The organism is Methylobacterium hispanicum (genome assembly GCF_022179285.1).
GTDB classification, from domain to species: Bacteria; Pseudomonadota; Alphaproteobacteria; order Rhizobiales; family Beijerinckiaceae; genus Methylobacterium; species Methylobacterium hispanicum.
Map to the genome: position 1 here is coordinate 57,672 of NZ_BPQO01000024.1, position 53,561 is coordinate 111,232.

The 53,561-nt window shown below is 70.5% G+C and carries 60 protein-coding genes, 1 tRNA gene and 1 pseudogene (2 of these 62 cut by a window edge); 29 read left to right on the forward strand and 33 right to left on the reverse strand.

Annotation, left to right across the window (positions count from 1 at the left end; translation table 11 throughout):
• Both MFF56_RS23190 and MFF56_RS23195 read right to left on the reverse strand, forming a co-directional pair.
• Positions 1 to 262, reverse strand: the start of a protein-coding gene (locus MFF56_RS23190; protein ID WP_066918784.1) for a ketopantoate reductase family protein. 788 nt of this gene lie to the left of the window's left edge; only the first 262 of its 1,050 coding nucleotides appear in the window; it begins with the start codon at positions 260 to 262; its stop codon lies beyond the left edge, outside the window.
• Positions 263 to 770: 508 nt separating this feature from the next.
• A tRNA-Leu gene (locus tag MFF56_RS23195) sits at positions 771 to 854 on the reverse strand.
• Between the two features lie 204 nt (positions 855 to 1,058).
• On the opposite strand from MFF56_RS23195, the gene MFF56_RS23200 reads away from it, so the two are divergent.
• From MFF56_RS23200 to MFF56_RS23240, 9 genes are all read left to right on the forward strand, one after another.
• On the forward strand, positions 1,059 to 1,523 hold the full coding sequence (locus MFF56_RS23200; protein WP_066918786.1) for a MarR family winged helix-turn-helix transcriptional regulator: 465 nt from the start codon (positions 1,059 to 1,061) through the stop codon (positions 1,521 to 1,523).
• Complete coding sequence (locus MFF56_RS23205; RefSeq protein ID WP_238231301.1) at positions 1,520 to 3,562, forward strand: FUSC family protein; 2,043 nt, start codon at positions 1,520 to 1,522, stop codon at positions 3,560 to 3,562. Before MFF56_RS23200 ends, MFF56_RS23205 begins: the two co-directional genes overlap by 4 nt.
• Positions 3,559 to 3,768: a DUF1656 domain-containing protein gene (locus MFF56_RS23210; RefSeq protein WP_066918789.1), complete on the forward strand. Its 210-nt coding sequence runs from the start codon at positions 3,559 to 3,561 to the stop codon at positions 3,766 to 3,768. Before MFF56_RS23205 ends, MFF56_RS23210 begins: the two co-directional genes overlap by 4 nt.
• Positions 3,769 to 3,803: 35 nt before the next feature.
• On the forward strand, positions 3,804 to 4,736 hold the full coding sequence (locus MFF56_RS23215) for an efflux RND transporter periplasmic adaptor subunit (protein WP_066918791.1): 933 nt from the start codon (positions 3,804 to 3,806) through the stop codon (positions 4,734 to 4,736).
• A gap of 155 nt (positions 4,737 to 4,891) precedes the next feature.
• The gene (gene paoA, locus MFF56_RS23220; protein ID WP_066918793.1) at positions 4,892 to 5,470 is read left to right on the forward strand and encodes an aldehyde dehydrogenase iron-sulfur subunit PaoA; all 579 of its coding nucleotides are present in this window, start codon (positions 4,892 to 4,894) and stop codon (positions 5,468 to 5,470) included.
• On the forward strand, positions 5,467 to 6,417 hold the full coding sequence (locus tag MFF56_RS23225; RefSeq protein ID WP_238231303.1) for an FAD binding domain-containing protein: 951 nt from the start codon (positions 5,467 to 5,469) through the stop codon (positions 6,415 to 6,417). Before paoA ends, MFF56_RS23225 begins: the two co-directional genes overlap by 4 nt.
• 3 nt (positions 6,418 to 6,420) lie before the next feature.
• Positions 6,421 to 8,640, forward strand: coding sequence for an aldehyde oxidoreductase molybdenum-binding subunit PaoC (paoC, locus tag MFF56_RS23230; RefSeq protein ID WP_066919023.1), 2,220 nt, complete (start codon positions 6,421 to 6,423; stop codon positions 8,638 to 8,640).
• 128 nt (positions 8,641 to 8,768) lie between these two features.
• Positions 8,769 to 9,350 carry a YqaA family protein gene (locus MFF56_RS23235; RefSeq protein ID WP_066919020.1) on the forward strand — a complete coding sequence of 194 codons (582 nt, stop codon included), beginning with the start codon at positions 8,769 to 8,771 and terminating at the stop codon, positions 9,348 to 9,350.
• Positions 9,347 to 9,868, forward strand: coding sequence for a disulfide bond formation protein B (locus MFF56_RS23240; RefSeq protein WP_066919018.1), 522 nt, complete (start codon positions 9,347 to 9,349; stop codon positions 9,866 to 9,868). Before MFF56_RS23235 ends, MFF56_RS23240 begins: the two co-directional genes overlap by 4 nt.
• On the opposite strand, the gene MFF56_RS23245 is transcribed toward MFF56_RS23240, so the two are convergent.
• The 4 genes from MFF56_RS23245 to cpdR all read right to left on the reverse strand — a co-directional run bounded on the left by MFF56_RS23245 (position 9,825) and on the right by cpdR (position 11,989).
• Positions 9,825 to 10,277, reverse strand: a complete 453-nt coding sequence (locus tag MFF56_RS23245; RefSeq protein ID WP_066919016.1) for a DUF1178 family protein — start codon at positions 10,275 to 10,277, stop codon at positions 9,825 to 9,827. The genes MFF56_RS23240 and MFF56_RS23245 overlap by 44 nt on opposite strands.
• 160 nt (positions 10,278 to 10,437) lie before the next feature.
• On the reverse strand, positions 10,438 to 11,295 hold the full coding sequence (locus MFF56_RS23250; protein ID WP_066919014.1) for a carbon-nitrogen hydrolase family protein: 858 nt from the start codon (positions 11,293 to 11,295) through the stop codon (positions 10,438 to 10,440).
• Entirely contained in the window at positions 11,288 to 11,557 is a 270-nt protein-coding gene (grxC, locus tag MFF56_RS23255; protein WP_066919012.1) for a glutaredoxin 3, read from the reverse strand. Before grxC ends, MFF56_RS23250 begins: the two co-directional genes overlap by 8 nt.
• A gap of 75 nt (positions 11,558 to 11,632) precedes the next feature.
• Positions 11,633 to 11,989, reverse strand: coding sequence for a cell cycle two-component system response regulator CpdR (gene cpdR, locus MFF56_RS23260; RefSeq protein ID WP_003603128.1), 357 nt, complete (start codon positions 11,987 to 11,989; stop codon positions 11,633 to 11,635).
• A gap of 228 nt (positions 11,990 to 12,217) precedes the next feature.
• Between cpdR and MFF56_RS23265 the strand changes: the two genes are divergently transcribed.
• On the forward strand, positions 12,218 to 13,120 hold the full coding sequence (locus MFF56_RS23265) for an N-formylglutamate amidohydrolase (RefSeq protein ID WP_238231304.1): 903 nt from the start codon (positions 12,218 to 12,220) through the stop codon (positions 13,118 to 13,120).
• 286 nt (positions 13,121 to 13,406) lie between these two features.
• On the opposite strand, the gene galU is transcribed toward MFF56_RS23265, so the two are convergent.
• Positions 13,407 to 14,273, reverse strand: coding sequence for a UTP--glucose-1-phosphate uridylyltransferase GalU (galU, locus tag MFF56_RS23270; protein ID WP_066918313.1), 867 nt, complete (start codon positions 14,271 to 14,273; stop codon positions 13,407 to 13,409).
• Between the two features lie 167 nt (positions 14,274 to 14,440).
• Between galU and galE the strand changes: the two genes are divergently transcribed.
• The 4 genes from galE to MFF56_RS23290 all read left to right on the forward strand — a co-directional run bounded on the left by galE (position 14,441) and on the right by MFF56_RS23290 (position 19,673).
• Positions 14,441 to 15,430, forward strand: coding sequence for a UDP-glucose 4-epimerase GalE (gene galE / locus MFF56_RS23275; RefSeq protein WP_066918315.1), 990 nt, complete (start codon positions 14,441 to 14,443; stop codon positions 15,428 to 15,430).
• A 3-nt stretch (positions 15,431 to 15,433) separates the two neighbouring features.
• The gene (locus tag MFF56_RS23280; protein ID WP_082772803.1) at positions 15,434 to 16,654 is read left to right on the forward strand and encodes a lytic murein transglycosylase; all 1,221 of its coding nucleotides are present in this window, start codon (positions 15,434 to 15,436) and stop codon (positions 16,652 to 16,654) included.
• A 293-nt stretch (positions 16,655 to 16,947) separates the two neighbouring features.
• Positions 16,948 to 17,685: a Crp/Fnr family transcriptional regulator gene (locus MFF56_RS23285; protein ID WP_066918317.1), complete on the forward strand. Its 738-nt coding sequence runs from the start codon at positions 16,948 to 16,950 to the stop codon at positions 17,683 to 17,685.
• 374 nt (positions 17,686 to 18,059) lie between these two features.
• A complete protein-coding gene (locus MFF56_RS23290; protein ID WP_238231307.1) occupies positions 18,060 to 19,673 on the forward strand; it encodes an integrase arm-type DNA-binding domain-containing protein in 1,614 nt (537 codons plus the stop codon).
• Here MFF56_RS23290 and MFF56_RS23295 read toward each other — a convergent pair.
• Positions 19,670 to 19,870 carry a hypothetical protein gene (locus tag MFF56_RS23295; protein ID WP_238231309.1) on the reverse strand — a complete coding sequence of 67 codons (201 nt, stop codon included), beginning with the start codon at positions 19,868 to 19,870 and terminating at the stop codon, positions 19,670 to 19,672. The genes MFF56_RS23290 and MFF56_RS23295 overlap by 4 nt on opposite strands.
• Before the next feature lie 586 nt (positions 19,871 to 20,456).
• On the opposite strand from MFF56_RS23295, the gene MFF56_RS23300 reads away from it, so the two are divergent.
• On the forward strand, positions 20,457 to 21,047 hold the full coding sequence (locus tag MFF56_RS23300) for a metallophosphoesterase family protein (protein WP_238231312.1): 591 nt from the start codon (positions 20,457 to 20,459) through the stop codon (positions 21,045 to 21,047).
• Between the two features lie 47 nt (positions 21,048 to 21,094).
• On the opposite strand, the gene MFF56_RS23305 is transcribed toward MFF56_RS23300, so the two are convergent.
• The 15 genes from MFF56_RS23305 to MFF56_RS23375 form a co-directional block, all read right to left on the reverse strand.
• A complete protein-coding gene (locus tag MFF56_RS23305) occupies positions 21,095 to 21,418 on the reverse strand; it encodes a hypothetical protein (protein WP_238231314.1) in 324 nt (107 codons plus the stop codon).
• A complete protein-coding gene (locus MFF56_RS23310) occupies positions 21,418 to 21,717 on the reverse strand; it encodes a hypothetical protein (protein ID WP_238231315.1) in 300 nt (99 codons plus the stop codon). The genes MFF56_RS23305 and MFF56_RS23310 overlap by 1 nt, the downstream gene beginning before the upstream one ends.
• Before the next feature lie 12 nt (positions 21,718 to 21,729).
• Positions 21,730 to 22,167 carry a hypothetical protein gene (locus MFF56_RS23315; protein WP_238231317.1) on the reverse strand — a complete coding sequence of 146 codons (438 nt, stop codon included), beginning with the start codon at positions 22,165 to 22,167 and terminating at the stop codon, positions 21,730 to 21,732.
• 128 nt (positions 22,168 to 22,295) lie between these two features.
• Entirely contained in the window at positions 22,296 to 22,628 is a 333-nt protein-coding gene (locus tag MFF56_RS23320) for a hypothetical protein (RefSeq protein ID WP_238231319.1), read from the reverse strand.
• A gap of 122 nt (positions 22,629 to 22,750) precedes the next feature.
• Entirely contained in the window at positions 22,751 to 23,164 is a 414-nt protein-coding gene (locus MFF56_RS23325; protein ID WP_238231321.1) for a hypothetical protein, read from the reverse strand.
• A gap of 181 nt (positions 23,165 to 23,345) precedes the next feature.
• Complete coding sequence (locus MFF56_RS23330) at positions 23,346 to 23,633, reverse strand: ribosomal protein L7/L12 (RefSeq protein ID WP_238231323.1); 288 nt, start codon at positions 23,631 to 23,633, stop codon at positions 23,346 to 23,348.
• Positions 23,626 to 23,877 carry a hypothetical protein gene (locus MFF56_RS23335; RefSeq protein WP_238231325.1) on the reverse strand — a complete coding sequence of 84 codons (252 nt, stop codon included), beginning with the start codon at positions 23,875 to 23,877 and terminating at the stop codon, positions 23,626 to 23,628. Before MFF56_RS23335 ends, MFF56_RS23330 begins: the two co-directional genes overlap by 8 nt.
• A complete protein-coding gene (locus MFF56_RS23340; protein WP_238231327.1) occupies positions 23,877 to 24,698 on the reverse strand; it encodes a hypothetical protein in 822 nt (273 codons plus the stop codon). The genes MFF56_RS23335 and MFF56_RS23340 overlap by 1 nt, the downstream gene beginning before the upstream one ends.
• An 82-nt stretch (positions 24,699 to 24,780) precedes the next feature.
• The gene (locus MFF56_RS23345; protein WP_238231329.1) at positions 24,781 to 25,557 is read right to left on the reverse strand and encodes a hypothetical protein; all 777 of its coding nucleotides are present in this window, start codon (positions 25,555 to 25,557) and stop codon (positions 24,781 to 24,783) included.
• Between the two features lie 103 nt (positions 25,558 to 25,660).
• Positions 25,661 to 26,407 (reverse strand): hypothetical protein, encoded by a 747-nt coding sequence (locus tag MFF56_RS23350; protein ID WP_238231331.1) that lies wholly within the window; start codon positions 26,405 to 26,407, stop codon positions 25,661 to 25,663.
• A 40-nt stretch (positions 26,408 to 26,447) separates the two neighbouring features.
• The gene (locus MFF56_RS23355; RefSeq protein ID WP_238231333.1) at positions 26,448 to 26,789 is read right to left on the reverse strand and encodes a hypothetical protein; all 342 of its coding nucleotides are present in this window, start codon (positions 26,787 to 26,789) and stop codon (positions 26,448 to 26,450) included.
• Positions 26,786 to 27,109 carry a hypothetical protein gene (locus tag MFF56_RS23360; protein WP_238231335.1) on the reverse strand — a complete coding sequence of 108 codons (324 nt, stop codon included), beginning with the start codon at positions 27,107 to 27,109 and terminating at the stop codon, positions 26,786 to 26,788. Before MFF56_RS23360 ends, MFF56_RS23355 begins: the two co-directional genes overlap by 4 nt.
• Positions 27,106 to 27,543, reverse strand: coding sequence for a hypothetical protein (locus MFF56_RS23365; protein WP_238231337.1), 438 nt, complete (start codon positions 27,541 to 27,543; stop codon positions 27,106 to 27,108). The genes MFF56_RS23360 and MFF56_RS23365 overlap by 4 nt, the downstream gene beginning before the upstream one ends.
• Complete coding sequence (locus MFF56_RS23370) at positions 27,536 to 27,721, reverse strand: hypothetical protein (protein ID WP_238231339.1); 186 nt, start codon at positions 27,719 to 27,721, stop codon at positions 27,536 to 27,538. The genes MFF56_RS23365 and MFF56_RS23370 overlap by 8 nt, the downstream gene beginning before the upstream one ends.
• Positions 27,714 to 27,920 carry a helix-turn-helix domain-containing protein gene (locus MFF56_RS23375; RefSeq protein ID WP_238231340.1) on the reverse strand — a complete coding sequence of 69 codons (207 nt, stop codon included), beginning with the start codon at positions 27,918 to 27,920 and terminating at the stop codon, positions 27,714 to 27,716. The genes MFF56_RS23370 and MFF56_RS23375 overlap by 8 nt, the downstream gene beginning before the upstream one ends.
• A 287-nt stretch (positions 27,921 to 28,207) precedes the next feature.
• Between MFF56_RS23375 and MFF56_RS23380 the strand changes: the two genes are divergently transcribed.
• Complete coding sequence (locus MFF56_RS23380) at positions 28,208 to 28,624, forward strand: hypothetical protein (protein ID WP_238231343.1); 417 nt, start codon at positions 28,208 to 28,210, stop codon at positions 28,622 to 28,624.
• Between the two features lie 71 nt (positions 28,625 to 28,695).
• Positions 28,696 to 29,259 (forward strand): hypothetical protein, encoded by a 564-nt coding sequence (locus tag MFF56_RS23385; protein ID WP_238231344.1) that lies wholly within the window; start codon positions 28,696 to 28,698, stop codon positions 29,257 to 29,259.
• Between the two features lie 161 nt (positions 29,260 to 29,420).
• Here MFF56_RS23385 and MFF56_RS23390 read toward each other — a convergent pair whose 3' ends face one another.
• The 5 genes from MFF56_RS23390 to MFF56_RS23410 all read right to left on the reverse strand — a co-directional run bounded on the left by MFF56_RS23390 (position 29,421) and on the right by MFF56_RS23410 (position 32,492).
• Positions 29,421 to 29,702 (reverse strand): hypothetical protein, encoded by a 282-nt coding sequence (locus MFF56_RS23390; RefSeq protein WP_238231346.1) that lies wholly within the window; start codon positions 29,700 to 29,702, stop codon positions 29,421 to 29,423.
• Positions 29,703 to 29,990: 288 nt separating this feature from the next.
• Positions 29,991 to 30,182, reverse strand: coding sequence for a hypothetical protein (locus MFF56_RS23395; RefSeq protein ID WP_204278573.1), 192 nt, complete (start codon positions 30,180 to 30,182; stop codon positions 29,991 to 29,993).
• 107 nt (positions 30,183 to 30,289) lie between these two features.
• Positions 30,290 to 31,384 carry a HigA family addiction module antitoxin gene (locus MFF56_RS23400; protein WP_353744510.1) on the reverse strand — a complete coding sequence of 365 codons (1,095 nt, stop codon included), beginning with the start codon at positions 31,382 to 31,384 and terminating at the stop codon, positions 30,290 to 30,292.
• A gap of 17 nt (positions 31,385 to 31,401) precedes the next feature.
• Positions 31,402 to 31,740 carry a type II toxin-antitoxin system RelE/ParE family toxin gene (locus MFF56_RS23405; RefSeq protein ID WP_238231350.1) on the reverse strand — a complete coding sequence of 113 codons (339 nt, stop codon included), beginning with the start codon at positions 31,738 to 31,740 and terminating at the stop codon, positions 31,402 to 31,404.
• A 323-nt stretch (positions 31,741 to 32,063) separates the two neighbouring features.
• Positions 32,064 to 32,492 (reverse strand): hypothetical protein, encoded by a 429-nt coding sequence (locus MFF56_RS23410; protein WP_238231352.1) that lies wholly within the window; start codon positions 32,490 to 32,492, stop codon positions 32,064 to 32,066.
• Between the two features lie 44 nt (positions 32,493 to 32,536).
• Between MFF56_RS23410 and MFF56_RS23415 the strand changes: the two genes are divergently transcribed.
• The 4 genes and pseudogenes from MFF56_RS23415 to MFF56_RS23430 all read left to right on the forward strand — a co-directional run bounded on the left by MFF56_RS23415 (position 32,537) and on the right by MFF56_RS23430 (position 35,302).
• Entirely contained in the window at positions 32,537 to 32,875 is a 339-nt protein-coding gene (locus MFF56_RS23415) for a hypothetical protein (RefSeq protein ID WP_238231354.1), read from the forward strand.
• 123 nt (positions 32,876 to 32,998) lie between these two features.
• The gene (locus MFF56_RS23420) at positions 32,999 to 33,502 is read left to right on the forward strand and encodes a hypothetical protein (protein ID WP_238231356.1); all 504 of its coding nucleotides are present in this window, start codon (positions 32,999 to 33,001) and stop codon (positions 33,500 to 33,502) included.
• A 192-nt stretch (positions 33,503 to 33,694) separates the two neighbouring features.
• Positions 33,695 to 33,970 (forward strand): annotated as a pseudogene (locus MFF56_RS23425) (IS21 family transposase); the annotation flags it as partial.
• Positions 33,971 to 34,495: 525 nt separating this feature from the next.
• Positions 34,496 to 35,302, forward strand: a complete 807-nt coding sequence (locus MFF56_RS23430) for a Crp/Fnr family transcriptional regulator (RefSeq protein ID WP_012452090.1) — start codon at positions 34,496 to 34,498, stop codon at positions 35,300 to 35,302.
• A 10-nt stretch (positions 35,303 to 35,312) separates the two neighbouring features.
• Here the strand turns inward: MFF56_RS23430 and MFF56_RS23435 are convergent, their stop codons facing one another.
• Complete coding sequence (locus MFF56_RS23435) at positions 35,313 to 37,364, reverse strand: ATP-binding protein (protein WP_238231358.1); 2,052 nt, start codon at positions 37,362 to 37,364, stop codon at positions 35,313 to 35,315.
• The gene (locus MFF56_RS23440; protein WP_238231360.1) at positions 37,361 to 38,881 is read right to left on the reverse strand and encodes an ATPase domain-containing protein; all 1,521 of its coding nucleotides are present in this window, start codon (positions 38,879 to 38,881) and stop codon (positions 37,361 to 37,363) included. Before MFF56_RS23440 ends, MFF56_RS23435 begins: the two co-directional genes overlap by 4 nt.
• Before the next feature lie 216 nt (positions 38,882 to 39,097).
• Here MFF56_RS23440 and MFF56_RS23445 point away from each other — a divergent pair, with 216 nt between their 5' ends.
• Complete coding sequence (locus MFF56_RS23445; RefSeq protein ID WP_012452093.1) at positions 39,098 to 39,310, forward strand: hypervirulence associated TUDOR domain-containing protein; 213 nt, start codon at positions 39,098 to 39,100, stop codon at positions 39,308 to 39,310.
• Positions 39,311 to 39,341: 31 nt separating this feature from the next.
• Here the strand turns inward: MFF56_RS23445 and MFF56_RS23450 are convergent, their stop codons facing one another.
• A complete protein-coding gene (locus MFF56_RS23450) occupies positions 39,342 to 39,911 on the reverse strand; it encodes a cytochrome b (protein WP_373324159.1) in 570 nt (189 codons plus the stop codon).
• The gene (locus tag MFF56_RS23455; protein ID WP_012452095.1) at positions 39,908 to 41,056 is read right to left on the reverse strand and encodes an acyl-CoA dehydrogenase family protein; all 1,149 of its coding nucleotides are present in this window, start codon (positions 41,054 to 41,056) and stop codon (positions 39,908 to 39,910) included. Before MFF56_RS23455 ends, MFF56_RS23450 begins: the two co-directional genes overlap by 4 nt.
• Before the next feature lie 259 nt (positions 41,057 to 41,315).
• On the opposite strand from MFF56_RS23455, the gene MFF56_RS23460 reads away from it, so the two are divergent.
• The 5 genes from MFF56_RS23460 (at position 41,316) to MFF56_RS23480 (ending at position 46,748) form a co-directional block, all read left to right on the forward strand.
• On the forward strand, positions 41,316 to 41,828 hold the full coding sequence (locus MFF56_RS23460; RefSeq protein WP_012452096.1) for a DUF892 family protein: 513 nt from the start codon (positions 41,316 to 41,318) through the stop codon (positions 41,826 to 41,828).
• A gap of 12 nt (positions 41,829 to 41,840) precedes the next feature.
• Positions 41,841 to 42,032: a type 2 periplasmic-binding domain-containing protein gene (locus tag MFF56_RS23465; RefSeq protein WP_012452097.1), complete on the forward strand. Its 192-nt coding sequence runs from the start codon at positions 41,841 to 41,843 to the stop codon at positions 42,030 to 42,032.
• Between the two features lie 141 nt (positions 42,033 to 42,173).
• Positions 42,174 to 44,561, forward strand: a complete 2,388-nt coding sequence (locus tag MFF56_RS23470; RefSeq protein WP_238231362.1) for a bifunctional diguanylate cyclase/phosphodiesterase — start codon at positions 42,174 to 42,176, stop codon at positions 44,559 to 44,561.
• Positions 44,562 to 44,634: 73 nt separating this feature from the next.
• Positions 44,635 to 45,009 (forward strand): hypothetical protein, encoded by a 375-nt coding sequence (locus MFF56_RS23475; protein WP_012452099.1) that lies wholly within the window; start codon positions 44,635 to 44,637, stop codon positions 45,007 to 45,009.
• Complete coding sequence (locus tag MFF56_RS23480) at positions 45,006 to 46,748, forward strand: methyl-accepting chemotaxis protein (protein ID WP_238231366.1); 1,743 nt, start codon at positions 45,006 to 45,008, stop codon at positions 46,746 to 46,748. Before MFF56_RS23475 ends, MFF56_RS23480 begins: the two co-directional genes overlap by 4 nt.
• A 38-nt stretch (positions 46,749 to 46,786) precedes the next feature.
• Here the strand turns inward: MFF56_RS23480 and MFF56_RS23485 are convergent, their stop codons facing one another.
• The gene (locus MFF56_RS23485) at positions 46,787 to 49,081 is read right to left on the reverse strand and encodes a PAS domain-containing protein (protein WP_306308046.1); all 2,295 of its coding nucleotides are present in this window, start codon (positions 49,079 to 49,081) and stop codon (positions 46,787 to 46,789) included.
• Between the two features lie 563 nt (positions 49,082 to 49,644).
• Between MFF56_RS23485 and MFF56_RS23490 the strand changes: the two genes are divergently transcribed.
• Positions 49,645 to 50,748: a YihY/virulence factor BrkB family protein gene (locus tag MFF56_RS23490; RefSeq protein WP_373320014.1), complete on the forward strand. Its 1,104-nt coding sequence runs from the start codon at positions 49,645 to 49,647 to the stop codon at positions 50,746 to 50,748.
• A 229-nt stretch (positions 50,749 to 50,977) separates the two neighbouring features.
• Positions 50,978 to 53,561 carry the 5' portion of a PAS domain S-box protein gene (locus MFF56_RS32410; RefSeq protein WP_373320015.1) on the forward strand. The gene runs 1,400 nt beyond the window's last position, so the window shows 2,584 of its 3,984 coding nt (coding positions 1-2,584); its start codon is at positions 50,978 to 50,980; its stop codon lies off the right edge, out of view.

Consider the following 53,561-nt stretch of genomic DNA (forward strand, 5'->3'; position numbering starts at 1 on the left):
TGGCGAGGCCGACGAGGTCGTAGCGGGAGACATCGACCTCTTCCGGTGGCGTCGCGTCGAGCTTGCCGGGCAGGTCGCGCGAGTGGATCGCTCGGTGCTCCGGCTCGTCGCGCAGCTTGATCCGGACCTCGGTCCCCTCGGCGTTGATCAGATCCGCGGTCTTGCGGCGGCAGACCAGCGTCACATTGTGGCCGGCCATCAGCAGTTTGGTCGCGAGCAGGGAACCGTAGGAGGCCCCCAGGATCAGGATGTTTCTCGGCACGTCTTCTCTCCCCGGCGTCCGTTGTTGCGTTTGTTGTTCGCTGCCGGGCGCTGAGCCTTGTGGCCCACCGCACCATCCGCGGGACCGAGGGATGGCAGTCGGCCCAGGAGAAGGCAACCCGGCTGGTATACCGGGCCGCGCGCCGCGCAGTGCGGATCCACGGCCTTCGGCGTCGCGCCGGGCCCGACGCCGAAGGTGCGGCGCCGCACGAATGTGGCGAAACCTTGGCCTTAAGCTGGCGTTTACAGCTCAACGAAGTCACCCCCACCACGGAGACCGATCATGACCAGCCTGAAGGCACGCCTCACCGCCGCCGTGGCCGCCGGCCTCACCGCCGCCGTCGCGCTAACCGCCTACGCGCAGACCCTGGCTCTGCCGACGCATTTCGTATGAGGCTTCGCCGCGAGCGCGGCGTGGGACGCAGGCTACGGGTCGCCCCCTGTCCGTCGCGACCGCATCGCCGCGACTCTGTAGATGGTCCTGATCCTGGGAGTGGACGGCGAAGCGATGGTGCGGGCGGTCGGATTCGAACCGACACGTATTGCTACGGCGGATTTTGAGTCCGCTGCGTCTACCGTTTCGCCACGCCCGCGCGCGGCCAAGACCCTGCATCGACGATCCAGAGTCGGGCACTGCCCCCTTATCGCAGGCGTGTCGGAAGCGCCAGCAGTGCGTGACAGGAAGCGCAATACAGCCCTCCGGTCGAAGCTTGCCGAGCCGCTGGATAATAGATAGCATCCTATCTGTTGAGCGGCAGCGATGCCGCGTATGGTCTCCCTCGGACGGACGGTGGGCGGTGGCGGCAGCGGATCTGCGGCAGATCCGGCAGGCTTATACCCAGACGCTCTTGCTGGCGGGGCGGCGGTGGCGCCGGCTCGCCGACATGGCCGCGGTCGCCCACGGAACCTCGGAGGCGACGGCATTACCCCTATTGCTGATCGCCCGGATGGGAGGCGAGCCCCGCCAGAACGCCCTCGCCGAGGCGCTGGGTATCGAGGGCCCGTCGCTGGTCCGGCTTCTCGATCGGCTCTGCGCCGCCGACTTGGTCCAACGCCGGGAAGACGCGACCGACCGACGCGCGAAGGTCCTGCGCCTGACGCCGGCCGGACAAGCGGCCGCGGCGAAGATCGAGGCTGACCTCGACCGCCTCCGTGAGTCGGTGTTCGCGCAGGTGAGTGCTGCCGATCTCGAGGCGGGCCTGCGGGTGTTCCGGGCCGTCCAGGCGCCGCTCGGCGGCGAGGCAGACGGGGGGACGGCATGAACTTGCCGGGCTGGCGCGACTGGGCCTTCTCGATCAAGACCTTCGGGGCGGCGATGCTGGCGCTGTTCCTGGCGCTCTGGATCGACCTGCCAAAACCCTACTGGGCCGTCGGCACGGTCTACATCACCAGCCAGGTGCTGGCCGGGGCAACCCGGTCGAAGGCCGTGTACCGGATCGGTGGAACGGTGCTTGGCGCCGTGCTGACGGTAGCCCTCGTACCGAACCTCGTGGATGCGCCGGAGCTTCTGGTGCTCGCGATCGCGCTCTGGGTCGCGCTCTGCCTCTACGTCTCCCTGCTCGACCGGACGCCCCGGAGCTACCTGATGATGCTCGGCGGCTACACGGCCGCGCTGATCGGCTTCCCGGCGGTCGGCGAGCCCGGCGCGGTCTTCGACACCGCAGTGGCGCGGGCCCAAGAGATCACGCTCGGCATCCTCTGCGCAAGCCTGGTCTCCTCCGTCGTCCTGCCCCAGTCGGTGGTCCCCGCGATCGCGGGACGGCTCGACCTGTGGCTGCACGACGCGCGGGCCTGGGTGGGCGACGTGCTGGGCCGCGCCCGTCCGGCGCGGGACACGCAGGCGAAGCGGTTGCGGCTGGCCTCGGACGCGATTGCGTTCGACGCGCTCGCGACGCCGCTGCGCTACGATATGATCGGCGCGGAGCGCTCGGTCGAGGCCATGGCGACGCTTCGCCAGCACATGCTGATGTTCCTGCCGATCGTCTCGGCGATCGCCGACCGCATCGAGACTCTAGAGCGGGCACGGGCCCTGCCCCAGCGCCTGCGGGACCTTCTCGACGAGATGGCCGCGTGGATCGCTGCCGGCATCACCGACCCGGCCGAGGCCGCACGGCTGCGCGGGACCGCGGAGGCTCTCGCGCCGGATCTCGGGGCGCAGCCCACTTGGGACGACCTCGTGCGGGCGAGCCTCCTCGCCCGGCTCGTCGACTTCATCGACCTTCGCCAGGACACCCGGCTGCTGCAGCGGCACATGGCCGACGGAAGCCCCGTGGGCGAGCCGCTCGCCTTCCGGTACACCGCCGCGGCCCGCACGATCCGGCATCGCGACCACGGAATGGCCCTTCTGTCGGCCGTCGGCGTCTTCCTCTCGATCCTGCTCACCTGCGCGATCTGGATCGCCACGGGTTGGCCGGACGGCGCCGGCGCCCCGATGATGGCGGCGGTCGCCTGCAGCTTCTTCGCCGCCCAGGACGATCCCGCGCCGTCCATCCTCGGCTTCGCGAACTCGGCCATCGTCGGCGCGCTGGGGGCCGCGATCTACCTGTTCGCCGTGCTCCCGCTCGCGACCACCTTCGAGATGCTGGCCCTGGCGTTCGCCCCGAGCCTCCTGCTCTGCGGTGTGTTCATGGCGCAGCCGCGCACGGCGCCGCTGGCCATGGGCGCCGCGGTCAACGGCCCCACCCTGATCGCGCTCCAGAGCAGCTACAGCGCCGACTTCGCTGCCTTCGCGAACTCGGCGATCGCCGTGATCCTCGGCATGTGGACGGCGGCCGTGGTCACGCGCCTCGTGCGCTCGGTCGGCGCCGGATGGTCTGCCCGGCGCCTGCGGGCCGTCAACCGCCGCAGCCTCGCCCGGGCCGCCGGGCGCCACGGAGCACAGAACGGGCTCGAACTCGCCGCGCTCATGCTTGATCGCGTGGGCTTGATCGCGCCGCGCCTCGCGGCCCTGCCGTCGGACGACGCGGAATGGACGGACGACCTTCTGGCCGAGGTCCGCGTCGGCATCAACGTGGTCGAGTTGCGGCGGGACCGCCGTCGGCTATCCGGCCCGGCGCGCGCCGCGGTCGAGCGGCTTCTCGCTGCCCTGGCGCGCCATTTCCAGGGCGGGGCCGAGGCACCGCCGGCCGACATCCTCGACGCGATCGACGCCGCGCTCGATGCGGTCCGCCACGACGCCGGGCAGGCCACCGGGCGGACCGCGCTCATGGGACTCGTCGGCATCCGTCGCGGCCTCTTCCCGGAAGCTGCACCCTACCGCGCCGCCTCCGGCGCGGGGGCGCAACCGGAGCTCGCGGCATGACGGGTGAGTTCGACCTTTACGGCGTCTACGTTCCGAGCTTCGCGGCCTGGATGCTGGTCGCTTTCGTCGCCAGCGTGCCGATCAGGCGACTGCTCGCCCGCCTCGGCTTCTACCGGTTCGTCTGGCACAGGCCGCTCTTCGACCTCGCCCTCTACGTGCTGCTCCTCGGCGCCGTCGTCTCGGTCGCGGTGCCGCTCACTTCGTGAGCCGCCGCGCGCAGCCCCGTCCCCCGGATCCTCCCATGCCCCGGTACCTCGCGCTCTCCCTTCGGCTCCTCGTCACTCTGGCGACGGTCGCGGCCGCTTTCGTCGTCGGCCTCGCACTCTGGGACTACTACATGGAGGCGCCCTGGACCCGGGACGGGCGGGTGCGCGCGGACGTGGTCGCGGTGGCGCCCGACGTCTCCGGCCTCGTCACCGAGGTCTTGGTCGAGGACAACCAAGTGGTGAAGCGGGGCGACATCCTGTTCCGGATCGATCCCGACCGTTTCGCGCTCGCCCTGCGGCAGTCGGAGGCCGTGGTCGATGGCAAGCGCGCCAGCGCCGAGCAGGCGGCCGCCGACTACGCCCGCTACACGCAGCTCAGCGACGCGGCCGTGTCCCAGCAGAGGGTCGAGGCGGCGCGGGCCGCCAACCTCGAGGCGAAGGCGGCCTACGATCAGGCGATGGCCGACCGGGACCTCGCCAAGCTCAATCTCGCCCGCTCCGCCGTGAGGGCCTCGGTGAACGGGCGGATCACCAACATGGAGCTGCGACCCGGGGCCTACGTCACCACCGGGCGCGGCGTGATGGCGCTCATCGACGGCGATACGCTGCGGGTGGAGGGCTATTTCGAGGAAACGAAGCTCCCGCGCATCCAGGTCGGCGACCGGGCGAGCGTCCGGCTGATGGGCGAAAGCGCGACGCTGACCGGCCGGGTCGAGAGCTTCGCTGGCGGCATCGAGGACCGGGAGCGCACGGCGGGCTCCAACCTGCTGGCCAGCGTCAACCCGACCTTCGCCTGGGTCCGCCTCGCCCAGCGGGTGCCGGTCCGGATCGCCCTCGACCCCGCGCCCAAAGGCGTCCGCCTCGTCTCCGGCCGCACGGCGACCGTCGCGATCGAGCCGCAGGGGTCCGCGCCCGTTTTCGACCCGTTGCGGCCCTGGCGGGGCGCGGCGACGCCCGCCTCCCGGTAGGTCCGGACGGCGGACGCGATGCCGCTGCCTCCGCCCCCCTGATCGGCGCGCAACCGAAACCTAGTTTGGAGCCGATCTGAATTGTCCGCGCTCCCGCCGGCTCGCGTCGAGCCGGCGGGGGGGCGGCACACGACGCCCAGAACCGGAGAGACTCGATGGTGGACGTATCCGCCGCAGCGGCATCGCCCGCCCGCAGCGACAGGCCGGTCGGCGACGGGCCCGTCCTGGCCCGGGTGGCCTTCACAGTGAACGGCCAGAGGCGGGACCTCGAACTAGACACCCGCACCAGCTTGCTCGATGCCCTGCGCGAGCACCTGCATCTCACCGGCTCGAAGAAGGGCTGCGACCACGGCCAGTGCGGCGCCTGCACGGTGATCGTGGACGGGCGGCGCATCAACGCCTGCCTCACGCTGGCGGTGATGAACCAGGGTGCGGAGATCGTCACCATCGAGGGGCTCGGGCAGCCGGACAACCTGCATCCGATGCAGGCCGCCTTCGTGCGCCACGACGGCTACCAGTGCGGGTACTGCACGCCGGGCCAGATCTGCTCGGGCGTCGCGGTGCTGGAGGAGATCCGCGCCGGCATCCCGAGCCACGTCACGGTCGATCTCGAGGCGGCTCCGGAGATCACAGAGGCCGAGATCCGCGAGCGCATGAGCGGCAACATCTGCCGCTGCGGCGCCTATTCCAACATCGTCGAGGCGATGAGCGAAGTTGCCGGGGGACGCGCATGAAGGCCTTCAGCTACGAGCGCCCGGGGACGCCCGCCGAGGCGGCCGCGTCCGTGGCGCGAAACCCCGGGGCGAAGTTCATCGCAGGCGGCACGAACCTGCTCGACCTGATGAAGCTTCAGATCGAGACGCCAACCCACTTGGTCGACGTGAACGGGCTCGGCCTCGACAGGATCGAGCCGACGCCGGAGGGCGGCCTGCGCATCGGCGCCCTCGTGCGCAACACCGACCTCGCGGCCGACGCCCGCGTCCGCAAGGATTACGGCGTCCTCTCCCGCGCCCTGCTGGCGGGCGCATCGGGCCAGCTGCGCAATCGGGCGACCACCGCCGGCAACCTGCTTCAGCGCACGCGCTGCCCCTATTTCTACGACACCGCGCAGGCCTGCAACAAGCGACAGCCGGGCTCGGGCTGCTCGGCCCTGGACGGGGCGAGCCGGCAACTCGCCGTCGTCGGCTCCAGCGAGGCCTGCATCGCCACGCATCCGGGCGACATGGCGGTGGCCATGCGCGTCCTCGACGCGACGGTGGAGACGATCGATGCGGCGGGCACCGAGCGCAGGATCCCGATCGCCGACTTCCACCGCCTGCCCGAGGACCGGCCGGAGATCGACACCACCCTCGAGCCCGGCGCGTTGATCACCGCGGTCACGCTGCCGAAGCCGGTCGCCGGCACGCACATCTACCGCAAGGTCCGCGACCGGGCCTCCTACGCCTACGCGCTGGTCTCGGCGGCCGCCGTGATCGGCCCGGACGGCACCGGACGCGTTGCCTTCGGCGGCGTCGCCCACAAGCCCTGGCGCGTCGAGGCGGCCGAGGCCGACCTGCCCAGAGGCGCGCGGGCCGTGACCGATCAGGTCTTCGCCGAGGCCCGGCCCACACACGACAACGCGTTCAAGCTGAAGCTCGCCGAGCGGATCCTCGGTGCGGCGCTCAACCAGGCGAGGGCCTGAGCTATGAAGTTCGACACCCCCGCGGGGCAGAACCCGATCGACCGGCTCAAGGTCGTCGGGCAGCCGACCGACCGCATCGACGGCAAGTACAAGACCACGGGCACGGCCCCCTACGCCTACGAGCGCCACGACGCGGCGCCGAACGCGGCCTACGGCTACGTGCTCGGCTCCGCCATCGCCAAGGGGCGCGTCACCGCGATCGACTCCGCGGCGGCGCTCGGGGCTCCCGGCGTCCTGGCGGTGGTGACCACGCTCGACACGCCGCGCCTCAAGCGCGGCGTCATGAACACGGCCTACCTGTTCGGCGGCGACGTCATCCAGCACTACCATCAGGCGCTGGCCGTCGTGGTCGCGGAAACCTTCGAGCAGGCCCGCGCCGCCGCTTTCTTGGTCCGTGTCGATTACGCGCCGGAGGCAGGCAGCTTCGACCTCGCCGAGGCGGCGAAGTCCGCCGAGCCGGTCCCGGCCGACAGCGGCGAGGGCAGCGGCGGGGACGGTGAAGAGCGGGTCGGCGATTTCGAGGCGGCCTTCGCGGAAGCGCCGGTGACGCTCGACCGATCCTACACGACCGCCGACGAGAGCCACGCCATGCTGGAGCCGCACGCGACGACCGCGGCCTGGGAAGGCGACCGGCTCACGCTCTGGACCGCCAACCAGATGATCGGCTGGGGCCACGGCAGCATCGCCAAGATCCTAGGGCTGCCGAAGGAGAAGGTCAGGCTGGATGCGCCCTATGTGGGCGGCGGCTTCGGGGGCAAGCTCTTCGTGCGCGCGGACGCGATCCTCGCCGCGCTCGGCGCCAAGGCCGCCGGGCGCCCGGTCAAGGTCGCGCTGACGCGCCCGCTGATCGCCAACAACACCACGCATCGGCCGGCCACGATGCAGCGCGTGCGCATCGGGGCGCTCGAGGACGGGACGATCACGGCGATCGCTCACGAGAGCATCTCGGGCAACCTCCCCGAGGGCAGTCCCGAGACTGCGGTGAGCCAGACCAAGCTCCTCTACGCGGGCGCCAATCGCCTGACCGCGGTGAAGCTCGCCGCGCTCGACCTGCCGGAGGGCAACGCCATGCGCGCACCCGGTGAGGCTCCGGGCCTGATGGTCCTCGAGGTCGCCATGGACGAGATGGCGGAGCGGCTCGGGCTCGACCCGGTGGAGTTCCGCATCCGCAACGACACCCAGGTCGATCCGAACGATCCGGGCCGCCGCTTCTCCCACCGCGATCTCGTGGGCTGCCTGCGACTCGGCGCCGAGCGCTTCGGTTGGTCGAAGCGGGACGCGCGGCCGGGTGCCGTGCGGGACGGGCGCTGGCTCGTCGGGATCGGGATGGCCGCGGCCTTCCGCAACAATCTCGTGATGAAGTCGGGCGCGCGGGTCCGGCTGGACGAGTCTGGCACGGTCACGGTCGAGACCGACATGACCGACATCGGCACCGGCAGCTACACCATCATCGCCCAGACCGCGGCCGAGATGATGGGCGTCGCCCTGGAACAGGTCGTGGTCCGGCTCGGCGATTCGGATTTCCCGGTCTCCTCGGGGTCCGGCGGCCAGTTCGGCGCGAATTCCGCGACCGCGGGCGTCTACGCCGCCTGTGTGAAGCTGCGCGAGAGCGTGGCGCAGCGCCTGGGCTTCAACGCCACCGACGCGGTGTTCGAGAACGGCGAGGTCCGCTCGGGCAACCGAGCGGTGCCGCTCACCGAGGCGGTGCGGGACGGCGCGATCGCGGCCGAGGACACGATCGAGTTCGGCAAGATCACGGACGCGCAGCAGCAATCGACCTTCGGCGCCCATTTCGTCGAGGTGGCGGTCGATGCCGACACCGCCGAGGTCCGTGTGCGGCGGATGCTGTGCGTCTGCGCGGCCGGGCGGATCCTCAACCCCAAATCGGCCCGCAGCCAGGTCATCGGCGGGATGGTGATGGGCACCGGCGCGGCGCTGATGGAGAAGCTCGAGGTCGACACGCGCCGCGGCTTCTTCGTCAACCACGATCTGGCCGGCTACGAGGTTCCGGTCCACGCCGACATCCCGCACCAGGAGGTGATCTTCCTCGACGAGGTCGATGCGATGTCCTCGCCGATGAAAGCCAAGGGCGTGGGCGAACTGGGCATCAGCGGCGTCGGCGCGGCGGTCGCGAACGCGATCTACAACGCCACCGGCATCCGGGTCCGAGACTATCCGATCACCCTCGACAAGCTCCTCGACCGGATGCCCGACGCGGCCTGATGCGTGCCGCCCCCCGGGCGGCCCCGGTTGTGCGGGGCCGCCCGGGATACCGCCGATGTCTGCTGGCGTCGGCCGCACGGCTGTGCTCAAAGGGCCGCGCTCTCCCGACCGTACGACCACGGACCTGCATGATCCGCCGCCTCTACGAGTGGATACTCGCGCTCAGCGGAAAGCCATCCGCGCCCTGGGCCCTCGGCGCCGTCGCCTTCGCCGAGAGTTCGTTCTTCCCGGTCCCGCCCGACGTGATGCTGGTGCCGATGGCGGTGAGCCGCCCGGACCGGGTCTGGTTCTACGCCACGGTCACCACGGTTGCCTCCGTCCTCGGGGGTCTCGTCGGCTACGCCATCGGCGCGCTGCTGTTCGACTCGCTCGGGCAGTGGCTGATCAAGCTCTACGGCCTGCAGAACTCGGCCGCGACCTTCCAGGAATCCTACGCGGCCTACGGGCACTGGGTGATCCTGCTGAAAGGTCTGACGCCGATCCCCTACAAGCTCGTGACCATTACGTCGGGCTTCGCGCATTACAGCCTGTTCTGGTTCACGGTGCTCTCGGTCGTCACCCGCGGGGCACGCTTCTTCCTGCTGGCGGCGCTGCTGGGTCGCTACGGCGTCCAGATCCGCGGCGTGCTCGACCGGCACCTCAACGCGGTCGCGGCGATCTCCGTCGCCGTGATCGTCCTCGGCTTCGTCCTGTTCAAGGTGGTCCTGTGATCGACGAGATCGCGCTGTTGCGCCTGAAGCGGGCGGCGCTCGCCGTTCTGATCGGCTCCGTGCTGACGGTCGGCGGGGCGCTCGTGCTGGAACACATCTACGGCTACGCGCCGTGCAAGCTCTGCCTGACGGAGCGCCTGCCCTACTACGCGGCGATCCCGCTGGCGCTGATCGGCCTGTTCCTTCCCGAGCGCCTCGCCCGGCTGACGCTCGGCCTTGCCGCGGCGGGCCTGCTCTACGGTGCCGGCCTCGGCGTCTACCACGCGGGCGCCGAATGGGGCTTCTGGCCGGGCCCGACCGATTGCGGCGGCGGCAGCGCCAACCCGGCGGACCTCGGCAGCTTCCGCGACGCCCTCGCGAGCACGCGGGTGACCGACTGCTCGACCGCGGCCCTGCGCATCCTCGGCCTCTCGCTCGCCGGCTGGAACGCGGTGATCGCCTTCGTGCTCGCCTCGGTGGCGGGGAAAGCCGCGCTCAATTCCGGTCGTCGGGAACGATCGGCAGCGCCGCGACGCTGATCCCCTCCTCGATCAGGGCGCGGGCCTCCTCGGGGCTCGCCTGCCCGTGGATCGAGCGCTCCTCGCTCTCGCCGTAATGGATCTTGCGCGCCTCCTCGGCGAAGCGCGGGCCGACGGCCTCGGAGTTCGCGACGACGTGCGCCCGGAAAGCCCGTAGCATCGCGCGCACCTGCCGCTCGGGCTCGGAGATCATCGGCACGCGCGCGTCCTCGGCGGGAGCCGGCACGGGCGCGGTCGCCTGATCGGTGCGCGCGAGCCGCGGCGCCATCAGCGCCTTGCCGACCTTTGTCGAGTCGCAGACCGGGCAGGCGACCAGCCCGCGCGCAGCCTGGTCGTCGTATGAATCGGAGGAGGGAAACCAGCTCTCGAACTCGTGGCCGGCCTCGCAGACGAGGGCATAGCGGATCATGCTCGTGGATCGTGGCGGGGTATGAGGCCGGACGTGGCGGTTCCGGCGCGCGGGCGCAATGGGTGAGGGGCGCAGCAGCGATCGCGCGCGGCATTCCGTTCCCGGATCACCCTTCGCCGCGCCCCAGGCGTCCGGGTCGGGCCCGGTGCGCGGACCGAGGCTATTCGCGAGAGTCCGCGGCGGCCACCCGCTCCACCCGGAACGGCTTGGAGTGCTGCAGGGCGGGGATCCGGGCCCGCGCATCCGCGACGCGCGCGAGATCGATCTCGGCCAGGATCACGCCGGGCTCGGCGCCGCCGGCATCCGCCAGGACGCGGCCCCAGGGATCGACGATGATCGAGTGCCCGTAGGTGTCGCGCCCGTCCTCGTGGCGCCCGCCCTGGGCGGCCGAGATCATGAACGAGCCGGTCTCGATCGCGCGGGCCCGGTGCAGAACGTGCCAATGCGCCTCACCGGTCTGCTGGGTGAAGCAGGCTGGCGCCGTCAGCACGTCCGCGCCGGACTCGGCCAGCGCCCGGAACAGGGCCGGGAAGCGGATGTCGTAGCAGATGCCGAGGCCGATCGCCGCCAGCGCCGTCTCGGCCACCACCGCGCAGGCACCGCCCGTATAGGTCGCGGATTCGCGCCAGCGCTCGCCGTTCGGGAGATCAACGTCGTAGAGATGCAGCTTGTCGTAGGCCGCCAGGATCTCGCCGTCCGAGCCGATCAGGAAGGCGCGGTTGGCCACCTTGTCGCCGTTGCGGATCGCGAGCGAGCCGACCTGCACCACGGCGCCGGTCTCGCGGGCCGCCTCGCGGAGCGCGGCCAGCGTCGGGTCGGCCTCCTGCTCGGTCACGACCGCGAACAGGCGCTCGCGGCTGCGCTCGACCAGCGAGGTCATCTCGGGCGTCTGGATGTACTGCGCGCCCGCCGCGGCGGCCTCGCGAACGCCGGCGACTGCTGCGTCGCGGTTCGCCAGAGGTTCGCGGCCCGACCGCATCTGCACGCAGGCGGCGACGAAGCTTAGAGCCTCAGGCATCGGCCGAATCCTCGAGGAGCGGGTCGAGGCGCCCGCCGCGCTCGAGCGCGTAGAGGTCGTCGCACCCGCCGACATGCGTCTCGCCCACGAAGATCTGCGGCACGCTCGTGCGGCCGTTCGCCCGCTGCACCATCGTGGCGCGGGTGCCCGGGGCCTTCTCGACGTCGATTTCCTGGAAGGCGACGCCCTTCTCCTTCAGCAGGCTCTTGGCCGCCGAGCAGTAGGGACACCAGGCCGTGGTGTAGATCGTGACCGGCTGCATGGGCGCGTCCTGCGTTTGGAACACGCCCATATAGGCGGGCCCGCGCACGGCGCCTATGGTCCGGGCGCCGACGCTTCAGGCGGCCAGCAGCTTCTCCACCTCGTTGACGAGGTCGCGCAGGTGAAAGGGCTTCGACAGGACCTTGGCGTCCTTGGGTGCCTTCGAATCCGGGTTGAGCGCCACCGCCGCGAAGCCGGTGATGAACATCACCTTGATGTCGGGGTCGAGTTCGGTGGCGCGGCGCGCCAGCTCGATCCCGTCCATCTCCGGCATCACGATGTCGGTGAGAAGGAGTTCGAACGGCTCCTCGCGCAGGCGGTTGTACGCCGAGAGACCGTTGTCGAAGGACAGCACGTCGTAGCCGGCGTTCTGCAACGCCTTGGCCAGGAAGCGCCGCATGTCGTTGTCGTCTTCCGCCAGCAGGATCTTCATCGGACGGTTCCGAACCCTTCGAATCGCACGCGTTCATTCCATAAAGGGAGCCGGTGGTAAACAAGGCGTTAGGATTTCGGGATCCGCCAGCGTGACGTGGCGCACCGCCGCGCGGGCGCCACACGGGTTGCTCCGGGGGCCGGCCTGCACCGCAGTGGACAGGGCTGCCCGCCCGCACCACACTGTACCGATGCCGACTGGCCGACCTGCTGGGGCAAGCCCGCCACGATGATACCGCCCTCCCCGGACCCCGCCGACGTCCTGGGCTTCGCGCCGCCCTTCGCGGTCGACGAGCCGGCGCGCCACACCCTGCCCTTCGTCTTCAACACCGGCCATTCCGGCGCGGTCTATCCGCCCGCCTTCCTCGCCGTCTCGAGACTGCAGCCGTTGGCGCTCCGCCGCTCGGAGGACGCCTACGTCGACCGGCTCTTCGGCAGCGTCGTGCCCATGGGCGCGCCGCTCCTGAGGGCCAACTTTCCCCGCGCCTATCTCGACGTGAACCGCGAGCCCTACGAGCTCGACCCGCGCATGTTCTCGGGCCGGTTGCCGCCGTTCGCCAACACGCGCTCGATGCGGGTCGCGGGCGGGCTCGGCACGGTGCCGCGCGTCGTCGCGGACGGGCAGGAGATCTACGGTGGGCGCCTCGACGTGGAGGAGGCGATCGAGCGCATCGAGCGGCTGTACAAGCCCTACCACCGCACCCTGCGCGGCCTGATCCAGCGCACGGCCCGCACCTTTGGCCGGTGCATCCTGATCGACTGCCACTCGATGCCCTCCTCGAGCCTCGGGCGCGAGGCGGACCCGAAGGCCGACATCGTGCTCGGCGACCGCTTCGGCACGGCCTGCGCCTCCGCGCTGACGGAGCGCGTCGAGGCGGCCTTCCGGTCACGCGGGTTCGTGGTGGTGCGCAACAAGCCCTACGCGGGCGGCTTCATCACCGAGCATTACGGCGAGCCGAACCTCGCCCGGCACGCTCTGCAGATCGAGATCAACCGCGGCCTCTACATGAACGAGGCGAGCCTTGCCGTGACGCCGGGCTTCGGCGCCCTGGCCGAGGCGCTGCAGGACATCGTCGCCGAGGTGGCGAGCGATATCGGCGATCTTTCGCCGCAGCGGATCGCGGCCGAGTAGCGGCCGCACATCGGCCCGCGGGCGGAATCGACCGGACAGAAAAAAGGCCACTCCCGAAGGAGCGGCCCGAAGTCTAGGGAGGAAACGCCCAAGAAGGGCTGCGGGACCGCGACGCCATCGCGTTCTCGCAATGCACAAAGTAAAGTGCGCCGCACAAAACACAAGACCCGGCCGACGTTTCTCACCCGCCTCCCGCGCATGGCTTGGCCGCGCGGGCTGCAAATCCAGCGGGATTCTTATGGTTGGCGTGCCATCATCTTGTTGGTGACGGTGTGCGCCGCGACGATCACGCCTTGCCGAGGAGCCGCTCGATCTCGGCTTTCAGCGGCCCGGCGAGATCCGGCCGCTCCAGCCCGTAGGCGAGGTTTGCGGTGAGGAAGCCGATCTTGGAGCCGGTGTCGTAGGTCCGGCCCTCGTAGCGCATGCCGTAGAAGCTCTGCTCGCCCATGAGCTTGATCATCGCGTCGGTGAGCTGGATCTCGCCGCCCGCCCCGGTCTCGCCCTTCTCGAGGATCGCGAAGATCTCGGGCTGGAGGATGTAGCGGCCCGAGATGATGAAGTTCGAGGGCGCCGTGCCCTGCTTCGGCTTCTCGACCATGCCGGTGATCTCGAAGGTCTGGCCGAAGGTCTCGCCCACGCTGACGATGCCGTACTGGTGGGTCTCTTGCGGCGCGACCTCCTCCACCGCGATGACGTTGCCGCCGTGGCGCTCGTAGGCGTTCAGCATCTGGCCCATGCAGCCCCGGCTCAGCATGTCCGGCAGCAGCACCGCGAAGGGCTCGTCGCCGACGATCTCGCGGGCGCACCAGACCGCGTGGCCCAGGCCGAGCGGCGCCTGCTGGCGGGTGAAGCTGGTCTGGCCGGCCTTCGGCAGGTCCCGCTTCAGCTCGTCGTAGGCGGCCTGCTTGTTCCGCTCCTGCAGCGTGCGGTCGAGTTCGTAGGCGATGTCGAAATGGTCCTCGATCACCGCCTTGCCGCGGCCGGTGACGAAGATGAAGTGCTCGATGCCGGCCTCCCGCGCCTCGTCGACCACGTGCTGCACCACGGGGCGGTCCACCACCGTGAGCATTTCCTTCGGCACCGCCTTCGTCGCCGGCAGGAAGCGCGTGCCGAGTCCGGCGACGGGGAGGACAGCCTTGCGGATTGGTTTCATCGTCGGAACCTGATCGTGGACGGAACGGCGCGGTCCGCGGAGACGCGGGCGTGCAACCGCAGAGATAGCACGACTTTTCCTCCATCAAGGCTTATTGACGCATCGACAGCAAAGCTTCACCCCGAACGGGTTGAAGAGCCGGGAGACCGCGGCGGGAGAACGGGGCGATGACGGTTCTGGTCACGGGCGGGGCCGGCTATATCGGCAGCCACATGGTCCTGGCACTGGTCGATGCGGGGCAGGACGTCGTGGTGCTCGACGACCTCTCGACCGGCTACGACTGGCTGCTGCCGCCCGAGGTGAAGCTCGTGGTCGGCGACGTGGCGGACGCGGATCTCGTCGCCCGGACGATCCGGACCCACGGCTGCGACGCGCTCGCGCATTTCGCGGCCCGGATCGTGGTGCCGGACTCGGTGGCCGACCCGCTCGGCTACTATCTGGCCAACACCGTGAAGACCCGCGCCCTGCTCGAGGCCGCCGTGCGGAGCGGGATCCGGCACGTGATCTTCTCTTCCACGGCGGCCGTCTACGGCGAGCCGGCGACCGTTCCGGTGCCGGAGACGCTGGATCCCAACCCGATCAATCCCTACGGCCGCTCGAAGCTGATGAGCGAGTGGATGATCGCGGACGCGGCCCGCGCCCACGGCTTCAGCTACGTGATCCTGCGCTACTTCAACGTCGCGGGCGCCGACCCGCGGGGCCGCTCCGGCCAATCGACGCCGAACGCCACCCATCTGATCAAGGTCGCGACCCAGGCCGCGCTCGGACAGCGCAGCCACATGGAGGTGTTCGGGACCGATTACCCGACGCCGGACGGCTCCTGCCTGCGCGACTACATCCAAGTCTCGGACCTCGCGGAGGCGCACCGTGTCGCCCTCGACCACCTGCGCGGGGGCGGCGCGAGCCTGACGCTCAATTGCGGCTACGGGCGCGGCTACTCCGTTCTGGAGGTGGTGGACGTGGTCAAGCGCGTCTCGGGCCGGGATTTCGCCGTCCGGCTCAGCCCGCGCCGCGCCGGCGACCCGGCTCGGATCGTGGCCGGCTCCGAGCGGATCCGGACGGAACTCGGCTGGGTTCCGCGCCACGACGACCTTGAGGCAATCGTGCGTCAGGCCCTCGACTGGGAAGATCACCTCGCCAAGCGCAACCGGATCTGAACCGTGCGCCCGGGAGGTCTCGCCGCGCTGACGCTCTGCCTCGGGTTGGCCGCCCATCCGGCGCCGGTCGCCGCGCAGGGCACCGTTCCGCCGGGCGCGGCGTTTGCGACCTTCGTGGCGGCGCTGCGGCCGGACGCCGAGGCCCGCGGGATCTCGCGCGCGACCTTCGATTCCGCCTTCGCGGGGGTGACGGCACCGGATCCCGCGGTCCTGGCGCGGACACGCCGCCAGGGCGAGTTCGGGCGCCCGGTCTGGGACTACCTCGTCGGCGCCGTCTCGGCCGCGCGGATCGCCCGGGGGCAGGCGCGTGCCCGCGCGCTCGCCGCGACGCTCGACGCGATCGAGGCCCGCTACCGCGTGCCGCGCTGGATCGTGCTGGCGTTCTGGGGCGTGGAGTCCGATTTCGGCGCGAGCGGCGGCAGCGTGCAGACCGTCCGCGCGCTGGCCACCCTGGCGCAGGCCCGGTACCGGGGCGACCTCTTCCGCAACGAACTCCTCGATGCCCTCGCCATCCTGCAACGGGGCGACATCGCGCCTGACCGGATGAAGGGAAGCTGGGCCGGCGCCATGGGGCAGGTGCAGTTCCTGCCCTCGACCTACCTGCGCCATGCGGTCGATTTCGACGGCGACGCTCACCGCGACATCTGGGCGAGCGACGCGGACGCGCTCGCCTCGATCGCCGCCTACCTGAAGAATCTCGGCTGGAACCCCGACCTGTCCTGGGGCTACGCCGTCACGCTGCCGCCGGGCCTCGACCTCGGCCGCTACGCGGCCGACCTCTCGGAGTTCGCGCGGGCCGGGGTCCGGCGCATCGACGGCGCGGCCCTGCCCGGTTCGGGCCGGGCCAGCCTGTTCCTGCCCGGCGGCCTCGGCGCACCCGCCTTCCTGATCACCGACAATTTCGAGGTGGTCCGGGCCTACAACACCTCGGATTCCTACGCGCTCGCCGTCGGGCATCTCGCCGACCGGCTCGCGGGAGGCCCGGCCCTCGCCGATTCGTGGCCGAGCGCGGCGGCGCGGCTCGATACGGCCGGATTGAAGGCGCTGCAGACCGGGCTGAAGGCCGAGGGGCTCTACGAGGCGGAGGCCGACGGGCGGGCCGGGCCGAAGCTGCGCGAGGCGCTGCGCCGCTACCAGATCCGCGAGGGTCTCACCGCCGACGGCTACGCGACCCCGGCGGTGCTGGAGCATCTACGGGCGCGGCGTGAGGCGGCGCCGCGTTAGGAGCCTCTCCCAGAACTCCCGCAGCACCGTCGCGTGCAGAGGAGTGGCTCCCGGCGATCGGGCGTTTCGCGCGGTGCGCCGAGCCCGCGCGAACGCCGAGGCCTCGATCGGTCCAGTCGGATCCGCGCCGCGCGGGAGCGGCGAGCGGACCTCGCTTCGTCGCGCGGCCGCGGGCGGAGCCTCGCCGATCCCGGCGATCGCGTCGCCGAAGATTCACCTACGTGAGATGCGGGCCCGCCCGGGCCGCCTATCGTGGCGACGCGCACGGGCACGGGTGCGCGCCAGGCGAGAGCATGCCGCAGCATCTCATCGACAAGCTCGAACGTTTCACCCGTCTCTCGGACGAGGACAGGCAGGTTCTGAAGGCGCTGGCGCGCAAGGTGCGCCTGATCGAGGCCGGCGTGGACATCATCCAGGAGGGCGACCGACCGGAGACCGTGAACCTCTTCCTCGACGGCTGGGCATGTCGCTACAAGCAGTTGGAGGACGGCCGTCGGCAGATCGTGGCCTTCTTCGTGCCGGGCGATCTCTGCGACATCCATATCTACGTCCTGCGCGAGATGGACCACGCGATCGCCGCGATCACGCCCGTGCGCCTCGCCACGGTCCCGCGCGAGATCTTGCTCGACACGATGGACCGCCACCCCCGGATCACGCGGGCATTGTGGTGGGAAAGCCTGGTCAACGCGGCCATCCAGCGGGAGTGGACCGTCAACATCGGGCGCCGTACCGCCCTGGAACGGCTCGCGCACCTGTTCTGCGAGCTGTTCCTGCGCCTGCGCGCGGTCGGGCTGGCGGAGGGAAGCACCTGCCCGTTTCCGCTCACCCAGCTCGAGCTGGCCGACGCGACGGGCCTGACGAACGTGCACGTGAACCGCACGCTGAAGGAGATGCGGAACGCAGGCCTGATCCTCCTCAAGAGCCGTCAGCTGACGGTTCCGGACCTCGCGGCCTTGCAGAAGGCGGCCTTGTTCAACCCGAACTATCTGCACCTCGAACGGGAGGGCGCGCATCTCAGCGCGAACGCCTAGGGTCGTTCCCGATCGCGTTGCAAACGGTAACGGCTCAAACTGTCTGTCTTGACGCGCTCTCTTGCGCCGAACCGGCGTCCACTTCGGGGCAAGAGCGCTCCGACGGGCGCGCCGGGACGGATCATGCCAAGGGTGCGGTTGATCGCGGGACCGCGGCCGAAGCGTCGGCGGGCGGTGGAGCGGGTACCGGGAATCGAACCCGGGTATTCAGCTTGGAAGGCTTGTTGACCACCTAACGCCCCCGCCGGGCGCCGGCCATCGGTCGTTAACCACCCATTGAATCCATTGAGGTTTTCCCGCCTTTCGGCCTACGCCGGGCTTGCGGGGTCTCTCGGGACCCGCGTTGTATCGGTGTTGTATCGCGGGGGACGGGAATGGCGGCGGGGGCGACGACGAAGGCGAAGCGGGGCTACACCCGCGAGACGGTGAAGCTTACGAAGGCCCACGTGACCCGGGCCGAGAGGCTGCTGCTCGACGGCAAGGTCCCTGGCCGGGGCATGGAATGGGGCGACACGGAGGAGCGCGGGCTGACGCTGCGCCTCACGCCCCAGGCCCTGACCTGGTACCTGCGCACCCGGACCGACACGGTGAAGTTGGGCGCCTACCACCTTCTCGACGTCACCCAGGCCCGGTTCGCCGCCGAGAAGGCCAAGGTCGGCCTGCGGCAGGGCGACAACATGAAGTTCGAGATGTCGGTCTTCCATAACATCATGGCGCGGACCGGCGGCGACCTCGAAGTCGTCGGGGACGTCGCCTTCCCGGACCGCTCGGAGCCGCCGCCGGTGCCGAGCATGATCCGGCGCCGGAACGGGCCGTGGTTCTGGGAGGACATGATCGAGGAGTTCCTCGACTACAAGGCGACCAAGGTCGAGGCGAGCTATCTTCCCAAGTACGCCAAGTACCTGCGGCACCCCGGCTACGCATGCTTGGAGGGAATGCTGGTCTGTACCATCACCGTCGAGAGGTTGCAGGAGATCAGGGACGAGATCATCGCCAACTATTCCCTTTCGACCGCCGCTCGGTGCGTGAACCAGGCCAAGGACGCCTTCGATTGGGCCTGGCGGACGCACAGCGGCCGGAGCGGCCTGGCCAGGGCCGATGAGAAGTGGCCGATGTGGCGCGAGCAATGGCACGTCGAGTACAAGTCCGGGAAGCGCAAGCACACGCCGACGCTCACCGAGCTCGCCCGCACGCTCGCCCTGGCCGAGCGCCACCGCTCCCTCGGGCAGACGGAGCACGGGACGTCGGCCGGCACGCTGGGCCTGCTTTGGTTCACGGTGCTGACGGGCCAGCGGACGGGCCAGGTCGCCAAGACGGAACTCGATCAGGTCGGCCACATCTCGCAGGACGCCGGCGTCCCGGGCGCCGATTGGGTCGCGGTGACGTGGCAGGGGCCGCAGATGAAGTCGAGGCGTCAGCACGTCCTGCCGCTGCCCCCTGCCGCCTGGCGGGAGCTCGAAGGCCTGCTCGCGCCCGCCCGCGCCAAGTCGAACCGTTGGCTGTTCCCGCCGAAGCGGGGGGCGGGGCACGCGAGCGCCGGGTCTATGAACCAGGTCCTGTTCCGCCTCGCCGGCAAGCGCCACAAGAAGGCCGATCCCCAGCGCGTCTCCCCGGAGGTGCCCCTCCCGGACCTGCTGACCGAGCACGGCATCCGCAAATGGACGTTGCATGACGTGCGGCGGTCGATCACCGAGTTCCTCGTGGACCGGAGGCTGGGCGGCGCCGCCTCGGCCATCCTCGACCACGAGATCGCGGGGGCGAAGGACCTGCGGGAGCAGACGGCCACGGTGACGCGGCTGCACTACGACACCGCGCAGCGGATCGCGCTCAAGGCCGAGGGCATGGCGCTCTGGTGCGACGCCCTGCTGGCCGAGGTCGAGCGGGAGCGGGCGCTGCTGGCCCTGCAGCCGTTGCCGGCGCCGCGGCCGCGCCCGAAGCGTAAGCCTGCCAAGCGCAACCCGGGCCGTCCCAGGAAGATCGCGGCCTAACCGGCCAGCCGCCGCAGCCGGCGTCCGCGCCGGTCCCGGCCGAGCGCCCTCGCCAGGTCGGCCGGGCGCTCGGCCCGCACGAATCCCGGCCCGCCCCGGCGTGCGGCCGCCGTCTCCAGGTCCTCCGCCATCGCCCTCCGCAACGCGTCCCGCTCGTCCCCGGCGGCCGCGCCCGCGATGTCGTCCCAGCTTGGCATTGACCCTCTCCGCCTTGAGAACAGATAGGGAACGGACGGATCGGGTCAACGGAGGGGGGGACGGGATGGAGGTGCCGCGGACGCTGGGGGCGTTCCCCAACCGGCGGGTCGTCATCGTCTGCCCCTGGTGCCCTCGGCGCCATGGCTCCTACGACACCGACAGGCTGATCGCGCGCCTCGGTCCCCGGGCGTCGCTGGAGGATGTCCTGGCCGCCCTCGTCGTCGGATGCCGGTGGCCGAAGGCGTGGCACGTCCGCGGGCCGTCGCAGTACGTCCCCTGGTGCCGGGCGAGGTTCGCCGACCTCGGGAGCCGGCGCCCTCCGGACCGCGACGTGCCCGCTCCGTAACAATGTCATCCATCCCCGGCGCTGGATGACATTTTTACGGACGCCGCCTCCGCCCAGGCTTTCCGTTAACCCTGCCGCACGACCCCGCTTGACGGGTCGAATCTGGAGCTGCGATCCCTGGTCCCACACCGCGACCGAGAGGCGACCGTGAAACGCCGAATAGCCCCCAAACCGACGAGACCGACCATCCCGGGGGCGTGACGCCGCGCGCGCAGCCCCCCTTCGAGGAGGCTGCCTTCATGACCAAGACCACGACTTCGACCGCCCGCGTGCTCCTGACCGCGGACCACCATTTCGGCCACGAGGCCGTGCTCAGGATGAGCGGCCGCCCGTTCGCCTCCATCGGCGAGCACGACGAGTACCTCGTCGAGGCCTGGAACGCCTCCGTCGGCCCGAAGGACGAGGTCTGGCACCTCGGCGACTTCGCCTACAAGTGCACCCAGGAGCACGCCGCGCGCGTGTTTTCCCGCCTCAACGGGGTCAAGCGGTTGGTGCACGGCAATCACGAAAAGCGCGGCAAGACGCTGCCCTGGGCGTCGCAGCACGAGGGCTTCGTCGACACCGTCATTGAGGGGCGCCGCGCGTTCCTCTGCCATTACGCCTTCCGGGCCTGGCCAGGGGCCTTCCGCGGCACGCTCCACTTCTACGGCCACACGCACGGCCTCTTGCCGGACACCCGGCAGTCCTGCGACGTCGGCGTGGACCGATGGCAGTACCGGCCGGCGTCGTTCCCCGAGATCCTGGCGCGGCTGGAGGCGACCGAGGCGCTGCCCGAGGAGGTCGTCCTCGGGCAGGCCCAGGATGCCGCCCGCGAGGCCGACGAGGCCTGAAACGAGAAGGGCCCCCGGCGGCGAACCGGGGGCCCTTCTCGTTGTGGCTATCGGCGCGGGCCCGGCGGTCCCCTGAGTTCCTGCTCGATCTCGTACGCCGCCACCATCGCGTCGTCGGCGGCGTCATGCAGGCGGCCGGCCTCGGTCTCAAGGGCGTCCGCGTGATCCCGCAGGATCAGCGGCAGCGCCGCGATGGCCCAGGGCAGGATCTCCATCGCGCCGGTCCTCCACCGTGACACCGACCTCGGGTCGATGGTCTCGCGAGGCCCGTCCGGGTGATAGGCCCCCAGGGCCCGGGCGACAGCCTTCGCCCAGTTGTCGTCGCCCGTCAGGGCCTCGCCGGCACGGGCCAACATCTCGCGCGGGGTCATCAGAGCTTCTCCCTCCAGATCACGGTGCCGCGGTCGGCGTCGAGCCAGAAGAACAGCTCCCAAGGCTCGCCCTCGAAAACCTGGCCCCATGCCAGGACGGCGCCGCTGACGAGAGTGGCCGCGAACTCGTCGCTGGGGCGGTCCTCGCGGTACCACGCCGGGCGGCGCTTGCCGGTCGAGGCGTGGACGTGGGCGACGCGGCGGCGGGCCTCCTGGACGTCGATGACGTCGGAGAGGGCGTTGAGGACGGCCTCGGAGACCGAGTTGCGGTAGCGGGCGGGGATGGCGGAGACGATCATGGGGGCGGCTCCTTAAATGCCCAGGCTGCGGGCGCGGACGACCTCGGGCTCAAGCTCGGCGAGGAACGCGAGGCCGAGCAGGTTGACGTAGTAGCCGGACCGGCGCGGCGGCTCCGGTTTGCGCCGGCCGGCCGAGGCGGTCGTCATCGGGGCGGTTTCGACAGTGAGGTAGACATCGCCGTCGGGGATGGCGTCGAAATGGTCGTCCAGGCAGGCCTGCTGCCAGACGATGCGGGCCTCGTCGTGCGACCGGGCCCAGACCTCCATGGCCAGGCTTTCGTGGACCGGCTCCTGCGTCCGAGGGTCGACGGGGCGACAGATGTGCGCCTCCGGCTCGCCAAGCACCAGGGCGAGGATCTGGGCGACGTTCTCGGACCGGGTCCGGGCGGGACCCGCTTCGTCCTCGCGGAGGGGGCGCCGCGGAGGCGCGGGACGGAGGAATGGGCGCATTGAGGATGCTCCTGTCGGTGGCGGGCGGCTCATGCCGGCCCGAGGGGGGAAGGAATCCGGCCCCCGGCTGGCCGCCCCCTGAGGCGGCCGGCGAGAGGCCGGGGCGGGTGCCCCGGCGGTTGGCTGGTTCAGACGGCGTTCGGGTCGAAGGCGAGGATCGCGTCGCAGGACATGTCGCCCAGCCCTGCGTCGAGCATCCGCCACATGTCCGTGGCGGCGCCGTCGACAGCGGCCGCGTGATCGCGCATCGCCTCGGCCCAAACGCCGGTCGTGACGTGGACGGCGACGACGGCGGCGTGCGCCTCGGCCACCAGGGCGTCGAGTTCCGCGCGGCGCGCCTTGACGGCGGCGGCGAGGTTCTGCGCACGGACGATGGCGGCGTCGCGGGCGTCGTAGGCCCGGGTCAGGGCCTGGCAGGTGACGACCGGAATGGCGGCGGCGACGGTGACGAGGGCGTTCATCGAGGATGCTCCTGTGGTGGCGGGCGGCTCTGCCGGCCCTGGGGGAAGGACTGTCCGGCCCCCGGCGGGGCGCCCCGTGAGGCGACCCGCGAGAGGCCGGGGCTGGTGCCCCGGCGGCGGCGTCAGATCTCGGCGAGGGCCGCCATGTCGACGCGGTACTCCTCGACGCGTTGGAGGAAGGCGAGCCGCTGGGCCTCGTCATCGGCGCGCTCCTGCTCGATGCGCTGGCGCTCCGCCTCGGCCTCGATGTGGGCGTAGGCGCCGCCGGCGGCCGCAGCCTCTTCGCGGGTGACGATGGCAACGGTCCGGCGGCGGGCGAGACGCTCCTCGACGGCGAGGTCGGGATGGGCTTCGAGGCGGGCGAGGAGTTCCTCGCGCGAGGTCCGGTACTTGCTGCCGTAGCGGGCGGCGCGGCCGGTCAGCGTCGAGCCGGACCAGGCCTCGGAGCCGTTGAGAACGGCGCGCTGGTAGGAGCCGCGGGCGCACCCGTAGGCGGCGAGGACGGCGGCGGGGCTGATGTCGGTGTAAGCGCTCATTAGGATGCCCCTTCTGATGGGAGGCTGTACCTGCCCATGACCGGAATATGCCATCGGTCATGGCGCAGCACAAGCATTATCAAGAAGAAATCGCGCATTCATCGAGTGTAACGCGCGATCAATACAGTGTAACGGATTGTCAGAGGTCCGTTGGGGTTTCAGGCGGCCTCGCCGCGGCGGGTCAAGGCCACACCGCCAAGCTCATGTCTCGCTTCAACTCCGTCAGAGCGTCCCGCTCCAGATCTTCAAGCGGGCGGTTCGGGCAGGTGTCCTGCACCCCGACAATGCGGGCGTGCTTCTCGGCGAACCGGACGGGGCCGCACATGTAGGCGTCCTCAACCATGTCCTTGGCCTCCTTCAGCCCGACGCCGAGGGCGCGCCGGAGCCACTTGATGGCCTCGATCTTCGGGTGGGCGGTCTGCTCGGACGAGCGGATGGCGAGGCGGACGATGGACTGCAGGTCAATCACGGGACGCCTCCTTGGCGGCGGTTGCGGAAGGGGTGGTGTCGTCGGCGACGCCGGCGGCGTTCCCGACGATGGCGAGGACGGCCCAGACGAAGACGAAGCCGGAGGCGAACAGGCTGGCGTGCCACGCCGCGCGGGCGAGGTCCCAGCCGGCGCCGGCCAGGACGAAGACGATGGCCACGATGGCGGCCGCGCTGATGGAGACCCGCCCGGGGCCTCCGGCGATGAGGGCGAGGAAGGGGCGCATCAGGCGGTCGCCTTCCCAAGGTTGAAGGTCCCCAGCGTGCCGACCCGCACAACCCGGTTCCCGTCGCGGCGAAGCTGGGCAATCTCGACGGCGGCGGATATCTCGCGGACGTCGAGGTGCTGCTCCATCGCGGGGCGGAACAGCGGGTCCTCGGCGAGCTCGGGGTGCTCCTCCAGCAGGTTCACGATGAACGCCTTACCTGCGAGCTCGTGGACTACGTCTAGGCTCGTGCTCGGCTTCGACACGCACCCGTTCGTCAGGTCCCAGAAGAGCGTCTCGATGGTCTGCTTGAAGGCCGCGTGCTCGTCGACCAGCCAGCCCAGCGTGACCGCATCTTCGAGCGGGTAGCTGTCGAGACCGAGGGCCTCGGCGGCGGCGGAGTTGCCCTCGTAGTCCTCGCAGTTGAACAGGACGAGGTCCCTGGTGACCACCGGCGCCTCGACGGTCGTGATCCCCTTGCCGCGCGGGACGTCCACAGACCGCCCGGGCTCCAACGCCCCAGGCATGAAGCCCGACCCCGACGCGGACAATACCAGCGACTGCACCCAATCGAGGTAGTCCCGGTGACTGACGCCGTCCCAGCAACCGGTTCGGCGGGCGAACTCCACGCGATCCGCCGTGGTCGAGCCGGGCTGCGGCTTCCGCACGACGGAGAACCCGGCCGCGTCGAGGGCCTGCATGACGTCGTGGGCTAACACGTCAGCCGAAGCGGGATGGTCGAGATCCACTCCGCGCATGCTGAGATGAATGGCGGCTACGGCTACCGTCTCCGCGCCGTCGACGGTGAACTCGGTCTTGAACTCGTTGGTCTGGCGCTTCACGAAGCGCTCCTGAGAAACCGGGGTGGGGGGGAGGAATCGGTGGTGCGCCACTGCCGCCTGGCGCGCGACGGAGAGCGATGCCTCAGGCGGTCGGCTCCACGACAGGGCCGAGCAGTGCGATCTCGTCAGCCGGGCGCGGCCCGTACCGGCGCAGGTTGTCGTTGCGGAACCAGCCGCCGCCGATCTTCCCGGTCTCGCCGGAGTGGTAGAGGAGCTTGGTCGTCCCGTCGGACGGGTCGATCTCCTGCACCAGGCCGATCTTGACCCCCTCAGCCTCCATGGGCGGGTGCTGGCTGTCGCCGACGCTCAGGATCTCGACGAGCTCGCCCTTCTTCCACTCGGGCTTGCGTTCCCGGCCGGCGTGCCGGTCCCGGAGCTCCGCCACCATTTCCTGCAGGGTGAGCGCCTTCGCCGGCTCGGGCTTGGCCGCTTCCTTGGCCAGCTTCTCCCGCCAAGCCGTCTCGTGCTCGGGCGTCCAAGCCTCGAAGTTGAAGCTCTCCCCCATGCACGCCTGCAGAACGCCGTTGCGGTGGACGCCGTAACGGATGTCGAGGACGCGGCCGAAAGCGCTTGACCCGGCATCTTCGGGGTTGGTCGCCGTCTGGATGCGGATCGGCTCGTAGAGAACCTCAAGGACCACGCACGGCTCGCCGGGCCCCTTCAAGGGCGCGTCGGGCCGCTGCACGACGATGTCGCCGACTGCGAAGGGGCAGTAGCCGTACTCCTCCGCCGCCTTGGCGAAGCGTGCGAGGATGCCGTCGGCGTCGAGCTTGATCGGCTCCGGCTTGTCGGCGGCACGCGCCTCCATGAGGGCCGGAGGGAGGGAGGAACCGAGGGACGAGAGAAGGCTGCTCAGCATGGCTGTGACCTGTCTGGATGGGTGGCGGGATTGCCCCCTTTGGCGGGGCGGGCCGGGAAGCTCGCGGGTGCGCCACCGTCGCCTGGCGCGTCGACGGAGGCCCTCAAGCCGCGGCGGCGAGGGGCCGCTCGTCGCGCTTCAGCATCTCGGCGAGCTCGGGGGCCTCGGCGTAGACCTCGAACCACGCGGAGACGCGGCCATGGCGGGTCGCGTAAAACTCGCCGTCGATCAGCTCGCGCAGGAGCAGGTGCGGCTCGCCGGCCGGGATGACGAGGCCGGTCCCGTGGCAGACGTGGTCCTTGCGGCCACGGACGACCTTGCGGGCGAGCTCGCGCACGTCGCCTTCCTTGCCGCCGTCGAACGGCAACATGTGAAGGAAGTCGTCGTCGGTGACCTGCTCGGCGGCGCGGAGCTTGATCCAACCGAGGTCGGCGTCGTTCCAGTGCCCGCTCTCGATGCGGTCGATGATGCGGCCCTGGAGGTCGCGGAAGAGCTCGGGCATGTCCGGCTCCTCGACGCACTCGCGGATGATGTCGCCGACGTCACGCTCCGCGAGGGAGCCGAAGATCGCGACGATGGCCTCCCGGCGGGAATAGAAGTCGAGCTTCTCGATGCCGGCGGCGAGCGTCTCGAACAGGTCGGACGGCGCCAGGATCTCGGGCAGGCTGGCGCCCGTGTCGGGGTGGGGCACGAACACGTTGGCGCCGGCTTCGATGGCGAGGGCGTGCGGCTCGCGGTCTCCGCGTTCGAGCCGGTCGCGCCAGACGCCGAAGTTGGCGAACGCCGTGTCGGGGAGCTCGTCGATGTAGCGATGGGGGACGTAGGGGGTGGTGCTGGTCTGGCGCCGCATCGGGCGCTCCTATGAAACCGGGGTTGCGGGAAGGGGTGGATCAGTCGTCGGCGAGCGAGGGCTGGCGACGGCGCTCGGCGCGCAGGGCCTGGTAGTGCTGGCCCTGGAGCTCGGCGCGGAACTCGGCGTCGATGCCTGGGTCGGTGAGAAGCGCCGCGAGGTCGGCCTTCCCCTTCGCCGCGAGCGCGTCGGCCTCTGCGACCTCGCGCTCGTCGGGGGCGTCCCAGTAGATGCCGTCGTGCGCGAACTCGATGTCGAGGTCGGCCTCCATCGCCCAAAGGGCGCCGAGGTCGATGAGGCTGCGGGCGAGATCCCCGTCCCCTGCCACACGGGCCGCGGCGAGGCGGGCGAGCAGGTCGGCTACGGTCGTGATGACAGTCATGCGTCTCTCCCGAGGGTGGCGGCAACGAGGGCGACCGCCGCGGCCACGCCGGCCTCGCCGGAGGCCTGGACGGCGAGGAACTTGAAGGTGGCGGGCGGGGCGGCGTCGTCATGGATGACGAGCGTGCGGGGGTCGCGGCGCAGGCCGAGGTAGGCCAACACCGCGGGGTGGATCGCCCGGGTGCCGTGAAGGGCCCGGCTGACGGCGGTCTGAGCCGCCCGGTCCGTCAGGGGGAGATGGCGGGCGACGGCGATCTGGGAGCCAGCAGCCTCGACGGCCCTGGCGAGACGGGCGCGGGCCTGCCGTTCGGTGAGCGTCACGCTGGCCTCCCGGGCGTACGGGGCGGGAGCCGCATCCCGCGCACCGGCATCTGCGGCCGGGGCGGCACCGCCCGGGCGGTTGTCGGTTCTGCCTCCGCGGCGGCCTTGGCCTCGGCACGGGCACGGGCGGCGGCGTAGGCGTCGTAGGGCGGGACGACCTTCGGCGCCGGGGCGGGATCGGCGGCCTTGGGCGGCTCCGCGACCGGGGGACCGGAGCGGTACTCGGCCAACATGCCGCTGAGGCGCGTGATCTCCTCCTTCGCCACCCGCTCCAGCTTGAGCTTCGTGATTGTCACGTGGTCCCGCAGGCCCTCGCCCTGCGGGATCTCCAAGCCGGCCGCGACGTAGTGGCACTCGAAAATCAGGTCGGCGAGGCGCTTGCGCGTCTGGATCGCGTCGAGCGCCTTGAGGTCGTGCGTCCACTTGTCAGCCATGGGACGCCTCCCCGCGGGCGGTGGCGACGGAGACACGGCGCATCGCCTCGAATCGCTCGACGTCGCGAGCGACCTGGCGCGACGGGGCGCCGGAGACCTTGTTGATCTTGGCGAGGGCCCGAGCGGCGGCCTTGCGGGCGGCGCGGTAGGACGCGGCCGGGCGGGACGGCTTAGCCATTGGCCGCCTCCCGGTACTCAACCGACGTCGTCTTCGTCAGACCCAGGGCCCGCAGGATCGCCGGGCCCGGGGCGCGACGGCCCGCCAGGGCGTCGTGGACGTAGACAGGCGACACTCTGTTCTCGCGCGCGAAGGCGGTGTGGCCCCCCGCTTTATCTATGCGCGCCCTCAGGCGCTCCCGCACTTCCTCGACCGTCACGACTCACTCCTGGCTATTGACGCGTAGAAGCGTAGTATGCGTCGAACGCGCTTACAAGGGCTGGCCTAGATTGCACCCAGTAGCGACTTTTGGGTGCAATCTGGGCCACGAGGTGAAAGCTTCGACTTTCGAAGGATTACACGATGAATGCTTGGTGGCGATCGAAGGACGGAACGCCCGATCCTTCAAGGACTGGCGACGCAATCCTTGTCCTGCCGGCCTGGGAGCGGGCGTACGAGGCCACACTCAGCGAGGATTGCCTCGCCCTGGGTGCGCGGATTTGTCCTGTGGATCGGACCGAGGAGCGGGTCCGGCGGGGCCGGTACGTCGACGCCTATCCCCGCGCCCACTACGCGGTGGCGCCCGGGGCTGTGGTCGTCGTCGCTCCCGGGTCCGGGCGGGTCCCGCACCGCGCCTATGTCGGCCGGGACGACGGCGTGACCGAGGTCTCGTTCATTGAGGCGGGGGACCGGATCGACCCGGCCGGCGCGAATCGGCGCGCATGGCATCGGCGCGTGCGGGCGAGCGGTCTGAAGGCAACGCCGACGCGGCACCACATGACCGCCGGGCACGGCTACGAGGCCGACGTGGTCTACGACTGGCACGGGCAGGCGTACGTCGCCCTCGTGACCCGAGCCGGGCCCTCATACGTATGGGCCCGCGCCGTTACGTACGCCGAGGCCATGGCGCTCGGGATCGCGTGACGTACCGAGGGCGCGGGCGTGTCGTATGCATGCCCGCGCGGCACTATCGGGAGGTCAACACGGAGGGGACGATGAAGGGGTTTCTCGCAGCGCTCGGCAGGATGCTCGCCGCCATGGGGCGCATCACGCTGGTGCCGGTCATCGAGGGCGGCCGCCTCGTCTGGCGCACCGTCCGCGCGGTCCTCGCGCCGCACGACCCCATTGCCGAGGCCGAGGCCGCGTTCGAGGCGGAGGCCGCCGAGCCCACCCCGGCGGCGCCGCCGACGTTCGACGCGCTGTCGGTCTCGGAGCAGTGGGGGCTGGCCGCGGCGGAGCATCTCTACCCCAGCGTCGACAGCGAGATCCCGCCGGGCATCCTCGACCGGGCCGCCGCCGCCTATCTCGACGGCCTGTCGCCGCAGGATCGCAACAAGCTGCTGATGAACGGCCCCCGCTACATCGGCGAGCATCTCCTCGGCGAGCGCGTCCTGCAGGGCCTGCCCAAGCCCCTGTCTCCGTCTGAGTTCGCCGCCCTGGAGGGCCAGAGGGCCGCTGCCGCCGCCCAGGCGGCCAGGGCCGAGATGGAGAAGGGCGCATTGATCAGGGCGATCTTCGACGACATCCTCGACGAAGGGCCGCCCGCCTTCCCGGCCTGATCGCCCCCACCCGAACGACGAAACCCGCCTCGGTCACCCCGGGGCGGGTTTTTTCTTGTCCAAAACGACGATTGTTGTCGTCTTTCTTGCTTGTAGGGGGTTGACTCGTGCGCGCCGCGCACCTTTGCACACTTTTTCGCACATCACGGCATGTGACGGCATCAGCCTGCGAGGGCGGCCCGGCGAGCCTCGATGAAGGCCTGCTGCCGCTGCCGGGCGAACCGGGCGGCGCGGGCGTCGACGATGGCCTTGGCCTCCTGCTCGGCGCGGTGCTCGGCCATCACGCGGCGGTACGCCATCGCCGCGGTCGCCTGGCGGATGGCGGCGGCTTCCCGGCGCTCACCGGCGCGACGAGCGGCTCCCAAGGCCAGCCCCATGGCCAGGCCCTGCAGGGGGGCCTCGAAAGACCGGACGACGGTATCGGCGTTGCTGTGATACGACATCGGGGCGGCCTCCTCAGGTGGTGTGCGCCCAGGAGATCGGGATCCCCGAATCGATGTCCAGACCCCTTCGCCGGTCGTGGTTACTGAAGTCCCTGGCCCCTGTGGATGGCGTCAGCCCCGGACGCGTACGAATTCTTCCGGCGACAGCACATCCCGGGAGTAGCGTTCGTATGCCCTGTGTAGGGCCCCGTTACCTGACCACCCGGTAACGCCACATCAGCACTAAGTAACGGATTATCAGAACAACAATGCCGCCGGAATTTTTCGAAAACCCGGCGGCGGCCGCCCTCACTGCAGGGCGATGTAGCCCACCAGGTCCGCTAGGGCGGCGTCCTGCGTCGCCGGGGCCGTCAGGGTGAGGATGTCGCCGAGGTTCACGAGGACCGGGTTGCCGCCGGTAGTCGTGGAGATCGCCACGGTCTTGCTGACCGCGAAGGTATCGGTCTCGGTGGTCGGCCCGTTCAGGGCCAGAGTCAGCATCCTTCCCGACGCCGTAGCTCAGCGCTGCACCTCGCCGGTTACGTGCACTCCACGGACCCGCACCATCGACGATCTTAAGCCTCGGCGTCGTCGCCGGGTCGCGTCAGTCAGGCCGGCGCAACCTCGTCCACCCACGCGAAGCGCGCCTTCAAGTCGTTGAGTTGATTGAAGGGTACGGCGTGGCGATGCTGCAGCATGCCGACCACGATGCCCGGGTGCAAGCCGACCTCCTCGGCGAAGGCGGTGACCTCCTGCCTGGTGGAGGGGCTTGTCGTGGCGAAGGACTCGATCCGCTCCCGACCAACCAGCACCTCCTCGGCCCAGGCATCGGCCTCGGCCTCCACCCCGTCGCCCTCGCCGTTCTGGTCGTCGACGAAATTCTTCCCGCGATGCAGGACGATGTGCGCTGCCTCGTGGAAGAAGGTCCACCAGAAATGGTCGTTGCTCTTCATGCGCAGCGACATTTGGATCAGCGGCCGCTCGTCGTTCATCCACCGCGCCGAGCCGAAGACGCAGGTCTTGCTCAAGGGCTTCTGGAAGACCAGGGCGACGCCTGCCGAATGGCAAAGCTCCAGCATGCGCGGCTCAAAGACGTCCGGACCATGCACCGTCAGCGACCTGATCTCGGCGCAACTCCGAAGGAACCGTTCGCCGTCGTAAGCCGGAAGCTCGCGCTTCCGGGCCTGCTCCTCCCCGAGCATCAGCCAGCAGTACATGTGGTGCGGGGAAGCCGTCGCGGAACGCGCCCGGCGATGATGCACCGCCAGCGACCCGATCCTGGCGTCGTAGGCCTGCGCGGTGCCGATGCCGAGCATCGTCAGCATCTCGCCGAACAGGCTGCCGATGTCGCGCGTGTCGGGCAGCCGGCCGCATGCCTTGAGCTCCTTCACCGGGAACTGCTTCAGCCAATCGGCCTGCCGCTCGGCGCTCTCCCGCTCCCGCTCCCGGGCCTGGAACAGGTCCCACTCGGCCTGCAGCCCCGTCCAGATATAGGCCTTTAACCCGAGGACGTGCTCAAGCCGAAGAGCCGTCTCCGGCGTGACCGGGTTCGTGCCGTTGATGATCGTGCTGACGAGCTTCGGCGTCAGGCCGGCCAGGCGCGCGAACTCGGCCTGCGACCAGCCGCGCCCATCGATGTACTCCGCAAGGTGTTCGCCGGGGTGCGTCGCCCATTGCGGGACGAAGGCTTCCTTCCTCGTCATGTCCACGCCTCCAACGCTCACTTCCCGTGGTAGTCCACGACCTCGACGATCTCGACCGCCGTGACGCTCGCGACGTCGACGCCGCCGTCCGGGAGAGACGGGACCGGGTCGTGGTCGGGCACGAAGACGATGCGCCAGTTGTCCTTGATGGTGACGGAGAACTGGCCCTTCCGGTCATTCTTCAGCATATGCCGGTAGTCCGGCGAGCCGGTCGGGACGTCCGACAGGCTTTTCGCTTGCCTCAGCACACCCAGCCGAAGCCGGATGTGCCGCGCGCGGTCGCCGAAGGCCTTGGCCATCTCCTTCGGGTCGGTAAGCTGCTTGCACAGCCGCTTACCCCTGACGGTGAGATCCATAGGCCGAAACCGTTACCTGCAAGGTAATGTTCTCCGAGTCATTACCCAATGGGTAACATGGTCGCAACGCCGGCGCCATCGCCTCCGTTCCGTACCCGCTACCGATGAACAGCCGTGTTCGAACCCGCTCCGGCTTGAGGCGGGACGGAGGCGAGAGGTCACGATGTCGTATCGGCCCCCTGAGTTTGCCGGCACGAGGACGAGGGGGTCCCTTGCCGCGCCTGCATCGGACGTATTCCGAGGCAAGGGGTGGGGGACGACCGGCGTGTCGCCGCATCTGAAGGTTTTTCCGGCCTCCTTTGCGCGGATCGCCCGAGGCATCGTCACGGTGTCGAAAGGAGGTCGTCATGAGGCCGAAGCAGTTGATCGAGCGCTTGGCGGCAATGGAACCTCCGCCGCAGGGGGTACCCGTGGTGCCGCCCATCGAACTGGTGGCGATGATGACGCGGACCGTTCGCGGGCTGCGGCAATGGAAGAAGGAAACGCTGGCCGACTTCGCCAGCGTCTCGCTGTCCATCGTCGAGCGGGTCGAGAGGGCGGAGCCCGTCGGTAACGAGAGCCTTGAGCGGATCGCGGTGGCGCTCGGCTACGAGCGAGGCGCATTCACGCAACCCCGCGTCCCGATCCCACGCGAGGAGGCCGCCGCGCGGCTCGCCGACGACGTCGGTCACCTCGATGCCGTCGAGGTGCGATGCTTCCGGACGCACCGGCAGGTGCGCATGGTTGCCGGCACGCAGGCGTACCTCATCCACGACACCGAATTGGGTCCGGCTTCCTGGAGATCCGCGCCGCCGCGATGTCCGACAAAGTCGTGCTGCAGATGGAGCCCTTCGACGAGGCGATGGAGCACGAGATCTCGCGCCGCGTTGCGCGGGCCTCGACGCCGCAGGCCGACCACTGGACCCGCCGGACCATACCGGCCGGTCAGCGGCACCTGGTCCTGCGCGAGCACCTAATGGGCCGTGAGAACGAAACACGGCATTCGCTGCTCTCGGCCTATCTCCACGTAGTCGCCGGGGACGGCGGTAGTACCGAGTTCCTGGCCGAGTACGACGAGCACATCGCCCTGGCGAGTTGGGTCTCGTTAACCGTAAAACAGCACACCCTATTGCGCCACCAAGTATGCGTGGTCTAACACAGAAGGATGAGATAGGTGCGTCAACCGCATTAAGGTTGACGACTGAATCAACTCGACGGGCGAAAGCCTCTGGCCTTTCTTCGCATGCGTGGCCACCCCGGCCACGCATGGAGAGAGCCCATGAGGCATACGGACCCCGAGTACCGCCGCGAAGAAGACGACATGTGCGTCGTCTGTGGCATCACATGCGAGGAGGCCGACGACGAAGACGGGTGCGGTTGGGCAGGACCGTCGTTGTGCGGCAAGTGCTGTCGCGCGCTCTACTTTGACGAGGGCGTCTACGACAGCCTCAGCCCGGTCGCGACAGAGTGCCTGTACGACTGGCTGGGTGACCTCGTCGCCGGTGGGCCGGCCATGCAGGAAGCATTCGAACGCGACCTTCCGTTCGCCATCATGCTGTATGAGCGCGGGGCGCACTTCGACGAAGCGGACGCGCGCCAGGCGTTCAACGGAATCGCGAAGCGGTATCTCGAACTCCGCGCGATCCCGCCTAGCAAGCGGGACTGGTATGACGACCCGACGCAGATCCTCGGCGACATTTTCTCAGACGAATGGCGTGCGGTGCGTAAGTTGATCCTTGCAGCGCACCGCATCAGGAAGATGCACAACATCAATCTGCTGTAACCGATGAAGCGCCCAAATACTGGACGCTCCAGGGGCACAAGGCCCCGCTATTCCTCCCCTCCAGCCTCCATCGCGCGCCCGAGCCGGATCTCCTCCGGCACGGCGGGTGTCGCCGCCATCCTCTCGCGGATCTCCTCCAGCGAGGCCGGCCGGTAGCCACATCGGTCCACGCCCACGTCGCAGCTTTGAGAGGTGTCCGGCACGATTGCGCGCATCCGGCGCGAGTTCTTCACCCGCGGTCGCTCGATCAAGGACATCGTCCGCGATCTGCACGTCTCGCGCAACACGGTCCGGAAGGTCATTCGGTCGGGGGCCACCGCCTTCGCCTACGAGCGTGAGGTGCAGCCTCTGCCCAAGCTCGGGCCGTGGCGCGAAGATCTCGATCGGATGTTGACCACCAACGCCGGCAGGTCAGCCCGCGAGCAACTAACGCCGATCCGGATCTACGAGGTGCTGCGCGGACTCGGCTAGAGCCGCCACTGTATTAAGCCATCGCGACGTCTCCCTCATCGTCCGCCTGCCGACCTACAGGCCCACAAGAGCAGGGGCCTGCCCGTCGTGCACGACCGAACAGCCGACATGCTAACTCCTGACCCATAGCAGGCTTTCAATTGTGCCGACCCAGATGTCCGCTCGTTACGAAGAAGCGGACCTGTCTGCGGCGGCCATGACATCAGCAGGTTGGGGCAAATTGACGAACGTCTCCGAGCCTGCGACGAGAGCCGCGTCCGCCGTGGGATAAAGGCTTGGCGCCATCGGGACTCGCGCAACTCACGGCTAGTGATAGGCAGTCGATCTGAGCGGGTCGCATGCCCTGAACGGCCTCGTTTCCTTGGTTCCACGTGCGTAGGAACCTGACGGCCCAGGTGTATTGACCACCTACATCTGGTGCGAGGCGCCGCCGGAGCGCCGCGAGACGTATGTGCTGGTGCCGAAGGCCTTCGTCCGCTCTAGTTCACTCGTGGGGCACAAGCCCCACGGGGCGCCGAATCGATGCCAGACCACAATCCGCTGCTGAGGAAGCTCGCCGCCCTGTCGCCGTTATCGGACGAGGACCGACGCCACTTGGCGCAGGTCGCCGCCCACCCCGTCGCGGTCCCCGCCAGGACGGACTTGATCCGCGAGGGTGACACGCCGCGGGGCGTGTTCCTCGTCCTCGAAGGCATGGCTTGCCGCTACAAGATCCTGCCGGACGGAACCCGGCAGGTGCTCGCCTTCCTCATCCCTGGCGACTTGTGCGACTTAGACGTCTCCTTGCTCAACGCGATGGACCACGCCATCGGCACGCTGTCCCCCTGTTGCGTGGCGCACATCCCGACCCGGACGGTGGGGGACCTGCTCGACGGCCATCCCGGCATCGCCCGGGCCATGCGCCTCGCTGCCCTGGTCGAGGCCGCGACGGCGCGGCAGTGGCTCGTGAACGTCGGCCGGCGCTCCTGCGAGCGGCGCCTCGCCCACATCCTGTGCGAGATGCTGGTGCGGCTCCGGTCCGTGGGGCTGGCCTCCGACGTGGGGTACGACCTCCTACTCACGCAGGTCGACCTCGCCGACGCGACCGGGATGACGTCCGTCCACGTCAACCGGTCCCTGCAGTCGCTGCGGAAACGGGGGCTGATCGAGATCCGGGGCCGCCGCGTCGTCATCCCGGACTTGGCAGCCCTGGAGGCGGCGGCTGATTTCGACTCGGGATACCTGCACCGCGCTACGCCCGACCCCCGACCGGACCCCGGGCTGCGCGGAACTGCCCTCCCGGACGCCGCCGCCCTCCGGGATGCAGTCCCGCCCGAGGCAAGGGCCTAGCCGTCCGGCGTCAGCGCTCCCCACCCCCGAGCACCAGCCGCAGCGAGCGAGCGAGCTCGTCGCGGCGGTAGGGCTTGTTGAGCACCGGGAGCTCGCCGCGCCCGATGACCTGCCCCTCGTCGAGGTTGGCCACGTAGCCCGAGGTGAGCAGCACCTTGACGCCGGGCCGGAGCCGCTGCGCCTCGACCGCGAGCTGCGACCCGTTCATGCCGCCGGGCATCACCACGTCCGAGAACAGGATGTCGATACGCTTCACACCCGTGAGGTGCCCCAGCGCCTCGGCGGCGTTGCGGGCGACGACGACCCGGTAGCGCAGTTCCTCCAGGCTCTCGGTCGCCATGGCGAGCACCTGCTCGTCGTCCTCGACCAGCAGCACCGTCTCGCCCTCGCCGGCGCGGCGCAACGGGATGGCCGCGGCCGGGCCCGTGCCGACCTCCTCGCCCGCAGGGTCGGCCGAGCGCGGGAAGTACAGGCTCACCGTCGTGCCTGCACCGACCACGGAATCGATGTGAGCGAACCCTCCGGCGCTGCGCGTGAAGCCGTAGACCTGGCTCAATCCGAGCCCGGTGCCCTTGCCCACTTCCTTGGTGGTGAAGAACGGCTCGAACACGCGCTGGAGCTTGTCGGGCGGGATGCCGCTCCCGGTGTCGGTCACCGAGACCACGATGTAGGGCCCGGGCGGCACGCCCCTGTCGGCGACGGCCGCCGTGTCGAGGCGGGCGTTGCGGCTCGTCATTGCGATGCGGGCGTGCCCGTCCCGCCCCTCCATCGCGTCGCGCGCGTTCACGATCAGGTTCAGCACCGCCGCCTCGAACTGCGCCGGGTCGATGCGGATCGGATCGAGGGCCGGGTCGAGGTCGAAGGCGAGCTCGACGGCCCCGCCCGCCGCGCGCTCGGCCAGCGGCTTGAAGTCGAGCAGCAGCCGGTTCGGGTTGAGGGTCTGGGGCCGCAGCATCTGCCGGCGCGAGAAGGCCAGGAGCTGCTGGGTCAGCTGCTCGCCGCGACGGGCCGCCCCCATGGCCGCCTCGGCCAGGCGCTTGACGCGGTCGACCTGCTCGGGCCGGCGCAGCATCATGTCGAGGCCGCCGACGATGACGGTGAGCAGGTTGTTGAAGTCGTGCGCCACGCCGCCGGTCAACTGACCGATGGCCTCCATCTTCTGGGCCTGGCGCAGCGCCTCCTCGGTGAGCCGCTGGTCGCTCCGATCCATCAGGATGCCGGCGATGCGCAAGGGCGCGCCGGAGGCGTCGCGCTTGATCCGGCCCTGCAGGGCGATCCACCGGATGGCCCCGTCGACGCGCCGGACGCGGCATTCGAGGTCGAGCGCGTTGGTCTCCAAGGTCGCCGCGAAAGCGCGCTCGGCGATGCCGCGGTCCTCCTCGACGATGTGGTCGAGGAGGACCTGCCGGTCCCAGGCGGGCCCTTCACCCGCGTAGCCGAAGACGGCGTCGTAGCGCGGCGAGCGACGCGAAACTCCGGTGACGTAGTCGAGGTCCCACGAGGCCATGCCGGCGGCGTCGAGCGCGAAGGCCAGGGTCTCGTGAGCGGCCTCGACCTCGCGCGTCCGCTCGGCCACGCGCCGCTCCAGGTCCTCGTTGGAGCGTCGGAGCTGCTCCTGGGCGCGCTCGCGTTCCAGGAGGTACTCGCGGGCCTGGTACTGGCGGCGGCGCGCCCGCAGGGCCGAGGCCGCGGCGCTCGCCAGCGTCTCGGCGTTCACCGGGCGCTCCAGCAGGACGACGTTGCCGAGCCGTGCGAGCAGGCGCGCGGCGCGCTCCGGGCGGCGCCCGGCCTGGCGCGTCGCCAGCACGATGAAGGGGAAGTCCGACCACGCCGGCTGAGCGTCCAGCCAAGCGAACAGGGCATCCAGGTCGCCGTCCAGCGCCTCCTCGGTGACGAGCGCCGCGCCGGCGCCGGCAGCCAACCCGTCCAGCAACGCCGCCATGTCCGGGCACGGCTCGGTCCCCGTGCCCGCCTGGGCGAGCACCTGCCCCGTGACGGCAGCGTCGCGTCCGCGCGGCGCGAGGATGAGGACGCGCTCCTCGTCCGCGATGGAAACGCTCACGCCTCGTCGCCCGGAACCGCCTGGCCCGTCAGCATCGCGACCTCGCCCCGGTAGGCCGGCAGGCCGGTGAGCACGCCTTCGAAGTCGGAGAGCGCCTTGCCGACCTGCATGCCGCCCCCGGAGAAGCGCAACTCGCGGATGGTGCGCTCGTGCGCGTTGACCCGGCTTTTCACCACCGAGAGCGCCGTGCGGATCTGACCCTTGGCCTCGAAGAAGCGGAACAGCAGGATGCAGTCGCTCAGGTAGCTCAGGTCGACGTCCGTGCGGACCTCGCCAATGACCCCGTGCTGGCCGAGCACCAGCAGCGTGGTGACACCCTGCTGGTTCAGGTAGCTCAGGAGTTCGTGCATCTGCAGGATGAGGTACTCCTCGCCCGGCATCGCGTGCAGGTAGGCGTTCAAGCTGTCGATGACCACGAAGGCCGACCCGCGCTCCTCGACCGCATGCCTGGCCATCGTCGCGAACTCGCCCGGCGAGACCTCGGCCGGGTCGATCTGCGTGATGGTCAGCCGGCCGGCCTCGACGTGCGGCCGCAGGTCCATGCCCAGCGTGGCGCAGCGGGCCATCAGCGTCGCCAGCCCCTCGTCGAACAGGTAGTAGGTCGCGCTCTCGCCGCGCTCCAGCGCCGCCACCATGAAGCGGACCGCGGTGGTTGTCTTGCCGACGCCCGAGGGCCCGAGCAGCAGGGTGTTGGTCCCGGGCACGAGGCCGCCGCCGAGCAGCAGGTCGAGCTCGGCCGATCCGGTGGACTTGCCCGCCGGGTCGAAGTCGGCGTGGTGCTCGGCCGCCACCAGGCGCGGGAATACCTGGATGCCGCCGGTCTCCAGCACCAAGTCGTGGTAGCCGCCGCGGAACTTGATGCCGCGCATCTTCACGATGCGCAGGCGGCGGCGTTCGGAGCCGTACTCGCGCGGCATCTGGTCCAGCGACACCACCCCGTGGGCGATGCTGTGGAGCTGGACGTCGCCGGTCTCCGAGGTCTTGTCGTCCAGCATCAGCACCGTGCAGGCGCGCTTGGCGAAGAAGCGCTTGAGGGCCAGGATCTGGCGCCGGTAGCGCAGGGGGTTCTGTGCCAGAAGCCGCAGCTCGGACAGGCTGTCGAACACCACCCGGTCGGGTTTGGTCTTGTCGACCCGGGCGATGACCTCGCGCACCGTCTCGCCGAGCTCGATCTCGGACGGGTGCAGGATCGACTGCTCGCCGTCCGGGTCCAGGCCGTCCTCGTCGACGAGTTCGTGGACGTTGATGCCGTCGAGGGCCCAGCCGTGGGTCGCCGCGGCGGCGCGAAGCTCCTCCGTGGTCTCGGACAGGGTGACGTAAAGGGCGCGCTCGCCGCGGGCCATGCCCTCCCGCAGGTACTGCAGCGCCAGCGTCGTCTTGCCGGTCCCAGGCGTGCCCTCCAGCAGGTAGAGCCGGCTTGGCGTCAGGCCCCCGCAGAGCACGTCGTCCAGGCCGGGCACCCCGGTCGAGATCCTCGCCCCCTCCGCGGGGGGCGTGCTGGGCGTCGCGTCGGTCATCGGCTCGGTCGGTCTCTGCGGCGGGGGGGCAGCCCGGCCGGTACGGTAGCGGTCGGCCAAGCCCTTGTCAGCGCCCGCGCCGCCGCATGGTGGGGATCCCGGGAAGCGTAACGCGTCACGGGTGGCGTCCCCCGTTACGCGGCTCCCGCGGAGTCGACCTTCAGACGGAACGAGGGGTCCTCGGCGGCATTGCCTCCTGAACCAGGGAGACGCGCGATGACAGGCAAGAGCCTCAAGGCAGGCGACAAAGTGAAGTGGGACAGCGCCGGCGGTACGACCCAGGGCACGGTCGTCAAGAAGGAGACCGGCACGACCAAGGTGAAGGGCCACACCGCCAAGGCGTCCAAGGCCGAGCCCCAGTACCGCGTGAAAAGTGCTAAGTCCGGCAAGGAGGCCGTGCACAAGGCCGACGAACTCAAGAAGGCGTGACGCGCGTCCGCACCGCCTGGGCGCGACGGCCTCACGTCATCCTGGAGAGCGCGTCCTCACCATTGAACCTGCGATGCAGGAAGGCCATGGCGACGTGGCCGACCAGCACCGCTAGGAGCGTGAAGGCCAGCCAGTGATGGAGCAGGTCGCCTGGAGCGACCATCCAGGCGACCTTGTCGTCGCGTCCGGGCATCAACAGGATGCCGTAGGGCGTGAACGGCTTGCCCGACCCGTACTGCCGCAGCAGCGCGATGCCCGGCACGATGACCATCAGCGCGTAGATGAGAAGGTGGCCGGCCACGGCGGCACGGCCCAGGCGCCCCGGATGCGGCGGGCGCCGGGTTAGGTTCGCCAGTCCCCAGGCCCCGCGCAGCAGCACGAGCGCGAACAGGGTGAAGCCCAGGGTGAAGTGGCTGCCGCCGACCAAACGCGTCACCGCGTTGTCGCCGGTAGCGACGTAGAGCAGGGCGCCGGCGAACTGCCAGGCGAAGAGCGCCGCCATCAGCCAGTGGAAGCCGCGGCTGACGCGGCCGTAGCGCCGCGGCGTGTCGAACCACCCGTCCCCGGTGGGGACCGCGTCGCCGCCACCGGGCATGCTCATGCCGCCGCCCCGTCCCACAGGTCCCCAGCCCTGCCGCCGGCGCGAAGGATCTCCTCGGCGGCCGCGGTGAGGGCCCGGTCCGGTCCGGGCTGGCGCAGGTAGGTGGCGAGGTCGCGCGACAGCCGCTCCAGAGCGTGGGGCCGTAGGAATCCCTGTAGGCCGACCGAGCGCTGGGCCAGCTGCAGCACGTCGAGCCCGGCCCGCTCCACGGCGAGCCGCGCCAGGTTGACGAGGGCGACGACGCGCTCAGGCGGCAGGGCGGGATCGGAGACCGCCTGAGCGGCGCGTTCCACCCAGAGCCGGGCTCCCTCAACCGCGATGGCACCCTCGCCGAGGCGGGCGAGCTGGTGCGGGTCGCCGCCGCGGCCGGTCGCCGCGAGATGCCCCCGCCAAACGTCGAACACGGCCTCGATGCCGCCGAGCTGGACCGCCGCGAAGCGCCACGCGCCTCCCGAGAAATCCGGCTGGCGGAAGTAGTCGTCCGGGCCGCCCAGGATGTCCTCCGCCGCCACCGCGATGCCGGCGAAGTCGAGGGTGCCGGTGGCCGACGCGCGCATGCCGTGGGACCGCCACGCCGACAGGTCGGCCCTGGTCCCAGTCTTCAGCGGCACGACCAGCATCAGGGTCCCGCTCCCACCCGGGCCCCGGCTCGTCACCAAGGCACGGGTGACGTAGCCCGCGCCCGAGGCGAAGGTCTTCACGCCGGCCAGCCGTAGGCCGCCGGCGCCGTCCTCCAGGGTAAGGCCGCCTTCGGGAGGCTCGGTGTTCCAGACGCCGAACAGGTGGCCGTCGCGGGCGTCGGCGAACAGCCGTTCCCGCTGCTCGGGCCCGCCGTAGAGGGCGACGAGTTGCAGCGCGTTGACGTGCCCCTCGTAGAGGCGCCCGAGCGCCAGGCTGCCGTAGCCCACCAGCCGCAGCACCGCGGCAAGCCTGCGGGCGCCCGGCTCCTCACCCAGGCCGGCGCCCCCAGCCATGGACGGGACCGGCGCCGCGAGCAGCCCCAGGCGGGCGAGGTCGGCGACGTCCTCGGCCGGGAAGCCCTGGTCGCGGTCCTGGTCGGCGGCCCGCATGGCCGCCGTCGCCGCCACCTGCCGGGCGGCCGCGACCGCATCGTAGGCAAGGGCCAGCGGGGTTACCTGGTCCATGTTAGTTTGCTCCCCCTGAAGTTACGGCGGAGCTAAGCCCGTCCGGGTGCGTCGATCCTGACATGAGGCACACCTCGGCCGTAGGGCGACATATGGTCGTCGGACCGAAAGCTCGTGCATCGGGGTGGCTGGGCCCGTGTCAAACAGTCTGCCTGAGGAACAGGCTTGGCGCGGCGCTTCCGCCGCAGGGGTGCCCAGGAACGGCGCCATCCTGCCCACGTTGGCCGGCGAACCCACACCGACGAGGAGCCACGAAGGCATGGCCAGCACGGACATCGGCACGATCTACGCGGGCGCGCTGCGCAACACGCGCGCCCTGGAGCGGCAGGGCCTGGAGCAGATGGAGCGCCAACTCTCAGGCCTTGAGCGCTACCCGGACTACGCCGCGGTCCTGCGTCGTCACGTCGAGACCACGAAGGGGCAGATCGCCCGCCTCGACCAGGCGCTGGAGGCCGTCGGGGAGAGCGCCTCGACCCTGAAGGAGACCGCGACCAGCGTCGCCGGCACCATCGGCGCGGCCGTGCACGCCGTGGCGCAGGACGAGACCCTGAAGAACCTCTACGCGGGCTACGCCTACCAGTACGACCAGGTCGCCGCCTACCGCTCGCTCGCTGTCATCGCGGAACGAGCGGGCGAGTCCGACAAGGTCGCTGGCTTCCGCGCGGCAGTCGACGAGGAGACGAAGGCCGCCGAGGAGATCTCAGGGTTGATCGAGCCGGTCACCAAGACCTACCTCGACCTGACGCTCAGCGGTGCGAAGGCGGATAGCTGAGGGGCGGGCGCCATGGACGACCCCATGCCGGTCGCCGTCACCGTAGAGGCGTGCGGGGACAGCCACGAGCGCTTCCGCTGGCACCTGACCGACGCGGATGGCGTGTCCATCTGCGTCTCGCCCGAACCCTTCGCTACGGCGGAGGACGCCGGAGCGGCCGGGCAGGAGGCGCTCGCTGCGTTCGGGGCGGTCGCCGGGGCCTGAGCGCGGGCGAGCCCCGCGGCGGCACGCCGCATCTGCTCACCAGCGTTTCGCCTGTGGATTCGCGCGTCCGTCGCGCTCCATTAAATCGGTCTCAACGGCCTTCGCCCAAGGTGGGGATTCGAACCTACCCGGGGCCGTCCCATGCTCACCGTCGTCGGTTGTCTGGTCCAATCCCACGACCTCCGCCTCGTCGCCCTCGCGGCCGCCACCTGCGCGCTCGCCGCGCTCACCACGGTCTGCATCGTCAGCCACGCCCGCAGGGCGGAGGGCTGGGCGCAAGGCGGCTGGCTCGCCGTCGCGGCGGCGGCGGGCGGCTCGGGCATCTGGGCGACCCACTTTATCGCCATGCTCGCCTTCGCGCCCGGCGTGCCGAGCGGCTACGATGTCGTTCTCACCGGCTTCTCGCTGGTCATCGCCGTCGCGCTCGCCGGCTCCGGCCTCTCGCTCGCCGTCCTCGTCGGCGGGCGCGCCGCGGCCTGGGCCGGCGGCGCGGTCCTCGGCCTCGGCATCGCGGCGATGCACTACACCGGAATGGCCGCCTACGATGTCGCCGGCCAGAAGGCGTGGGACCCGACCACGGTCGGCGTCTCGCTCGCCCTGGGAGGCATCCTCGGCGGCGCGGCGCTCGCGGCCCAGGTCGGCGCCCGCGGGCTCGCCCGCCAGTTGCCCGCCGCCCTCCTGCTGCTGCTGGCCATCTGCAGCCACCACTTCACTGCGATGGGCGCCGTCACCGTCACGCCCGACCCGACGCTCGCGGTGTCGGCATCCGCCGTCCCGAATGCTTGGCTTGCGGTGGCCGTGGCGCTCGCGAGCTTCGCCATCCTGCTGCTGGCCGGCGCCGCGCACGCCCTCGACGTGCGTGACCGTCGTCACGCCAAGCTGGAGGCGGAGCGCCTGCACAGCCTCGCCAACGCCGCCGTCGAGGGGCTCGTCGTCTGCACCGGCGACACCGTGGTGAGCGCCAACCGGAGCTTCGCCAAGCTCGTCGGCCTGCCGCAGGGCGCGCTCGTGGGGACGGCCCTGTCGGCGTACCTGCCGGGCGACGCGGCCCGGCTCGCCCTGGCCGGCCAGCCCGACCGCCCGGTCGAGGCCGAGCTCCGCCAGGCCGACGGCACGCTCGTGCCGGTCGAGGTCATCATGCAGCCGGTGGAGCACGCCGGCCGTCCGCACTACGCGGTGGCCGTGCGCGACCTCCGCGCCCGGCGCCAGGCAGAGAGCCAGATCCAGTTCCTCGCCCACCATGATGCCCTCACGGGACTGGCCAACCGCGCGAGCTTCGGCAAGCGCCTCGACCAGGAGATGCGCGCCGCCGACGCGGGCGGGCGCAAGCTCGCGGTGCTGTGCCTCGACCTCGACCGTTTCAAGGAGGTCAACGACCTGTTCGGCCACGCCGCCGGCGACGCCATGCTGGAGAGCGTCGCCCGCATCGTCTCGGCCGAACTCGACGACGCGCAGATGGTGGCCCGCCTGGGCGGCGACGAGTTCGCGGTGCTGGCGCCCTGCGACGGGCCCTCCGAGGCCGGCCGCCTCGCCGAGCGCATCTTGGAGGCGCTGCGCGCAGGGAAGGCGGGGGGCAACGGCCCGCAGGTCGCCACCAGCATCGGCATCGCCCTGTACCCGGACGACGCGCAGGAGCGGGCCGCCCTCCTCAGCTACGCCGACACCGCCCTCTACCGCGCCAAGTCGGAAGAGCGCGGCACCTACCGCTTCTTCGAGGCGAAGATGGGCGTTGAGGTGCGCGAGCGCCGACTGCTGGAGCACGACCTGCGCCATGCCGTGGCCCGCGGCGAGATGCACCTCGTCTACCAGCCCCAGACCGACGTCGGCACGGGCGCCGTCATCGGCTTCGAGGCGCTGCTGCGCTGGAAGCACCCGGAGCGGGGCTACGTCTCGCCCGCCCTGTTCATCCCCATCGCCGAGGAGAGCGACGCCATCCTGCAGATCGGCGAGTGGGTGCTGCGCGAGGCCTGCCGGGAGGCCGCGAGCTGGACGCAGCCCCTGTCCATCGCGGTCAACGTCTCGGCGGTGCAGATCCACAGCCCCCACTTCGTCGGCCTCGTGCACGAGGTGCTGCTCAGGACCGGGCTGGCCCCGCACCGGCTTGAGGTCGAGGTCACCGAGACGGCGCTGATCAGCGACCCGAACCGGGCGCTCCTGACCCTCCGGCAGTTGAAATCGCTCGGCCTGCGCGTCGCCATGGACGACTTCGGCACCGGCTACTCGTCCCTGTCGAACCTGCGCTCGTTCCCGTTCGACAAGATCAAGGTCGACGGCTCGTTCGTGCGCTCCGTCGACAGCAACGAGCAGACGGCGGCCATCGTGCGCTCGGTCCTGGGCCTCGGCCGCGGCCTCGGGCTGCCGGTCCTGGCCGAGGGCGTCGAGACGGAGGCCGAGCTCGGCTTCCTCGCCGCCGAGCAGTGCCACGCCGCGCAGGGCTACCTGATGGGCCGCCCGTCACCCATCGCGCAGTTCGCCAGGCATACGCATGGCACGATTCCCGTCACCTCCGATGACCGCAAACGCGCCTGAGACAGTCGGGGAAGGGGCAAGCGTCAACCTCGCCCGTGAACGGATGTCGGATCGGCAGGGATGGAGGCGGAGGATGAGGGGGCGAACGGCAGTTACTCCATCACCGGCCCTCTCGTCGCTCCGGGCCGCCGCCGTGACCTGCGCCCTGATCGTCGGCTGCGGCCTCGCCCCGGTCGCCCTCACGCTCGCGCCACGCCCCGGCGAGCCCGTGGCCGTCATCACCCTCTTCCCGGACGCACCGGTCCCTAAGGCCGTCACAGCCTCGGGCGCACCCATCCTGTGGCTCTCCGCCGGCGGGCACGTCGCGGTGCTCTACGCCCCCGGGCGCGACGTCGCCGCACACCTGCGCCGGGCCGGTGCCCTCCTCGTCCTCGCCGCCGGGCCCCTGGGCACCTGCCTTCCGGGCTACCGGCCCTCCGCCAACCTCACCGGACCGTCCACGCCATGACCGAAAGCAGCCTCGACCGCCTCCGCCTCGCCTTCCTGCCGGTCATGCTGGGCGCTCTCGGCGTCCTCGCCGCCATCGTCACGACGCTCGCCTGGTGGCGGGACGTCATGCCCGTGCCCGTGACGGTCCTCGCGGTCCTCCTACCCGGCGCGGCCCTCGCCGCCGCCCGCCAGCACGGGGCGACGGCCATCACGCGCCACCTCTCCTCGGCTTCCCTGATGATGCTGGTCGGCCTGCTGGTCCTAGCCTCCTCGGGCACGCACCTCCAGATCGACGTGCATATGGTCTTCTTCGCCGCCCTCGCGGTTGCGGCGGGCTGGTGCTGCTGGTCCTCCATCCTCGTGGCGGCCGGCGTCGTCGCCGTCCACCACCTCGCGCTGAACGTGCTCTACCCGGCCGCCGTATTCCCGAACGGGGCCGAGTACCTGCGTGTCGTGCTGCATGCCGTCGTCCTCGTCACCGAGGCCGCCGCCCTGGTGCTGGCTGCCCGCCAGCTCGCCAAGGCGCTGGCCTCCGCGGAGGCGGCCACCCGGCAGGCCGCCGACAGCGTGCTGGCGCAGCGCCGCGCCGAGGCGGCGGCCGGCCAGGACCGTAACCTGGAGGCCCACCGCCAGCGCCGGCTCGGCGAGGTCGTCGCCGAGTTCCGCGACGCCCTGGTCGAGATCGAGCATAAGGTCGAGCGCGAGACCGGCGGCATGCGCGAGACCGCGCTCGCCCTCAGCGGCGTCGCCGAGCGGTCCAGCCGTCAGGCCGCCGCGTCGGAGGCCACGGCGTCGGCGACGGCTCAGAACGTGCTCTCCGTGTCCGCGGGCGCCGAGGAACTCAGCGCCTCCATCTCGGACATCGCCGGCCAGACCGAGCGGGCGCGCGAGTTCATCGCGCACATGACCGAGATCGCGCGGACTACGAACGACGAGGTCGAGCAGCTCGCGGTCGTGGCCGACCGCATCGGCACCGTCATGGGCCTGATCAAGTCGGTGGCCGACCAGACCAACCTCCTGGCGCTCAACGCCACCATCGAGGCTGCGCGCGCCGGCGCCGCCGGCCGCGGCTTCGCGGTGGTCGCCTCGGAGGTGAAGGCGCTGTCGGGCCAGACCATGAGGGCGGCCGACGAGATCGTGTCCCAGGTCGAGGCCATCCAGGCCTCGACGCGGCGGACCGTCGGCTCCGTCCACGCGATGGCCTCCGCCACCCAGGAGGTGAACGCGCTGACGACGTCCATCGCCGTGTCGGTGGACCAGCAGCGGGCGGCCACGCAGGAGATTTCCCGCACGGTGGCGCAGGTCGCCGAAGGCAGTTCGGAGGCGCACGCCGGCGCGGTGTCGGTCTCGCGGGCCACACAGGAGACGCGGCGCCATGCCGACGGCGCCCTGTCCGCGTCCGAATCCCTCAAGGTGGTCGCGGCGGACCTCGCGGCGTCCGTGGGCCTGTTCGTACAACGGGTCACGACGGACCTGGAGGAGCGCCGCGGCAACGTGCGCGTCGCGGTCGACGAGGCGGGCTTCCTGCACGTGGGCGGCCGACGGCACCCGGTGCGCCTCGTCGAGGTGTCCTCCCACGGCGCCCGCATCGCCGGCGGCCCGCTCCTCGCGCCCGGCGACAAGGTCGAGTTCGAGACCGCCGGCGGGGCCCGCATGCCGGCGACAATTGCCTGGGGCGAAGGAGGGGCGGCGGGCCTCGACGTGCGCGTCGGCCTCCGCCACCCGGCCCTCGGCGGGGCAACCGGCTTGGCGGCCTGAGCCGAGGCGCGCGTCCCTCGGCGAGCTCGGCGGACCCGTCAGGACCGTCGGCCGGTGACCCGCTGCAGCGCCCGCGCGACCTGTTCGGCCGAGTAGGGCTTGCGCACGAGTTCGAACCCATGGGCGTCGTCGCGGGCCAGCACGTCGCTATAGCCGGTCGTCAGGACGACCGGCAGCCTCGGGTGGTCCTTCCGGAGCCGGCGAGCGAGTTCGACGCCGCCGATGCCGGGCATCACCACGTCCGAGAACACCGCGTCGAAGCGGAACGGCACACGCTCCATCTCCGCGAGCGCGGCCTCCGCGTTGTGCGCCCAGACCGTGGCGTGGTCGAGATCCTCCAGGAGCTGCGTGCAGAAGCGCCCGACGTCGAGGTTGTCCTCCACGACCAGCACGCACAGAGGCCGCCCCACCTCCTGCTCGTCGGCTTCCTCCTCGCCGGCCTCAGATCCTTCCTGCGGCGGGTCGACATGAGGCAGGTACAGCGAGAACGTCGCGCCGCGCCCCACCTCGCTCGCCACGTCCACGTCGCCGCCCGACTGCTTGGCGAAGCCGATGACCTGGCTCAGGCCGAGCCCCGTGCCCTTGCCGACCTCCTTGGTCGTGAAGAACGGCTCGAAGATGCGCGCCAGGAGCTCTGGCACGATGCCGACACCCTCGTCCGAGACCGACACCACCGCGAAGGGCCCAGGTGCGCCGGCGTGCCCACGGATCGAGGGCAACGCCTCGCCACAGGTGAGCCGGAGCGTCAGCGTGCCCTCACCGTCCATGGTGTCCCGGGCGTTCACTGCGAGATTCACCAGCGCCGTCTCGAACTGGCTCGTGTCAGCCCGCACGTGGCATGGCCCTTCCGTCACCTCGGTCACGATGCGGATGCGCGCGCCGGTAACGGAGTTCAGCATCTCCGAGATGCCCCGCACGCGCTCCCGCAGGTCGAACACCTCGGGTTTCAGCGCCTGCCGCCGTGCGAAGGACAGTCGCTGGCTCGTCAGCTTGGCGGCGCGGTCGACCGTGTCCGCCACCGCCTCTAGGTAGCGGGTTCGGCGCTCCTCGGCGAGGTTCGGACGGCGCAGGAACTCGACCGACGAGCGGATGATGGTGAGCAGGTTGTTGAAGTCGTGCGCGACGCCTCCGGTCAACTGCCCGACGGCCTTCATCTTCTGCGCGTGGCGCAGCGCCTCCTCGGCACGGGCGAGCTGCTCCTGGCCGCGCAGCCGCTCGGTGGCGTCGGTGCCGTATTGGAAGGCACCGACCCTCATGCCAGCGCCGTCCCGCAGCGTGGTGAACCTCAGCTCGTAGCAGCGCCGCCTCCGGGCCGGGTCGCCGAACTCGCCGGCGAGCGTGAACTCCTCCCCCGACAGCGCGCGTGCCCATACCTCGCGGGACGCGGCCTGATGCTCGGGCTTGTGCGCAAGCAGATCAATCAGGTTGTCGCCCGCCCGCGGCCGGACCCCGTAGATCGCCTCGAACTCGTCCGCGCAGGCGCCGTTGATGGCCAGCACCCGGAAATCCATGTCGAGGGCGTTCACCAAGGCGTCGGTCGTCTCGAACACGTCGGCCCAGAGCTTGCGCTGGGCGAGCGCCTCGACGACGCGCTGCTCCAGCGTCTCGTTCATCTCGCGCAAGCGCTCCTCGGCGAGCTTGCGGTCGTGGATGTCCTCGACGACGCCGTACCAGCGGACGATGCCGCCGCCCTCGTTCCGGCGCGGCCGGGCCTGGGCCCGCATCCAGCGGTACTCGCCTGTAGTCGCCACGCGGATGCGATAGTCGATGTCCACCGGTTCGCCGGATGTCAGAGCCGCCGAGAAGGCCGTCATGGTCCACGGCACGTCGTCGGGGTGGAGTGATCTCGCCCAGCCGGAGCCGTCCGGCTCACCCGCGGCTTGGCCCGTCAGTTCGAGCCAGCGATTCGAGTATGAGGTGATGTTGCCGTCCGGGTCGCAGGTCCAGGGTACCTGCGGGTTGAGCTCGACCGTATGCCGATAATGGTCCTCGCTCTCGCGTAAGCGCGCCTCGCCCAGCACCCGGTTCGTGGTCTCGGCGGTGACGCAGAACAGGCCGTTGACGGCTCCGGACTCGTCGAGGACGGGCGAGTATGTGAAGGACCACCAGCTCCGCTCGGGCTCGCCCTGGCGCGAGAGGTCGAGCATGACGTCGGTCAGGATCTGGCTCTCGCCCGCCAGGGTGGCGTCGACCAGCGGCCCGATCTCGTCCCAAATGCTGGCCCAGACCTCGCGGAAGGGGCACCCCAGCGCCGTGTCCAGCCGGTAGCCGAGGATCGGCCGGTAGGCGTCGTTGTAGAAGCAGAGCAGGTCCGGCCCCCAGGCGAGGAACATCGCCGTGGGGGAGGGACAGCATCAGCGAGACCGTATTGCGGAGTGCTGGGGGCCAGCCCTCCGGCGGGCCGAGCGAGGTTTCGGACCAATCGCGGGAGCGGATCTCGGCGTCGGTCAGTCCACCGGTGGGCAGGAACGAGAAGGCGTCAGCCATGCCGCGCACGGCCCCGCATCCCGGCGCCTCCGCAACGCGACGGAGAGGCGCTCGTGGTACTGGGACGGACCAGGGCGGCCGAGGGCATCGCGCAACGGGGAAGCCAGCGTGGCATCGTGGTGGCATTACCTCTCGGTCGGGCGCCGGCTGGCGTCCTGGCCTGCCACGCTTGTTCGGTCCGCCCCGCTAGATAGTGCGGACGCAGGCAAACGACCGCTCCCTCGCAAGGCTGCATCGCCTTGGCTCTCGAAACGCGGCGTCCTCCAGGGCACCAAAGCGTGTCCGTTGCCGTTGTGACGATGCCTCAGGGCCGGCCGTGAGCCCTGCGCCACGGTGAGCCATGTCGGAACAAACTCCCCCTCCGCTTCCTTCCGCCCGGACCGAGCAGTCCTCCTCGATCCTCTGGACCATGTTCCTGGGCGTTGCCCTTGTCGGCTTGGTGGCGCTGCCGAGGCGGCGGGCGGAACCGCTGACGCTTGCGACAGGCACTCAGGATAGCGGCCAAAAGCTCGGGACCGAGGACGGGCCCGTCTCGCACGAGGGCGCCGCGGCCGAGCGCGTTGCGGAGGCCGAACCGGGGCGCGGGCGGCAGGCGGACACACCCTCCGAAATCCCGGCCAAGGGGTGGAAGGACATCGCGCTCCGCCTCTACCAGGAGTTCGGCAACGACCGCATACTCCTGGTCGCGGCCGGCGTGACCTTCTACGCCATCCTGGCGCTGTTCCCGGCCGTCGCGGCGCTCGTCTCCATCTACGGCGCGGTCGCGGACCCGAGTACGATCAGCACCCATCTGAATGAGTTGCGCGGCATCCTGCCGGACGGCGCCATCGACATCGTCGGCGGGCAGGTGAAGCGTCTGGTCGACAAAGGCGACGCGGCGCTCGGGCTCACCGCCCTCGTCAGCATCCTGCTCTCGCTTTGGAGCGCCAACGGGGGGATGAAGGCGATCTTCGACGCGCTCAATATCGCCTACGAGGAGGAGGAGAAGCGCTCGTTCCTCATGCTGAACCTGCAGTCGCTCGCGTTCACGGCCGGCGCGCTGCTGTTCGTCGTGCTGGCGCTGACCGGCATCGTGGTGGTGCCGGCCGCGCTCCAGGTGCTCGGGCTGGACCAGAAGGCCTGGTACATCGCCCTGCTGCGCTTCCCCGCCCTGCTCGCCCTTGTCATCGGCACCCTGGCGGTGCTGTACCGGTACGGTCCGAGCCGCCGGAAGCCGAAATGGCGCTGGGTGACCTGGGGCAGCGCGGTGGCCGGCACCCTGTGGCTCGTCGCGTCGGGACTGTTCTCCTGGTACGTGGCCAACTTCGGCAGCTACAACGAGACCTACGGCTCCCTGGGGGCCGCCATCGGCTTCATGACCTGGATCTGGATATCTACGACGGTCGTTCTGCTTGGGGCCGAGCTCAACGCGGAGATGGAGCACCAGACCGCGCGCGACACGACGGTCGGGGACGGCAAGCCGCTTGGCGCACGCCAGGCGCGCATGGCGGATACGGTGGCGGCGTCGGCCTGACGGGTGGCACGCGCGGGCGATTGCGTAGCCACATGCCTCGGCCTACGCCTGGCCTGCCTCAGCGGGCATGGGCACCTATGCTCGCGCGTGTCCGCCTGTGAGCCCCGATTCGCCCATCCCCCGCGCCGAAGCATCCCCATCGACCAATGCCCATGATCCAATTGGCCGCCTCCCGAACCTCCCGTATGCGAGTGTCTCCGATGTCGAACCGCGACGGCTGGGCGGCGTGGTGAGCGGCACGGAGGGCGAGTGCCCGCAAGACCGCTCGTCGCCATCGCAGCCGGTGTCCTACCAGGCGATCTTTGAGAGCGCCGTCGACTTCGCCATCGTCACCACCGACCACGAGGGACGCGTCACTGCCTGGAACCCGGGCGCGGAGCGCATCCTGGGCTGGTCGGCCGAGGAGATGGTCGGGCATTCGGCGGAGACCTTCTTCACGCCCGAGGACCGCGCGGCCGGGCGTCCCGCGGAGGAGGTGCGCCAGACTGCCGAGACCGGGCGGGCAGCCGACGAGCGCTGGCACCTGCGCAAGGACGGCACACGCTTCTGGGCCAGCGGGGAGATGATGCCCCTTCGCTCGCCCGAGGGCGCCGACCTGGGCTTCCTCAAGATCCTGCGCGACCGCACGACGGCCACGGCGAGCGAGGGTGAGACCCGCCGCGTCCGCGACGAGTTGCAGGTCGTCACCGACGCGCTGCCGGTCCTCATCAGCTTCATCGACCACGACCACGTCTACCGCTTCGCGAACAAGCACTACGAGGCCTGGTTCGACCGTCCGGCGAGCGAAATCCTGAACCGGCCGGTGCGCGAGGTCGTCGGCGAGGAGGTCTACCAGGCCAGGTTGCCCTTCATGGCACGGGCGCTCGCCGGCGAGGATATCACCTTCGACGCGCTGATGCCGTACCGTGGCGGCGTGACCCGCCAGTCGGAGATCCGCTACATCCCGCGTCGGACGGAGGGCGGTGTCGTCGACGGCATCTTCGTCATGGTGACCGACATCGCCGAGCGCCAGGCGGCCCAGGCCGACCTACGCGAGGCCGAGGACCGGCTCAGGCTGGCCCTGGAGGGGGCCGGCACCGGCATCTACGACTACGACCTCGTCACCGGCGCGCTCACCTGGGACGCGCGTACCCGCGCCCTGTTCGGGCTGTCGGCCGACGACCCGGTCTCCTACGAGGGCACCTTCCTGCCGGGCGTTCACCCGGACGACCGGGAGCGGGCCGACCGCGCCGTCCAGGCGGCCATCGGCGCACGCGAGGGCTTCGAGCTGGAATACCGCGTGATCGGCAGGCGCGACGGCGTGGAGCGCCTGTTGGCGGCACGCGGTAACACGGTCTTCCGTGACGGACGGCCCGACCGCTTCGTCGGAACGGTTCGCGACATCACCGATGCACGTGCCGCAGAGGCGACCGCGCGCCGCTTGGCGGCCCTCGTCGAGCAGTCGAGCGACTTTATCGGGGTCGCCGACCTCGAAGGCAACGCCGAGTTCGTCAACGAGGGCGGTCGCAAGTTGGTCGGGCTCGCGAGCCTGGAGGAAGCTCGCCGTTACAACCTGATGGACTATTTCGAGCCGGCGGACCGTCCGACGGTGCTGGGGAAGGTCCTTCCGGCCGTTCGCGAGAGCGGCTTCTGGGAGGGCGACCTCGCCTTCCGCAACTTCTCAACCGGCGCCGCAGTACCGGTTCACTACGCCATCTTCCCGGTCCGCGACGCGCACGGTTCCGTCACAGGCTACGGCACCGTCACCCGCGACCTCACGGAGCGCCGCAGGCAGGAATCCTTCCGGGATGCCCTGATCACGTTCGGCGACAGGCTGCAGGCGTGCCGCGACACCGCCGAGATGGCGGCGGTCGGGGCTGAGATCATGGCTCGCACGCTTGGCCTGGATCGGGCCGGGTACGGCACCGTCGACGAGGCGATGGAGCATGTCGAGATCGAGCGGGATTGGACGGCGCCGGGGGTGGCCAGCGTCGCCGGCCGCCACCGCTTCGACGAGTTCGGCGAGGTCCGCGCGGGCCTGGCGCAAGGGCGCGAGGTCGTCATCCACGACGTGACGACCGACCCGCGGACCGCGCGCAACCCGGGCCCGCTCCTGGCCATCGGCGTACGCGCCTTGATCAACGTGCCGGTGTTGGAGCAGGGCCGGATCGTGGCTCTGTTCTTCTTGCACGACCGGCAGGTGCGCGACTGGCGCACCGACAAGCTCGCCTTCATCCGCGACATCGCCGAGCGTACCCGGGCCGCCATCGAGCGCTTCCGCGCCGAGGCGAGCCGGCGCGAGAGCGAGGAGCAGTTCCGGGTCTTCGCCCAGGCCATGCCGAACCACGTCTGGGCGGCGGACGCGAACGGCGCCCTCTACTGGTTCAACGAGCAGGTGCATGCCTACGCCGGCACCTCGGCGGGCGAACTCGACGGAACGGCCTGGGCGTCCATCGTGCATCCGGACGATGTTGGGGCGGCGGGACGCGCCTGGGGGGCCGCGCTGGCCGACGGGACGCATTACGAGACCGAGTTCCGCATTCGGCGCGCGGACGGGGCCTTCCGCTGGTTCCTCGTCCGGGCCGAGCCGATCCACGGTCCCAACGGCGCGGTCGTCCGCTGGATCGGCACGAACACCGACATAGAGGACCGCAAGCAGGCCGCAGCCCAGTTGGAGCGCCTCAACGAGAACCTGGAGCAGCAGGTCGAGGAGCGCACCCGCGACCGCGACCGGATGTGGCGGCTCTCAACCGACGTCATGCTGGTGGCACGCTTCGACGCGACCATCGTGGCGGTGAACCCGGCCTGGACCACGCTATTCGGCTGGAGCGAGG

Bases quoted from the DNA above. Each gene is read 5' to 3' on its own strand.
- MFF56_RS23205 (WP_238231301.1), top strand. From the start codon at position 1,520: ATGAACTTGCCGGGCTGGCGCGACTGGGCCTTCTCGATCAAGACCTTC.
- MFF56_RS23210 (WP_066918789.1), top strand. From the start codon at position 3,559: ATGACGGGTGAGTTCGACCTTTACGGCGTCTACGTTCCGAGCTTCGCG.
- MFF56_RS23215 (WP_066918791.1), top strand. From the start codon at position 3,804: ATGCCCCGGTACCTCGCGCTCTCCCTTCGGCTCCTCGTCACTCTGGCG.
- paoA (WP_066918793.1), top strand. From the start codon at position 4,892: ATGGTGGACGTATCCGCCGCAGCGGCATCGCCCGCCCGCAGCGACAGG.
- MFF56_RS23225 (WP_238231303.1), top strand. From the start codon at position 5,467: ATGAAGGCCTTCAGCTACGAGCGCCCGGGGACGCCCGCCGAGGCGGCC.
- paoC (WP_066919023.1), top strand. From the start codon at position 6,421: ATGAAGTTCGACACCCCCGCGGGGCAGAACCCGATCGACCGGCTCAAG.
- MFF56_RS23235 (WP_066919020.1), top strand. From the start codon at position 8,769: ATGATCCGCCGCCTCTACGAGTGGATACTCGCGCTCAGCGGAAAGCCA.
- MFF56_RS23245 (WP_066919016.1), bottom strand. From the start codon at position 10,277: ATGATCCGCTATGCCCTCGTCTGCGAGGCCGGCCACGAGTTCGAGAGC.
- MFF56_RS23250 (WP_066919014.1), bottom strand. From the start codon at position 11,295: ATGCCTGAGGCTCTAAGCTTCGTCGCCGCCTGCGTGCAGATGCGGTCG.
- grxC (WP_066919012.1), bottom strand. From the start codon at position 11,557: ATGCAGCCGGTCACGATCTACACCACGGCCTGGTGTCCCTACTGCTCG.
- cpdR (WP_003603128.1), bottom strand. From the start codon at position 11,989: ATGAAGATCCTGCTGGCGGAAGACGACAACGACATGCGGCGCTTCCTG.
- MFF56_RS23265 (WP_238231304.1), top strand. From the start codon at position 12,218: ATGATACCGCCCTCCCCGGACCCCGCCGACGTCCTGGGCTTCGCGCCG.
- galU (WP_066918313.1), bottom strand. From the start codon at position 14,273: ATGAAACCAATCCGCAAGGCTGTCCTCCCCGTCGCCGGACTCGGCACG.
- galE (WP_066918315.1), top strand. From the start codon at position 14,441: ATGACGGTTCTGGTCACGGGCGGGGCCGGCTATATCGGCAGCCACATG.
- MFF56_RS23285 (WP_066918317.1), top strand. From the start codon at position 16,948: ATGCCGCAGCATCTCATCGACAAGCTCGAACGTTTCACCCGTCTCTCG.
- MFF56_RS23290 (WP_238231307.1), top strand. From the start codon at position 18,060: ATGGCGGCGGGGGCGACGACGAAGGCGAAGCGGGGCTACACCCGCGAG.
- MFF56_RS23295 (WP_238231309.1), bottom strand. From the start codon at position 19,870: ATGCCAAGCTGGGACGACATCGCGGGCGCGGCCGCCGGGGACGAGCGG.
- MFF56_RS23300 (WP_238231312.1), top strand. From the start codon at position 20,457: ATGACCAAGACCACGACTTCGACCGCCCGCGTGCTCCTGACCGCGGAC.
- MFF56_RS23305 (WP_238231314.1), bottom strand. From the start codon at position 21,418: ATGACCCCGCGCGAGATGTTGGCCCGTGCCGGCGAGGCCCTGACGGGC.
- MFF56_RS23310 (WP_238231315.1), bottom strand. From the start codon at position 21,717: ATGATCGTCTCCGCCATCCCCGCCCGCTACCGCAACTCGGTCTCCGAG.
- MFF56_RS23315 (WP_238231317.1), bottom strand. From the start codon at position 22,167: ATGCGCCCATTCCTCCGTCCCGCGCCTCCGCGGCGCCCCCTCCGCGAG.
- MFF56_RS23320 (WP_238231319.1), bottom strand. From the start codon at position 22,628: ATGAACGCCCTCGTCACCGTCGCCGCCGCCATTCCGGTCGTCACCTGC.
- MFF56_RS23325 (WP_238231321.1), bottom strand. From the start codon at position 23,164: ATGAGCGCTTACACCGACATCAGCCCCGCCGCCGTCCTCGCCGCCTAC.
- MFF56_RS23335 (WP_238231325.1), bottom strand. From the start codon at position 23,877: ATGCGCCCCTTCCTCGCCCTCATCGCCGGAGGCCCCGGGCGGGTCTCC.
- MFF56_RS23345 (WP_238231329.1), bottom strand. From the start codon at position 25,557: ATGCTGAGCAGCCTTCTCTCGTCCCTCGGTTCCTCCCTCCCTCCGGCC.
- MFF56_RS23350 (WP_238231331.1), bottom strand. From the start codon at position 26,407: ATGCGGCGCCAGACCAGCACCACCCCCTACGTCCCCCATCGCTACATC.
- MFF56_RS23355 (WP_238231333.1), bottom strand. From the start codon at position 26,789: ATGACTGTCATCACGACCGTAGCCGACCTGCTCGCCCGCCTCGCCGCG.
- MFF56_RS23365 (WP_238231337.1), bottom strand. From the start codon at position 27,543: ATGGCTGACAAGTGGACGCACGACCTCAAGGCGCTCGACGCGATCCAG.
- MFF56_RS23370 (WP_238231339.1), bottom strand. From the start codon at position 27,721: ATGGCTAAGCCGTCCCGCCCGGCCGCGTCCTACCGCGCCGCCCGCAAG.
- MFF56_RS23385 (WP_238231344.1), top strand. From the start codon at position 28,696: ATGAAGGGGTTTCTCGCAGCGCTCGGCAGGATGCTCGCCGCCATGGGG.
- MFF56_RS23390 (WP_238231346.1), bottom strand. From the start codon at position 29,702: ATGTCGTATCACAGCAACGCCGATACCGTCGTCCGGTCTTTCGAGGCC.
- MFF56_RS23395 (WP_204278573.1), bottom strand. From the start codon at position 30,182: ATGCTGACTCTGGCCCTGAACGGGCCGACCACCGAGACCGATACCTTC.
- MFF56_RS23400 (WP_353744510.1), bottom strand. From the start codon at position 31,384: ATGACGAGGAAGGAAGCCTTCGTCCCGCAATGGGCGACGCACCCCGGC.
- MFF56_RS23405 (WP_238231350.1), bottom strand. From the start codon at position 31,740: ATGGATCTCACCGTCAGGGGTAAGCGGCTGTGCAAGCAGCTTACCGAC.
- MFF56_RS23415 (WP_238231354.1), top strand. From the start codon at position 32,537: ATGTCCGACAAAGTCGTGCTGCAGATGGAGCCCTTCGACGAGGCGATG.
- MFF56_RS23420 (WP_238231356.1), top strand. From the start codon at position 32,999: ATGAGGCATACGGACCCCGAGTACCGCCGCGAAGAAGACGACATGTGC.
- MFF56_RS23430 (WP_012452090.1), top strand. From the start codon at position 34,496: ATGCCAGACCACAATCCGCTGCTGAGGAAGCTCGCCGCCCTGTCGCCG.
- MFF56_RS23440 (WP_238231360.1), bottom strand. From the start codon at position 38,881: ATGACCGACGCGACGCCCAGCACGCCCCCCGCGGAGGGGGCGAGGATC.
- MFF56_RS23445 (WP_012452093.1), top strand. From the start codon at position 39,098: ATGACAGGCAAGAGCCTCAAGGCAGGCGACAAAGTGAAGTGGGACAGC.
- MFF56_RS23450 (WP_373324159.1), bottom strand. From the start codon at position 39,911: ATGAGCATGCCCGGTGGCGGCGACGCGGTCCCCACCGGGGACGGGTGG.
- MFF56_RS23455 (WP_012452095.1), bottom strand. From the start codon at position 41,056: ATGGACCAGGTAACCCCGCTGGCCCTTGCCTACGATGCGGTCGCGGCC.
- MFF56_RS23460 (WP_012452096.1), top strand. From the start codon at position 41,316: ATGGCCAGCACGGACATCGGCACGATCTACGCGGGCGCGCTGCGCAAC.
- MFF56_RS23465 (WP_012452097.1), top strand. From the start codon at position 41,841: ATGGACGACCCCATGCCGGTCGCCGTCACCGTAGAGGCGTGCGGGGAC.
- MFF56_RS23470 (WP_238231362.1), top strand. From the start codon at position 42,174: ATGCTCACCGTCGTCGGTTGTCTGGTCCAATCCCACGACCTCCGCCTC.
- MFF56_RS23475 (WP_012452099.1), top strand. From the start codon at position 44,635: ATGAGGGGGCGAACGGCAGTTACTCCATCACCGGCCCTCTCGTCGCTC.
- MFF56_RS23480 (WP_238231366.1), top strand. From the start codon at position 45,006: ATGACCGAAAGCAGCCTCGACCGCCTCCGCCTCGCCTTCCTGCCGGTC.
- MFF56_RS23485 (WP_306308046.1), bottom strand. From the start codon at position 49,081: ATGTTCCTCGCCTGGGGGCCGGACCTGCTCTGCTTCTACAACGACGCC.
- MFF56_RS23490 (WP_373320014.1), top strand. From the start codon at position 49,645: ATGTTCCTGGGCGTTGCCCTTGTCGGCTTGGTGGCGCTGCCGAGGCGG.